Origin of the sequence: Selenomonas sp. FC4001 (assembly GCF_000701565.1) — a bacterium.
In the GTDB taxonomy this organism is placed as follows: domain Bacteria; phylum Bacillota; class Negativicutes; order Selenomonadales; family Selenomonadaceae; genus Selenomonas_A; species Selenomonas_A ruminantium_B.
Genome location: NZ_JNJF01000018.1, coordinates 1 through 48,332, shown reverse-complemented (window position 1 = coordinate 48,332; position 48,332 = coordinate 1). Strand labels below are relative to the sequence as shown.

Annotated in this window: 46 protein-coding genes, 6 tRNA genes and 1 pseudogene; 14 read left to right on the top strand and 39 right to left on the bottom strand. The window is 52.4% G+C overall.

Annotated elements, in window-relative coordinates:
* Window positions 1-105: 105 nt before the first annotated feature.
* From tnpA to T320_RS09160, 4 genes are all read right to left on the bottom strand, one after another.
* On the bottom strand, window positions 106-570 hold the full coding sequence (tnpA, locus tag T320_RS09175) for an IS200/IS605 family transposase (RefSeq protein WP_037354312.1): 465 nt from the start codon (window positions 568-570) through the stop codon (window positions 106-108).
* A gap of 181 nt (window positions 571-751) precedes the next feature.
* Entirely contained in the window at window positions 752-1,372 is a 621-nt protein-coding gene (locus tag T320_RS09170) for a hypothetical protein (protein ID WP_037355122.1), read from the bottom strand.
* Between the two features lie 132 nt (window positions 1,373-1,504).
* Window positions 1,505-1,900 carry a response regulator gene (locus T320_RS09165; RefSeq protein WP_026759338.1) on the bottom strand — a complete coding sequence of 132 codons (396 nt, stop codon included), beginning with the start codon at window positions 1,898-1,900 and terminating at the stop codon, window positions 1,505-1,507.
* Window positions 1,897-3,273: a PAS domain-containing sensor histidine kinase gene (locus T320_RS09160; protein ID WP_037355120.1), complete on the bottom strand. Its 1,377-nt coding sequence runs from the start codon at window positions 3,271-3,273 to the stop codon at window positions 1,897-1,899. The genes T320_RS09165 and T320_RS09160 overlap by 4 nt, the downstream gene beginning before the upstream one ends.
* A 477-nt stretch (window positions 3,274-3,750) precedes the next feature.
* Between T320_RS09160 and trpS the strand changes: the two genes are divergently transcribed.
* On the top strand, window positions 3,751-4,764 hold the full coding sequence (trpS, locus tag T320_RS09155; protein ID WP_037355118.1) for a tryptophan--tRNA ligase: 1,014 nt from the start codon (window positions 3,751-3,753) through the stop codon (window positions 4,762-4,764).
* A gap of 196 nt (window positions 4,765-4,960) precedes the next feature.
* On the opposite strand, the gene T320_RS09150 is transcribed toward trpS, so the two are convergent.
* Together T320_RS09150 and T320_RS09145 are read right to left on the bottom strand one after the other, a co-directional pair.
* A complete protein-coding gene (locus T320_RS09150; protein WP_037355115.1) occupies window positions 4,961-7,006 on the bottom strand; it encodes a methyl-accepting chemotaxis protein in 2,046 nt (681 codons plus the stop codon).
* Window positions 7,007-7,113: 107 nt separating this feature from the next.
* A complete protein-coding gene (locus T320_RS09145) occupies window positions 7,114-8,400 on the bottom strand; it encodes a PLP-dependent aminotransferase family protein (protein WP_051608694.1) in 1,287 nt (428 codons plus the stop codon).
* A gap of 335 nt (window positions 8,401-8,735) precedes the next feature.
* On the opposite strand from T320_RS09145, the gene T320_RS09140 reads away from it, so the two are divergent.
* Both T320_RS09140 and T320_RS09135 read left to right on the top strand, forming a co-directional pair.
* Window positions 8,736-9,482 (top strand): hypothetical protein, encoded by a 747-nt coding sequence (locus tag T320_RS09140; protein ID WP_037355112.1) that lies wholly within the window; start codon window positions 8,736-8,738, stop codon window positions 9,480-9,482.
* On the top strand, window positions 9,479-10,042 hold the full coding sequence (locus T320_RS09135; protein WP_037355110.1) for a hypothetical protein: 564 nt from the start codon (window positions 9,479-9,481) through the stop codon (window positions 10,040-10,042). The genes T320_RS09140 and T320_RS09135 overlap by 4 nt, the downstream gene beginning before the upstream one ends.
* Before the next feature lie 272 nt (window positions 10,043-10,314).
* On the opposite strand, the gene T320_RS09130 is transcribed toward T320_RS09135, so the two are convergent.
* From T320_RS09130 to T320_RS09055, 16 genes are all read right to left on the bottom strand, one after another.
* Window positions 10,315-10,746: a flavodoxin gene (locus T320_RS09130; RefSeq protein ID WP_037355108.1), complete on the bottom strand. Its 432-nt coding sequence runs from the start codon at window positions 10,744-10,746 to the stop codon at window positions 10,315-10,317.
* A gap of 28 nt (window positions 10,747-10,774) precedes the next feature.
* Complete coding sequence (locus tag T320_RS09125) at window positions 10,775-11,347, bottom strand: DUF3793 family protein (RefSeq protein WP_037355139.1); 573 nt, start codon at window positions 11,345-11,347, stop codon at window positions 10,775-10,777.
* Between the two features lie 403 nt (window positions 11,348-11,750).
* The gene (locus T320_RS09120; protein WP_037355105.1) at window positions 11,751-12,869 is read right to left on the bottom strand and encodes a glycoside hydrolase family 3 N-terminal domain-containing protein; all 1,119 of its coding nucleotides are present in this window, start codon (window positions 12,867-12,869) and stop codon (window positions 11,751-11,753) included.
* Window positions 12,870-12,883: 14 nt separating this feature from the next.
* Window positions 12,884-13,726: a 16S rRNA (cytidine(1402)-2'-O)-methyltransferase gene (rsmI, locus tag T320_RS09115; protein ID WP_037355137.1), complete on the bottom strand. Its 843-nt coding sequence runs from the start codon at window positions 13,724-13,726 to the stop codon at window positions 12,884-12,886.
* A gap of 4 nt (window positions 13,727-13,730) precedes the next feature.
* Complete coding sequence (locus tag T320_RS09110; RefSeq protein ID WP_037355102.1) at window positions 13,731-14,468, bottom strand: tRNA1(Val) (adenine(37)-N6)-methyltransferase; 738 nt, start codon at window positions 14,466-14,468, stop codon at window positions 13,731-13,733.
* Window positions 14,468-15,607, bottom strand: a complete 1,140-nt coding sequence (locus T320_RS09105; protein WP_037355100.1) for a PSP1 domain-containing protein — start codon at window positions 15,605-15,607, stop codon at window positions 14,468-14,470. The genes T320_RS09110 and T320_RS09105 overlap by 1 nt, the downstream gene beginning before the upstream one ends.
* 31 nt (window positions 15,608-15,638) lie before the next feature.
* Window positions 15,639-16,646, bottom strand: a complete 1,008-nt coding sequence (gene holB / locus T320_RS09100; RefSeq protein ID WP_231465879.1) for a DNA polymerase III subunit delta' — start codon at window positions 16,644-16,646, stop codon at window positions 15,639-15,641.
* 10 nt (window positions 16,647-16,656) lie between these two features.
* Window positions 16,657-17,055 carry a YaaR family protein gene (locus tag T320_RS09095; protein WP_369793440.1) on the bottom strand — a complete coding sequence of 133 codons (399 nt, stop codon included), beginning with the start codon at window positions 17,053-17,055 and terminating at the stop codon, window positions 16,657-16,659.
* A gap of 176 nt (window positions 17,056-17,231) precedes the next feature.
* Window positions 17,232-17,564 carry a hypothetical protein gene (locus tag T320_RS09090; protein WP_037355094.1) on the bottom strand — a complete coding sequence of 111 codons (333 nt, stop codon included), beginning with the start codon at window positions 17,562-17,564 and terminating at the stop codon, window positions 17,232-17,234.
* Window positions 17,565-17,670: 106 nt separating this feature from the next.
* A complete protein-coding gene (locus T320_RS09085; RefSeq protein ID WP_037355133.1) occupies window positions 17,671-18,273 on the bottom strand; it encodes a 3D domain-containing protein in 603 nt (200 codons plus the stop codon).
* Window positions 18,274-18,475: 202 nt separating this feature from the next.
* Window positions 18,476-18,561 (bottom strand) — tRNA-Tyr (locus T320_RS09080).
* A gap of 7 nt (window positions 18,562-18,568) precedes the next feature.
* Window positions 18,569-18,646 (bottom strand) — tRNA-Arg (locus T320_RS09075).
* 27 nt (window positions 18,647-18,673) lie between these two features.
* Window positions 18,674-18,750: transfer RNA gene (locus T320_RS09070), tRNA-Ile, on the bottom strand.
* 27 nt (window positions 18,751-18,777) lie between these two features.
* Window positions 18,778-18,853, bottom strand: a tRNA-Gly gene (locus T320_RS09065).
* A 531-nt stretch (window positions 18,854-19,384) separates the two neighbouring features.
* Complete coding sequence (locus T320_RS09060; RefSeq protein ID WP_037355091.1) at window positions 19,385-19,696, bottom strand: hypothetical protein; 312 nt, start codon at window positions 19,694-19,696, stop codon at window positions 19,385-19,387.
* A 14-nt stretch (window positions 19,697-19,710) separates the two neighbouring features.
* Window positions 19,711-24,195, bottom strand: coding sequence for an AAA domain-containing protein (locus T320_RS09055; protein WP_156032788.1), 4,485 nt, complete (start codon window positions 24,193-24,195; stop codon window positions 19,711-19,713).
* A gap of 394 nt (window positions 24,196-24,589) precedes the next feature.
* Between T320_RS09055 and T320_RS09050 the strand changes: the two genes are divergently transcribed.
* Window positions 24,590-25,141 (top strand): hypothetical protein, encoded by a 552-nt coding sequence (locus T320_RS09050; protein WP_037355131.1) that lies wholly within the window; start codon window positions 24,590-24,592, stop codon window positions 25,139-25,141.
* Window positions 25,142-25,207: 66 nt separating this feature from the next.
* Here T320_RS09050 and T320_RS09045 read toward each other — a convergent pair whose 3' ends face one another.
* From T320_RS09045 to T320_RS09010, 7 genes are all read right to left on the bottom strand, one after another.
* On the bottom strand, window positions 25,208-25,696 hold the full coding sequence (locus T320_RS09045) for a hypothetical protein (protein ID WP_037355086.1): 489 nt from the start codon (window positions 25,694-25,696) through the stop codon (window positions 25,208-25,210).
* Window positions 25,697-26,215: 519 nt separating this feature from the next.
* Window positions 26,216-27,676 carry a glucose-6-phosphate isomerase gene (locus T320_RS09040; RefSeq protein WP_037355084.1) on the bottom strand — a complete coding sequence of 487 codons (1,461 nt, stop codon included), beginning with the start codon at window positions 27,674-27,676 and terminating at the stop codon, window positions 26,216-26,218.
* Window positions 27,677-28,514: 838 nt separating this feature from the next.
* Entirely contained in the window at window positions 28,515-30,197 is a 1,683-nt protein-coding gene (locus T320_RS09030; protein WP_037355078.1) for a phospho-sugar mutase, read from the bottom strand.
* Window positions 30,198-30,294: 97 nt separating this feature from the next.
* Window positions 30,295-31,632, bottom strand: a complete 1,338-nt coding sequence (locus tag T320_RS09025; RefSeq protein WP_037355077.1) for an MATE family efflux transporter — start codon at window positions 31,630-31,632, stop codon at window positions 30,295-30,297.
* Window positions 31,629-32,384, bottom strand: a complete 756-nt coding sequence (locus T320_RS09020) for a YdcF family protein (RefSeq protein ID WP_037355075.1) — start codon at window positions 32,382-32,384, stop codon at window positions 31,629-31,631. The genes T320_RS09025 and T320_RS09020 overlap by 4 nt, the downstream gene beginning before the upstream one ends.
* A 295-nt stretch (window positions 32,385-32,679) precedes the next feature.
* Window positions 32,680-33,996, bottom strand: a complete 1,317-nt coding sequence (locus T320_RS09015; RefSeq protein WP_037355072.1) for an ATP-binding protein — start codon at window positions 33,994-33,996, stop codon at window positions 32,680-32,682.
* A gap of 130 nt (window positions 33,997-34,126) precedes the next feature.
* Complete coding sequence (locus tag T320_RS09010; protein WP_051598433.1) at window positions 34,127-34,996, bottom strand: flagellin; 870 nt, start codon at window positions 34,994-34,996, stop codon at window positions 34,127-34,129.
* A gap of 223 nt (window positions 34,997-35,219) precedes the next feature.
* Here T320_RS09010 and T320_RS09005 point away from each other — a divergent pair, with 223 nt between their 5' ends.
* Window positions 35,220-36,371, top strand: coding sequence for an MFS transporter (locus T320_RS09005; RefSeq protein ID WP_037355068.1), 1,152 nt, complete (start codon window positions 35,220-35,222; stop codon window positions 36,369-36,371).
* Window positions 36,372-36,444: 73 nt separating this feature from the next.
* Window positions 36,445-37,272: an Rpn family recombination-promoting nuclease/putative transposase gene (locus T320_RS09000; protein ID WP_051608692.1), complete on the top strand. Its 828-nt coding sequence runs from the start codon at window positions 36,445-36,447 to the stop codon at window positions 37,270-37,272.
* 107 nt (window positions 37,273-37,379) lie between these two features.
* On the opposite strand, the gene T320_RS08995 is transcribed toward T320_RS09000, so the two are convergent.
* The 3 genes from T320_RS08995 to T320_RS08985 are packed head-to-tail and all read right to left on the bottom strand — an operon-like array spanning window position 37,380 to window position 38,802.
* Window positions 37,380-37,814: a hypothetical protein gene (locus T320_RS08995; RefSeq protein ID WP_037355066.1), complete on the bottom strand. Its 435-nt coding sequence runs from the start codon at window positions 37,812-37,814 to the stop codon at window positions 37,380-37,382.
* Window positions 37,802-38,248, bottom strand: a complete 447-nt coding sequence (locus tag T320_RS08990) for a hypothetical protein (RefSeq protein WP_051608691.1) — start codon at window positions 38,246-38,248, stop codon at window positions 37,802-37,804. Before T320_RS08990 ends, T320_RS08995 begins: the two co-directional genes overlap by 13 nt.
* Complete coding sequence (locus tag T320_RS08985) at window positions 38,245-38,802, bottom strand: hypothetical protein (protein WP_037355064.1); 558 nt, start codon at window positions 38,800-38,802, stop codon at window positions 38,245-38,247. The genes T320_RS08990 and T320_RS08985 overlap by 4 nt, the downstream gene beginning before the upstream one ends.
* A gap of 445 nt (window positions 38,803-39,247) precedes the next feature.
* Between T320_RS08985 and T320_RS08980 the strand changes: the two genes are divergently transcribed.
* From T320_RS08980 to T320_RS14255, 3 genes are read left to right on the top strand one after another with little or no spacing between them, the layout of a single operon-like run.
* A complete protein-coding gene (locus T320_RS08980; RefSeq protein WP_037355062.1) occupies window positions 39,248-39,469 on the top strand; it encodes a DUF1659 domain-containing protein in 222 nt (73 codons plus the stop codon).
* Window positions 39,470-39,496: 27 nt separating this feature from the next.
* Window positions 39,497-39,709, top strand: a complete 213-nt coding sequence (locus T320_RS08975; RefSeq protein WP_037355061.1) for a DUF2922 domain-containing protein — start codon at window positions 39,497-39,499, stop codon at window positions 39,707-39,709.
* 3 nt (window positions 39,710-39,712) lie between these two features.
* Window positions 39,713-39,856 carry a YvrJ family protein gene (locus T320_RS14255; RefSeq protein WP_072024005.1) on the top strand — a complete coding sequence of 48 codons (144 nt, stop codon included), beginning with the start codon at window positions 39,713-39,715 and terminating at the stop codon, window positions 39,854-39,856.
* Between the two features lie 83 nt (window positions 39,857-39,939).
* Here T320_RS14255 and T320_RS08970 read toward each other — a convergent pair whose 3' ends face one another.
* From T320_RS08970 to T320_RS08950, 5 genes are all read right to left on the bottom strand, one after another.
* Window positions 39,940-41,967 carry a S41 family peptidase gene (locus tag T320_RS08970; RefSeq protein ID WP_037355060.1) on the bottom strand — a complete coding sequence of 676 codons (2,028 nt, stop codon included), beginning with the start codon at window positions 41,965-41,967 and terminating at the stop codon, window positions 39,940-39,942.
* Window positions 41,968-42,128: 161 nt separating this feature from the next.
* Window positions 42,129-42,204 (bottom strand) — tRNA-Gln (locus T320_RS08965).
* Window positions 42,205-42,287: 83 nt separating this feature from the next.
* Window positions 42,288-42,473, bottom strand: coding sequence for a ferredoxin (locus tag T320_RS08960; RefSeq protein WP_037355058.1), 186 nt, complete (start codon window positions 42,471-42,473; stop codon window positions 42,288-42,290).
* 18 nt (window positions 42,474-42,491) lie between these two features.
* Window positions 42,492-43,406, bottom strand: coding sequence for a hypothetical protein (locus tag T320_RS08955; RefSeq protein ID WP_037355055.1), 915 nt, complete (start codon window positions 43,404-43,406; stop codon window positions 42,492-42,494).
* A 375-nt stretch (window positions 43,407-43,781) separates the two neighbouring features.
* On the bottom strand, window positions 43,782-44,768 hold the full coding sequence (locus T320_RS08950; protein WP_026759366.1) for a diaminopimelate dehydrogenase: 987 nt from the start codon (window positions 44,766-44,768) through the stop codon (window positions 43,782-43,784).
* Window positions 44,769-44,945: 177 nt separating this feature from the next.
* On the opposite strand from T320_RS08950, the gene T320_RS08945 reads away from it, so the two are divergent.
* From T320_RS08945 to T320_RS08925, 5 genes and pseudogenes are all read left to right on the top strand, one after another.
* Window positions 44,946-45,034 (top strand) — tRNA-Ser (locus T320_RS08945).
* 272 nt (window positions 45,035-45,306) lie between these two features.
* Window positions 45,307-45,480: pseudogene (locus tag T320_RS14250) on the top strand (N-acetylmuramoyl-L-alanine amidase); the annotation flags it as partial.
* A 1,008-nt stretch (window positions 45,481-46,488) separates the two neighbouring features.
* Window positions 46,489-46,872, top strand: coding sequence for a hypothetical protein (locus T320_RS08935; RefSeq protein ID WP_037355048.1), 384 nt, complete (start codon window positions 46,489-46,491; stop codon window positions 46,870-46,872).
* Window positions 46,873-46,938: 66 nt separating this feature from the next.
* On the top strand, window positions 46,939-47,058 hold the full coding sequence (locus T320_RS15125) for a helix-turn-helix transcriptional regulator (protein ID WP_081824808.1): 120 nt from the start codon (window positions 46,939-46,941) through the stop codon (window positions 47,056-47,058).
* Between the two features lie 21 nt (window positions 47,059-47,079).
* Window positions 47,080-47,280 carry a hypothetical protein gene (locus T320_RS08925; RefSeq protein ID WP_037355046.1) on the top strand — a complete coding sequence of 67 codons (201 nt, stop codon included), beginning with the start codon at window positions 47,080-47,082 and terminating at the stop codon, window positions 47,278-47,280.
* A gap of 225 nt (window positions 47,281-47,505) precedes the next feature.
* On the opposite strand, the gene T320_RS08920 is transcribed toward T320_RS08925, so the two are convergent.
* Window positions 47,506-47,697 carry a hypothetical protein gene (locus tag T320_RS08920; protein WP_037355043.1) on the bottom strand — a complete coding sequence of 64 codons (192 nt, stop codon included), beginning with the start codon at window positions 47,695-47,697 and terminating at the stop codon, window positions 47,506-47,508.
* A gap of 395 nt (window positions 47,698-48,092) precedes the next feature.
* Window positions 48,093-48,332 (bottom strand): hypothetical protein (locus T320_RS08915; protein ID WP_037355040.1); only part of this gene is annotated, 240 nt, incomplete at its 5' end.

Here is a 48,332-nt window from a genome sequence, read left to right as displayed (position 1 = left end):
AAATAAATATCCCCCGGCTTAGCCGGGGGTTTTACATTAACGGCCTATAAGGCCTCTTTTTACCAGCTGCGCTTAAAAGCGCTTGTACGGTCCGCCACACGCTACTTATTTCCGATTACCCGTAAACGGGTCTATCGCCTCTAGCGTTAGCTGCTCGGCCATATGGTCTTCACTTAGTTGCTGCTTTATATATTCCGCTATCTTCTTTTCGTTCTTTCCTACGGTACTCACATAATATCCTCGACACCAAAATTGTCTGTTTCTATACTTATATTTCATATTCCCCCATTTCTCATATATCATCAGGCTACTCTTCCCCTTCAAAAATCCCATAAAGTTCGATATACTAAATTTCGGTGGTATCTCTACCAAAATATGGATGTGGTCTGGACATGCCTCAGCTTCCAGTAAATTCACCCCCTTCCATCTGCACAATTCACGTATTATCTTTCCAATCTCATACCTCATTTGCCCGAAAAACACTTTCCGCCTATACTTCGGCGCAAAAACAATGTGATATTTACACTCCCATTTCGTGTGTGATAAACTATGGATGTCGTTCTTTTGCATTACGACAAAACCTCCCTATTCATAATTTTGCAGTTGACGGACCGCAACAATTATTTTCTAGGGAGGTTTTTCTTTTCCTTTAAAGACTCATCGCTAAAGCTTTACGGAACCCCTGGTCTAACCAGGGGTTTTCTAATAACAAAAAGGCCGCAAGCAAAAGCTTGCGGCAAAAAACTGTCTGTTAAGCGCCGATATCAATATTCCCACCAGGAGCAGGTTTAGGCTTGTAATTGCTAATCTGGGCATTCGCCTGCTGGAAGCGGCTATGGCCGAGATTCGTTTCTGTGCCGAACTGCGATACGCGCGTGACATCGAGGGCTGCTTTCATGCCTTTCGCTAAATTCGACTGTCCCTGCTCAGAAATCTGCTTGACCTGCTGTTGGAATTTACTGGACCCCAGTTTCGTTTCCGTGCCAAAGTTGGACACTTCATAGTAGGACTTTGCTTTATCCATTATCTGAGAGGTATTCTGCATCCCCTCATTGTTGGTCTTTTCATTGTCCTGCTGGAACTTACTGGAGCCAATTTTGGTGCTCGTACCGAAATTGGAAACTTTATAAATCGCTGCAGTTTCCTGAGCAATTTCCTTGGTCTCCCGTTCACCGATGCTGATAACGGTGTCGTTCCCCTGCTGGAACTTGCTGGAACCCAACTTGGTTTCTGTACCAAAATTCGATACTTTTGTGTAAGACGCTGCCTGTTCGCTACGCTCTTTAGTCGCCTGCATTCCCACAGAATGAACCTCGCGATTTAATTGTGGGAAACTCGAAAGCGTCGTAGCACCCACCGCCGAGATACCCATTGTCGATCCCTCACTTTCCCTGAGACATTCCTTAATCCTTTACATAGGTATACAGCCCTACTTTAATTATATACACTTTGTATTTGATTTTCAACCGTTTTGTCATTATTTATTATTATTGATTATTCCTATTCAGCTGACCAGCCCCAAGTCCTGCAGGACTTCCTTCACCTGGTCGATTTCGATGGGCTTGGAAGCGTAGGCATCACAGCCCTGCTCAAAGGCCTGATCCACGTATTCCATATCGGCAATAGCCGTCATCATGATGATTTTCACCTGCCGCGCAGCTTCTACCTTTTGCCGGGCTTCGAGCTCCCGAATCAGCTTGAGCACCATCAGGCCATCCACCTTGGGCATCATGATATCCAGGCACATCAAATCATAGGGCTCGCCAGCCTTGAAGGCTTCCAGATATTTGTCAATGGTTTCCATGCCGTTATTGGCGGTATCACACGAGCCATAATCCTGCAGGAATTCCAGCAGGAACGTGCGGCTGAGCACATCATCTTCCGCAATCAAAATCTTCATGAGGATTCCTCCCTGGGTGCCATTTCTACATCCGCTGCGAGCTTCTGCATGCAGTAATGCATCAGATTTTCCGTGCGCGGGTCCGTGTCCGCCTGCTTGTCCGCAGGCTTTTTCCGCGGGCGCAGGAATATCCGCCGTTCCTGTCCGGCTGAATCAGCCTCCTGCAGCGGAATCCAAAAGGAGACACACGTTCCCCGGCCCAGTTCCGAATCCAGGCTCATCGTGCCGCCCATCAGTTCCACCAGTTGCCGGGAAATCATCAGCCCCAGCCCCGTGCCCCCAAAGAGACGGGTGGTGCTGCTGTCCGCCTGGGTAAAGGGGCTGAACAATTTGTTCTTCATGCGCGCATCCACGCCGATACCGGTATCTTCCACGCTGAATTCGAGGGTCGGCTGCTCGTGGCGCACGCTCTGGTAAACCGCCATGGTTATCCTGCCCGTCTCGGTAAACTTCAGCGCATTGGCCAGAATATTATGCAGCACCTGCCGCAGGCGCAGGGCATCCCCCCGAATAAACCGGGGCAGCGTGGAAAAATCCGTCGTGACGAATTTCAGACCCTTGGCCGCCACCAATGGCTGATAGATTTCTCCAATGCGCTGCAGACTCTCCAGCAAATCAAAATCCAGTTCCTCCAGCCGCAGCTTGTCATTTTCGAGCTTGGCGAAGTCCAAAATATCATTCAGAATATGCAGCAAATCGTCGGCACTGCGCTTGGCATTCTGCAGGCATTTCTGCTGTTTTTCGCTCAAGGGTTCCCGGCCTGCCAGTTCCATCATGCCGATAATGCCATTGAGGGGCGTGCGCAATTCGTGGCTCATGATGGAGATGAACTGGGTCTTGCTGCGGTCCGCTTCCTCTGCCGCCCGCTTGGCCCGCTCCAGCTGCTGCTCGTAATGCTTGCGCACCGATACATCTACAATGGTGACAATCAGCTGCTTGCCCCGGCCTTCCCCTGTCTGGGATACACCAAGATTCAGCCAGAGCCGGTCTCCGGTTTTGGCATTCTTCATCTGCACGGAAAACTCGCTGGAAAACTCGTCATCAGCAAGGGCAGCTTCGATATTGCGGCGCACAGGACAGTGACGGCAGTTGCTGCCATGGCCGCAGCCCTTTTCCAGACTGTTCTCACAGCAGAAAGCGTCACCAAATTGACGGCCAACTACATTCTGCCCGTCTGTCTGCATCAAAATCCTGCCCATCTCATTTACCGCCAGCACCGCCCCTTCGGCATCCAGCAGGCAAAGGCCAACCTTGGCCGCCGAAAAGACCGCCCGCATGTATTCCTGCCCAGCCTGTACCTGGGCCTCCAACTCCTCAATCTGGTTCATGACGCCAGCCAGCTGAGAGGGCAGATTTTTTTCTGTCATCTGCATAACTCCGCCTCCTAATCATTAGCTTTTATATTGCATCCTCACAATCATAAACGCTAACAATCAAAGAAGAACGCGAAACATTTCTAAATTAAGAATAACACAAAATCCCGCCCTTGTATAGATAGAACATTGACACCAAAGGTTCCGGGTGCTATCATTTTATTTAGTTATTCCAAACCGTTGAAGCGGGAGAAACATCCGTTATGCTTGCACAGAGAGTCCGGGGAGCTGGGAGCCGGGCGGAACACAGACGGGTATATGGGCCGCTGAGGGCGCACCGAAAGCATTTGACATTTGAATTTGTTAGTAGGCTGCGACGTGAAGACACGCGTTAGTGGTCAGAGGTATGTTAGTACCTCGTTAAGGGCATGGCACAGCCATGAAGCAGGGTGGCACCGCGAAAATTTCGTCCCTGACAGAAACGATTTCTGTCAGGGATTTTTTAGTTCCTGACAGGGCAAAAAAGGAGCTAATATTATGGAAAACACCAACAACGAGAAAAAAATCATTCTCTCGGGCATTCAGCCCACCGGCGTCTTCACGCTGGGCAACTACCTCGGAGCCGTGAAGAACTGGCAGAAGATGCAGGAGGAATACAACTGCTATTACTTCATCGCTGACCTGCACTCCCTGACCGTCCACATTGACCCGACCAAGCGCAAACAGCAGACCCTGCAGGCATTCGCCCTGCTGCTCGCCTGCGGCATTGACCCGGAAAAGAGCCTGGTCTTCATCCAGAGCCATGTCAGAAGCCATGCGGAAATGGGCTGGCTCATGAGCTGCTGCTCCCAGTTCGGCGAACTCAGCCGCATGACCCAGTTCAAGGATAAATCCAGCAAACATCCCGAAAACATCAACGCTGGCCTCTTCACCTATCCGGCTCTGATGGCCGGAGACATCCTGCTCTATCAGGCCGACTATGTGCCCGTAGGCGCTGACCAGACCCAGCATCTGGAATTCACCCGTGATATCGCGACCCGCTTCAACCATAACTACGGCGAAATCTTCAAGCTGCCGGAAGGTTACTTCCCGAAAGCCGGGGCAAGAGTTATGAGCCTGCAGGACCCCACCAGCAAGATGAGCAAGTCCGACACCAACCCCAAGGCCACGATTTCCATTCTCGACGAGGAAAATGTCATCCTCAAGAAGTTCAAGAGCGCCGTCACCGATAGCGAAGCGGTGGTATGCTTCCGCGAGGATAAGCCGGGCGTCAGCAACCTGATGACCATCTACTCGGCCATCACCGGCAAGACCATGGCTGAAATCGAAGCCGAATTCGCAGGCAAAGGATATGGCGACTTCAAGGCCGTTGTCGGTCAGGCTGTAGCCGATGAACTCAAACCCATCCGCGAAAAATACGCCGAACTCATGAAGGATCGCAAACACCTCGAAGCCCTGATGAAACAGGGGGCAGAACGGGCCGACTACATCGCCCGCAAGACCCTGACCAAGGCCAAGAAAAAAGTCGGTCTCCTTCCAGAAGTACGCTGAACCGACAAAACATCCACATAAAAGATAACGTAACATAAAGCCCGGGGGATGTATTCCTGCGCTAGTACGCGCTGCGCGCGTAAATCGCTTAGGAACACATCCCCCGGGCTTAAGTTTATGCCTTATTTCTATGATTCTTCGTTTTACACCCTTATGGTGGGAACTTGGCATATCATGCCTATCTTGGCTCACAGTTTTACACTTTGAACTTCTGCACTTCTTTCTGCAAATCCATGGCCATTTTTGCTAACTCGTTGCTGGCATGGGCGATTTCCTGTACGGAAGCACTCTGTTCTTCCGTAGCTGCCGATACGGTTTCTGCTTCTTCCGCGGCACTGCGGCTGCTTTCGCCGATGGTGCGGATATGGCCCACGATTTCCTGACCGCTGACGGCCATGCCGCTGATGGCGGTGGAAATCTCCTGTACCTGCCCCGATACATTTTCGACGATTTCGATAATCTTGCGGAAGGACTCGCCCATGGACATGATGTTTTCCGTGCCCACGCGGACTTCTTCGCTGCCGGCCTGCATCCCGGCCACAGCATTGTCCGTATCCCGGCGGGTTTCCTCAATCAAAGCGGAAATGCGATGAGCTGCTTCCTGCGAGGATTCAGCGAGCTTGCGTACTTCATCAGCTACTACGGCAAAGCCGCGGCCATGTTCACCGGCACGGGCTGCTTCGATAGCGGCATTGAGGGCCAGCAGGTTGGTCTGCTCGGAAATGCTCGAAATGGTATCGACAATCTGGCCGATTTCGCTGGAGCGTTCACCCAGAGCCGTAACTACCTTGGTGGATTCCCGTGTGGATTCTTCAATGCGCTTAATCTGGCCAATGGCTTCGTTCAAGGTCTTGCCGCCATCGCGGGCCACGGTCGATGCTTCGCGGCTGTTGCTGGCTGCTTCATCAGCCTTGCCGGCAATGTCCTGAATGGTGTCGTTGAGGTTTTCGATGGCTTCGGAGGTGGAGTTCACGGCATCGAGCTGCTCACTCGTGCCCTGCGCAACCCTGACGATGGAGTCGGCCACCTGATTGGAGGCCTGTGCCGACTGGTCACTGGTGGCATTGAGTTCTTCCGAAGCGGCTGACAGGCTTTCAGCGGAGCTGCTGACATTATGGAGCACCTTCTGCACACCATGACGCATATCCCGCACAGCCGTAGCCAGCATACCCAATTCATTATTCACCGTAATCTGGGCCGGACGGTCCTGGAAGTCTCCGGCTGCGAGCAGGCGCATTTCGTCCATCATCACGGCCAGCGGCTTCATGGAACGGTTGACCGTAAAGAGTACGCCCAGCGAAATCAGGATAATCAGGACGATGGAAATGCCTGCCATGATTTTCAGCACATTGCCCACCGGCGCAAAGAGCTCATCCTGATAGGCAATGGTAGCCATGCCCCAGCCCGTAGCCTTGATGGGATTGTAGAAAGCAATCATATCCTTGCCGTCTGCGCGGGTGAATTTATAGACGCCAGCCTCACCGGAAAGCATCTTTTCGCCCAACGTACGGACGGCCGGGTCATCCTCTTCCGAAATCTTTTTCTTCATAATGGCGGCTTCATCAGGATTTACAATATAAGTGCCTTCTTTGGAAACCAGCAGGCTGTAGCCGCTTTCCCCAAGTTTCAAATCGCTGACCTTTTCCACCACGGCATCCACATAGATGGCTGCCAGTACCATGCCCACATTGGCACCGCTGCTGTCCTTGGCCAGCGCGATACTGTTCACGATAATCTTGCCCGTAGCCTGCGAAACAACCGGCGAGGACATAAAGCTGTCTTGAGCTCCCGTCATGGTCTGCTTGTACCAGGCCTTGTCGGCATTGTGCATCTCTTTGAAGCCCGCCTTGGTCTGGCCATAGAGCACGCCAGAACCGTCAAAAGGCCCCCAGCTCACGCTGTCGTAGATACCGGGATAAATCTTGTTCATGAGATTTAAGCGGTAGACATTGTTCTCATTCATCAATTCCGGGGCATTTTTCAGATTCTTTGCCGCCGGATGAGATGCCGCCGTCTGGGTTTCCAGCATGCGGCTGTCCAGCCAGGCCGATACTCCGCTGGCCACTTCCTGCGCGTTCTTCAACGAACTCGTGGTAAGCTGCTGCTCAAAGTTGGAACCCACATAGCGGAAGATAATCCCCGCCATCAGCACCAATCCCACTACCACAATAGGAATCACATAAATCAAAATCTCCGTCTTGACCGTTCTGGTCTTCGCGGTCAAGCTCTCCTGACCAGCCATCGTACTCCCTCCCCTTATACCTCTAATCGTTAAATAAATATTAGCTATATTCAGTTAACTGCAGCCATTCCCCGGCGCCCAAGGAAGGGCGCCTGCGGACGTACTCATTATATATTCCAATGAATCATCGCCCGGATGGACATCTCTGCATCCCCATCATCAAAAGCTTCCATTTCCGGCAGCCAGTCTTCAGCAAACAAGGGCAAATCCTCCACCAGTTTCTTGATGAACTTATTCACCACCTGCATGGCCACATCATCCTGCGGGGAATTGAGGAACTGCCCCAAGACGCGCCCCACTTCCTCCATTTCCTCTGCCTGCAGATAGCGGGTGGCACTGTCGAGGCTGGACAGGCGCAAAATGGGGTAATTGATGGTATCCTCTGCCGTCAGCAGCTGTTCGGCCTTGACCATCAGGCCGGCCGTCTTCAATTTTTCGGCCACCACACTGCCGTTTGTCCCCTCCGGCAGCTGCACCAGCACCAGATGATTCTCCGTAGGACTGCAAAGAAGCTTGCAGCCTGCCGAAAGCAAACCATTTTCCAAGCCGCGCGCATTATCCAGAACCTGCTGGGCATAGTCCTGATACTCCATGCAGTCCGCTTCCTTGAACACCAGTGCCAAAGAAGCCAGTACATTCTTCTTCAGCGAGCTATGGCCCGTTTCAATCACCGTCTTATCCAGCAGCTCGGCAATCTTCTCCTTGCAAAGGATGATGCCGTTCTGCGGGCCATGCAGGGCATCGCTTGCCGCAAAGGTAGCCACATCAGCATAGGGCACCGGCGAAGGAATTTTGCCCGCCGCAATCAGCCCGGAATTCTGGCCCAAATCAATCCAAAGATAAGCCCCGACTTCATCGGCAATCTTTCGCAGACCCGCATAGTCAATATTGCGCGGATAGTTTACCGGCGAATAGATAATCATATCGGGACGGTGCTTATGCGCCAATGCCTGTACCTTGGCAAAGTTCAGTTCCAAAGTATCCGGCTCCACCCCGAACTTCACGAAATTATACTGCAAATCGCCGGTGCAATGCTCCGACTTGCGCAGGTTGAAGGACAGCACCGTGTCCCCCTTCTTGAGCAGTGCCAGCATTACCACGCGGGATGCAATGGCCAGGCTCCCCGTACGCACAATGGCGTGTTCCGCATTGAAAAGTTCCTTGGCCCGGCTGATGGCCAGCTTCTCCAAACGGCTCTGACGATGCGCCTTGTGATGGTCGATGATTTCATCCCCCAGCGTGCTCCCCTTCAGGAACGACGCAAAGGGCGAAGCCGCATTGGTTGTAGGAATCAGTGACAGGGTGGTACGCTGCTGCTTCAGCGCACTTCTGAGCTGCCCGCACAGTTCCGGGTCAAAATTCTCCAATTTTCGCAGGATTTTCTCGTTGGTCATATTCCAGGTCCTTTCTCATCTATTGCTATAATTCGTCCGTTACTGCTATCGCTATTCACTTCGACAAAAGAAAGAAAAATCCTGCCAATGTGCTTGCCTGCAAGAATATTTATAACCCACTCATTGAGACAAACCTGAGTGGGACAGGTGATAGTTGCCTGCGGCGTCAGGCTCTGAAGATAAAAAATTTTCGGCACCACCTAAAAGGATAATTTTACTTCCATGCCGAAACAAGAGAAAAGTAATCTTCCCTGTCGTTCCGTATACGTGATGTACTCATTTCACAATATTATAGAATCGTAATGGTTCATTTACCAATAAGGAGGTATTTCCCAATGCTTAGAAAGACAATCTTAGGAATTTCCTTAGCCACCATGCTCGGCGTTAATGGTATTGCTTTCGCATCGACAGAGATTCATGAAAATACCACTCAGGTCAACCTGGTGGAACGGATTCGCAACGCTGATGCCCCGGAACAGCAGCCACAAGCGCGCGAGAGTCTACAAAAGCGCATAGATGCAATTATGAGGAAAGAAAAAACACCCGCTAAACCTGTGGAATCCACGCTTCCCAAAGTTGCAATAATCTACGTCAATAACGCCAAATCAACCTATGATGAAGCTGTGGATAAAGAGATTTTTAAGTATCTGAACCAGGCCCTTCCCAAAAACACTTACGAATTGATCGATGGTTCCCCCTATGTAGAAATTTTGAACAAACTCGGTTATATGGATATTTCCTCTGCAGAACGCGCTGACTTTTTAGATGCGTTTCAGGATTCCGGCATTGATTACTGCATATATTTAGAAATACAGCCATTTATCATCCGCGATAAAGTAACTTTTTTCACGATTGGCAAAGACATTACCACCGCCGTTCCTTTCCGCATAATAAATTTAGGAACCGGCAAATACATCTATAATGGAAAATATACGGAAAAAGCATCTGATAGTTCCATGATTGGGGATATTGGCAATAAATCGGTAGCCTTAAAAGCTCTTGACAGCGTTGGCGAGAAGATTTTTGCTGAAATAACCGTTCGCTTACCGAAAACCAAGGCTGATACGAGGAAAGCGCTATGAAACCTGCAAAGCTGCTCGCCCTGCTGTTGACGGTCATTTGCATTTCCCTGATTCTGACTCCCACCATGACAGAAGCCAGACAAAAAAGCTCTGTATTACTTGTCTTTAACAATCAATCCGGCAGAGATGCTGACGAGCGTTTATCCGAAATAGCACATAATGAGCTCGGGAAAAAAATTAATGGCTTATATCATGTAATAGATAATCGTCTATATGAAAAAAGATATTCCCAAAAATCTTTTTTTAACGATACCCTCGATTCTATAACGGAGTATGCAAAAGAATCCCCAGCCAAATACTTTGTCTATGTAGAATTAATGCCGTTTCGACAGGCAGAAGGATTCAATGTCATTTGGCACCGCAAAAAAATGGTGTCAAATATCGGTTTAATCATTATAGATTTGCAGAGCCATAAGGAACTCTTCAAAGAAAAATATTCTGTTGAAAAAAACGATGATACCGACTTCTTTTTCGTCGGCAGTCCATCAATGGCAAGAAAATCCCTTAAAGGAGCGCTATTTATAGCAGGAGAGGCTATATCCATACACTTACCTTTATAGATTCCACTTCCCTGTTCTTCTTTTTATAGTATTAGTGGGGCGGTGGAGGGCTGACCGCAGCGTTAGCCGCTGGACGTTAAGAAAATATTTTTTGCGCAACCCAAAAGCGGCCTTAAAAGTCAACTGTCCGAGCACAGCGAGTTTTGACTTTTAAGGCCGCTTAATAAAAAGCAAAAAATATTTTTGCCAGCGGATTAGTGGAGGGCAGTCCTCCATCGCCCCACGCCTTTTACCGCGAACCAACGAAAATGGCTTACAAAATTGGTGAGATGTTACAACGACTTTACAAATTCTTCTCCCAGCTTGCGGCAATCGGCAAGTTCCGCATCCCCGGGAGCATTTTCGACAATCAGACCGTCGGAGAACAGCTTGGCGCCGTCCCCTTTGGTGCGCTCAGCCCAGCTTTCCATCCAGGCACCGCCGCCCCATCCATAAGAACCGAACAGCGCCACCGGCTTGCCGGACAGATGCTTTTCCGCATCGGTGAACAAAGGCTCGAAAGAGCCTTCTTCCAGCACTTCATCCCCCATAGCCGGGCAGCCAAAAATCAGCCCGTCATAATCCGGTACCGAAGAAGCCTTGAAGGACTCCACCTCAAAGAGGCTCACATCCCCGCCAGCCCCCTTGGCGCCTTCCTCAATAGCTTTCGCCATGGCCTCGGTATTGCCCGTGCCCGACCAGTAAACAATCGCAACTTTGCTCACAAAAATTCCTCCTTATCATAGCCCCCTGTCATACGGCTTTGACCAAATCCGGCAGGCTCGCGCCGCCTTCCAGCCGCAGGCAAAAATCATGGGTACAATCGGCATACAAATCAAAGAGCGCCCTGCTTTCCCGCTCATTGGCATAGACCTTCCAATAACCACTGTAAGAAAAATCCTGCCCCTTGTGGCGGATAAAACCTTCCACATCCTCCGGCGGATACCCCAGGAACAGCCCGACTTCATGCGGAAAGGATTTGCGCAGCTGCATGCGAAGTTTCAGATACTCCAACATCCCCATCAGCGTATCGTCCCCCCGATACCCAAGCCTAACGAGTATCTTCTTCGCCAGCGGATGAGCCAAATCCTTCATCAGCGCCCGCTGCCGATAAAAGAGCAGCAGCACATACTCCTCCCCTTCTGACAAGCGGAAGACCGATATGCCCTTGCAGTTAAAACACTGCATATAAGAAGCCAGCAGCCCCTCAAAATCCTCAAAACGGCTCTTTTGAAACGACAACAGACTGGCCGACTTCAGGCCCATCAACATCGGCGCCGCATGAAAGCCCAGCAGCTGTTCAAATCCCTCACGTCCCAACAACATCACCTCGCAAATGATAGAAATTATCATTAACTCAACGATTTCATTATATTATAAATGATAATCATTTGCAAGTTATATTTAGAAACTTCTCCCTAAGACAGGAGAACCCTAGCAACTAAAATTGACAAACCAGAGCGAACGTACAGGATATATTCCCAAGCATAAAGGAAGCTGACAACATAGACGGCAAAAAGCGGAGCAGTGGAGGACTGCCCGTAGCGTTAGCCGCTGGACGTTAAGAAAATATTTTTTGCTATACCAAAAAAGCGGCCTTAAAAGTCAACTGTCTGAGCTGAGCGAGTTTTGACTTTTAAGACCGCCTGATAAAAAGCAAAAAATATTTTTAGTCCAGCGGATTAGCAAAGGGCAGTCCTCCACTGCTCCGCGCCTTACGCCACGAACCTTAAGACTTATGTAACAGCTTCATTTTGACAATCCGCTTCACCGACTGATTAATCCTTTCCTCACTGATAACGCCTTTTTCCGCCGCCTCCAAAATTCCCAGATAAACGGCCGTCTGTCGCGGATATTCATGGCAGACAAGCGCGATATCCGCGCCGGCCTGAATGGCCTGCACGCCGAGTTCGCGGAAATCGCCGTACTTCGACACCGCGCCCATCTCGAGTGAATCAGTGATGATGATGCCATTAAAGCCGAGCTCCTGCCGCAGAAGTTTTGTCTGCACCGCTGCCGACAAACTGGCCGTATGGTCTTTATCGAGCGCCGGATAGACCAGATGCGATACCATCACCATGAAGTTTTCCGGGCTGTGATTGGCGATGATTTCCTTAAACGGCAGTAAATCCTGCGCCATGAGTTCTTCCTTCGTGGCGGGAATTTCCGAACGGTCGATATGGGAATCCACCTGCCCGCGCCCAATGCCGGGGAAATGCTTCAAGGCATAAATGACATGCGCGGACTCATAACCCTGCGCGGACGCAGCCACAAACTTGGCCGCCGTCTGGCCGTCCGCTGAATACTCGCGGGGATTGTTGCCCACATCCGCTACAGGCGCAAAATTCACATTGATGCCCAAATCCTTGAGGCGATTGCCCGTTTTCTGTGCCCAGGCTTCGGCCTGCGTATTGTCACCGCTCTGGCCAATGCTCTGTGCCGAAGGCGGCGGTTCAATAAAGCCCTTGCCCCGGGCCACAGGGCCGCCTTCTTCGTCAATGGCGATAAACAGAGGGACTTTTGCAGCCTGTGCCTGCAAATCCGCCGTGAGTTTTTTCGTCTGCTCGGCCGACTGCAGATTGCGGTCGAAGAAAATCACGCCGCCGATATGGTACTGATTGAGCATAAAGCGGCTGTCGTCATTGATTTCCGTTCCATGGACGCCAATCATCACCATCTGTCCCACCTTTTCCGGCAGGCTCATCCCGGCCACGATGGCATCCACCTGGTCATCAAGCGTCTGCGGCTTCTTCGCATTTTCATCAGCCTCTGCACCCTTGCCGCAGCCAGACAGCAGCATGAGCAGCATCACCAGCGTCAAAGCAAAAAACCTTCTGCAAATCCCCATGATTATCCCCCTTATCAATCCTCCAGCATGGCCTGATAGACATCCCGACGGGAAATTCCTAACGCCTTGGCGGCCTCCCGCATGGCGGCTTTCTTGTCCAGCCCCTGGGCCATAAAATGCTCACAGCATGCCTTGGGGTCAGCAGGCAGTTCATTTTCCTCTGCCGCCACTTCCCCGTCAAAGCCGGCCACGACGATGACATATTCCCCGCGCGGGTCGTTTTCCTCGTAATGGGCCATGATTTCCGTAAGGCTGCCGCGCTGGAATTCCTCGAATTTCTTGGTAAGCTCGCGGCCCAAAGCCACCTGCCGGTCGCCTAATACCCCATACAGGGCTTTCAGCGTGGCCTTCAGATGGTGCGGCGCCTCATAAAAAATCAACGTTTCCGGATATTTCTGCACGCTCGTCAAAATTTCCTGCTGTTTTTTCGCCGTCTTGGGCAAAAAGCCGATAAAGGTAAAGCGGGTGGTATCAAGGCCCGAACAGATAAGCGCCGACAGCCCCGCATTGGCACCGGGCAGGGGCGTTACCTTGAAACCAGCTTCAATGGCCAGCCCTGCCAGATGGCTGCCAGGGTCGCAGATACCGGGCAGGCCTGCGTCACTGACGCAGATTAAGTCATGGCCCTCCTGCATGTATGCGATAAGCTCCGGCCCTTTGGTGAGCTTGTTGTGCTCATGGTAGCTGGTCAGCTTCGTATGAATATCAAAATGAGTCAAAAGCTGCCGCGTGTGGCGGGTATCTTCAGCGGCGATAAGCTCTGCTTCGCCGAGCATCCGCACAGCCCGGTAGGTCATATCCTCCAGATTGCCAATCGGCGTGGCACAGAGGTAGAGGGTTGGGATTTTTTCATTCATTTTCTTACATTCCATATATCTGTAAAATCTCGTCGGTATAGGAGCCGTCGTCTTGGTGGACGATTAATGGCGGCAGAACTTTTAGGCCGCCGGGACTTGCTCCTACCACGGCTTCTATCAGCATCATATTAGGCGCTTTGCCTGCCTTGGGCTGCACCATCTGCAGGCGCTTGATCTCCATCTGCTTTTTATGGAGGGCCACAATGATTTCGCCCAGCCGCTCCGGCAGGTGTACCATGCCGAAGTGACCGCCAAAGCGCAGGCCGTAACGTGCCGCCGCCACGACATCCTGCAGTGTGGCCGTAAACTCATGGCGGGCCCGTGCCACACCGGAAAGTTTATTGGCCTGCCCCTCTCCCACCGGGCGGTAGGGGGGATTGGCGAGCACCACATCAAAGGATTCGGGCTTATAAAGCTCCCGAATGGCACGATAGTCGCCCTCGCGCACGAAAATCTTTTCTTCCAGCTCGTTGAGCCAGACATTGCGGGAGGCAAGCTCTGCCATAACGGGATTTAGCTCCACGGCATCCACACGGGCTACTTCATCGGCGATAATCAGCGGGATTACGCCCGTACCCGTGCCCAGTTCCAAGACCTTTTGGCGGGACTTTAACGACAAAAAATGAGCCAGCAGCACGGCATCCAGCGAAAAGCAGAATTCCTGCGTATTCTGGATGATATGCCGCCCGCTCTTCATCAAGTCGTCCAGCCGTTCATGTTCGCCTAAACGCACTTCCCGCATCAGTGGCGCTCCCGATTTTCCCGGCTCCGCTTGTCCCCGCGCTTGTTGTTCTTAGGGCGGTTGTCCCGGTTCCCCCGGCGATGGCCTGCGTCCCGGCTGTCCCGGCTGCGGTTATGGCTGTTATGGGAACGGTGGCCGCCCTCACGGCGGTTATCCCGATTCTCCCGATTTTCACGAGGACGGCGCTCCCGCCGCTCGCCGCGGTCGGAATGTTTATTTTCTGCGCCTTCGCCAAAGTCCTCAGCCAAAATCTCTGCGGCCTCAGACTCCTGTTCCTCGTAAGCCGCCATCATGGAAGCGGCCATGCTGGTATCGTCCTCATCCTTTTCGATGACATCTTCCCAGGCAGCCACAATGGTACGCCCGGAATCGAGCAGGATAGTGGCCGAGCGGCGCTGCTGGTTCAGCGAGATGACCTTGCCCTCGCCTTCCACGGACACCACGCGGGAACCCTGGGAAGGAGGCATGATTTTTTTCTGCTGATGGGGGCAGTTATCCCCGCAATAGCAGTCGTTTTCGTATTTCAGGCAGCACATAAGGCGGCCGCAGATACCGGAAATCTTCGTGGGATTGAGCGAGAGATTCTGGTCCTTTGCCATGCGGATGGACACGGGCTCAAAGTCGCCTAAGAACGTCGCACAGCAAAGCGGCCGCCCGCAGCAGCCAATCCCGCCCATAAACTTTGCCTCATCACGGACACCAATCTGGCGCAGTTCGATGCGGGTGCGGAACACAGCCGCCAAATCCTTAACGAGCTCGCGGAAGTCGATACGGCCGTCGGCGGTGAAGTAGAAGATAATCTTGTTCATGTCGAAGGTGTACTCCACCTCCACCAGATTCATGGGCAGGCCATGGGCCGCGATTTTTTCCTCGCAGATGCCAAAGGCTTCCTTTTCCTTCTCCTTGTTCTCCGCGATGCGGCGGATGTCGGATTCATTGGCAATGCGGTGCACGACCTTGAGCGGCGGAACAATCTTGTCCTCCGACTCCTCCCGCGGGCCGATTACAGTCTCGCCGCATTCCATGCCCCGGGCCGTCTCCACAATAACCTTATCACCGAGCTTGATGTCCAGATTGCCCGGCGCAAAATAATAAATCTTGCCCGCCTTCTTGAAGCGGACACCGATAATCGTCTGCATAAAAATCTCCTACATTTATATATAATCTGCCCTAGCGGCAGTCCATTAAGCGAATAAAATAACCTTCCATCTGCAGGCGCAGATTCACATTGGCCTGCAGGCGGTGCAGCAGTTCGCGGGTCTCCCGAAGCATGGCAAAGAGCTTTCCCTTGGAAAACTGCGGCAAAAGTTCTGCCAGCCGCCCCCGCAAATCGCCATTATAAAGCAGGGCTGTGCCGCCGTCTTCGTAGAGCAGCAGCATATCCCGCAGCAGCATATGGAAGTAGCCCACCCATTCGGCCAGACTCTCCCTATCCATTTCCCCTTTGGCCGCCGCTTCCTCCCATAATTTTGACAGGTTAAGGGAAGGCAAAGCCACCAGGAACGAGAGCGCATTATCCCGCAGTTCCAGCCCGCCATGCTGGGCAAGCTTCAGCGCCTGCCCTAAGCTGCCATCGGCCAGAAAAGCCAGTTTTTCCGCTTCGTCTGCGGGCAGCTGCCGTTTCAGCAACTCGCCCCGGACTTCCTCATGGGAAAGAGGCCCGAAGGCCAGCGGCATACAACGGGACACAATGGTATCCAAAAGGCTGCTTCTGTCACGCGCTATGAGAATAAAGGTTACCTGCCCTTCCGGTTCCTCCAGCGTCTTTAGGAGGCTGTTGGCCGCAGGCTCGTTCATGGTATCCGCATCATCAATGAGCACCACCCGGCGCCCGGCGCGCACCGCGGAGCGGGACACCACCGTCTGCATCTCCCGGATTTCCTCAATGCGGATGATGCGGGTGGATTTTCCCCGCACCTCCGGCACCAGCTCATAGTAATCGGGGTGAGTGCCTGCCGCCATAGCCCGGCAGTTGTCGCAAAGTCCGCAGGGAGCATGGTCATGGCCGCAGAGAATAGCGGCCGCAAGAATCTGGGCACAGATTTTCTTGCCAATCCCCGCCGCCCCGGTAAAGAGCAGGGCATGGGGAAGGCGCCCCTCCTGCAGGAGAGCCGTCAGCTCCTGAACCTGTGCCCTATGACCTGTCAAACTGTCCCAACGAATTTCCACAATTTCCACTCACTTAATTTCACATATACAAATCCACCAGCATCCCACGAATGGCATCATGGCTGGCCACGATGTCGAGCTGGTCAGACTGTCCCAAACGGATTTTCTCCGCCATTTCTTCCAGCTTCTTGTCGATTTTCCGCACAGTGGTATAGACCTTCTGCCGCCCCATTCTATCCCAGCCGGCCTGGCTATGGAGCTCGTACATGCGGTTCACCGCTTCTCCCACGAAGTTCTTGATTAAAGTGCGGTAGGATTTCAGCTCATCATAAGTAGGGGTCTTGGAAAGCCTTGCCCCCTGCTCGTCAATCTGCTTCAAGAGTTTGTCCAGCTGCTCTGTTGAGAGGCTGTCCTCCTGCTCTAAAAGCTCCATGGAAAATTCCGTATCCCCGCTTTCCACCCGCTCTTCCCGGCCCATTACCCGGGTAAAAGCTGTCTCCTGGGTGGCACGGCTGTCAACTTTCAGTGGCATAATCATCACCCGCTTCGCCTAGGATTTGTTATACTTAGCTATAATAAATTATAGCGGTTTAATGGGTATTATGCAATAGAAAAACCGCCCCCGCAGGGACGGTCATTCGTGGAAAACAGGAATCAATGATGATGTCTGTTCTGACGCTCATAGTCCGCCTTAATCTGCTTGACGGCCTCATCATGACGATTCTGTTCATGCTTCATTTTCTTGTCAAATTCCTGCTGCGTAATCTTGCCATGTCTGAGCTCATAGCGCAGGGACAGGATGTTCTGTCTGTGCACACGTTCCTCTTTCTGCATGCGGTGGCTGTACTCATTGTGGGTGCCATCTTCGTAAGCGGCCTCATGGTGAGCAGCTTCCGTAACAGAAGTCATGGACATGCCGGCAATGCTGAAGCTCAGTACACCAGCCAAAGCCAATGCGGCGATTTTCTTATGATTTACCTTAAACATTGTATCGACTCCCTAACTCGATGGATTTATTATCATATCATCCTTACTATACATTGTTTTCAGATTCTTTTCATTAGGAACGGATTAAATTTCCATTAATTTTTGATTAGGTTTCTTCGATGATGATGATTTCCAAATCCCGCCGTCCGAAAGCCAGGGCTTCTTCGTGACTGTCAAAGGCCACATCGATGCGGTGTCCCTTGATGGAGCCGCCGATATCTTCGGCCACAGCCTCACCGTAACCGGGAATGAACACGCGGGTGCCCAAGGGAATCATGTTGGGGTCCACCGCAATGACACCATGACGCACGAGGGTGCCGCTGGCAGTATGTTTGCTGTTGCCCGGGTCGTAGGCACTGTAGCCCGAAGCCGACACATACATGGCATGGCCGGTGGGAATGGAATCCCCCTCGTGATGAACCGCATGGGCCTTGGTACGCGTCTTTGCCGGAGTTTCCTTGCTTTCGTAAGTCTTGCCGCCGGAAAGATAATAATAGGTGCCATCACCGCAGATACCGTCCACGGTCAGGCCACGGGCTTTCTGGAATTTTTTGATGGCTGCCACCGTCAGCGGGCCGCAATCGCCATCCGCCGCACTTTCGAGGAAGCCCTGCTCAATCAGAAGTTCCTGTACGTGGCGCACAGCCTCGCCTGTGGAACCTTGCTTTACCAATATAGAGGCAGCCGCAGGGACTGCCGTACAACACATGAATACCAGGGTAAATAAGACTAACCGAAATGTTTGCTTACGCAATAAAACCACCTCACTAGCTTCTCTATCCATTTTCACTTATGCAATACCAAGGATATTTTAGCAAAAACCGTCAGTTTCCGTCAAACGAAGGCCAAGTCTTTCGTTTCCTGCAAATAACAGAAAAAGCGCCGCTTTCGCGACGCTATGCCTTTTCAAGTGGTGGGCAGGGATGGATTCGAACCATCGTAATCCGAAGATGACAGATTTACAGTCTGTTGCCTTTAACCACTCGGCCACCTACCCATAAAAATGGTGACCCAGGAGGGACTCGAACCCCCGACCCTTTGATTCGTAGTCAAATACTCTAATCCAACTGAGCTACTGAGTCATTGTATATATTGAAGTTTTTTGTAATTGGTGGGCCCACTTGGACTCGAACCAAGGACCGACCGGTTATGAGCCGGTTGCTCTAACCAACTGAGCTATAGGCCCAAGTTTACATCAAACTTACAAACAATATGGAGCGGAAAACGAGACTCGAACTCGCGACCCCCACCTTGGCAAGGTGATGCTCTACCAACTGAGCTATTTCCGCATTTTGTCTGACGCTTGACTTCAGAAGTTTTTCTGTGTCTCGCTGACTGACAAAAACTATTATATCCATACCTGCACCATATGTCAACACCTTTTTTCAATTTTTTTCAAAGTTTTTTTCGCAGAGGCATTTTCTGAATGATTTCAAGACAGGATTCGAGGCGAAAAGGGCGCGGAGGACGGGGGATATCTGGCTTGCGCTAAGCCCGGGAGCTAAACTTGTTTTTTGCCCTTAACGCATTAGCCAGACATCCCCCGTCCTCCGCTCGCTGTCGCTTTGCTGGGTAATGAGGTACGATATATTCCGGGACTGCTGCAATAAAAAACAGCCTCTGTACACAATCTATGTACAAGAGACTGGATTTTTGCTATACTTCCTTTAAGGTGCTGTTTAGCGGTTAATATTTGCCCTCAAAAGGGGGCTCGCCTTATGAATGAGATAATCATAATTTTAGTCTTGTTACTTCTCATCCTGATAGAGATAAAAAAATAAACCGCCCCATGCGACCAAACTTGTGGCGGTTTACTTTCATTAAAACGGTAAACTAACGAGGGCGACCGCTGGGCGGCACCTCTTCTTGTGTTCATTATAGCATTTGCCTAAATCATTGGCAAATGCTATTTTTTTACAAATTAAGCCGTTAAGCTCATCTTGCGCAGGTGCTTGCTTTTTGGCCACAGCCCGCTGCCGCAGGCTGGCTCCTAAAAGAAAAATGCTAAACACCAAGCTGAAAGCCGCGACGTGGTAACCGGAGCAGGTAACTAAGTCAACGGCATTCACGAGGGAGCCATTTAGGGCGAAGGCCAAAAAGCAAGCACCTGCGCCAGTACGCATTATGAGCAAAACATAAAGCGCTCCTATGCGTCTGTTTCTTCTTTATGCCACTCCCCAAGCAGCTGTTCCGCACGCTGCCGCACCCAGAGGGCCTGCTGCTGGCGCTCTGCGGCGGAATTTTCTGCGGGCGTAGTTTCTCCCAGCACAATCCCGAGGTCTGCCAGCTGGGCTTTTAGTTTTTCCAGTGCGGTCTCGGGATTCAGGTACCAACTGCTGCCCCGCACGCGGAGGAAATGCCAGCCCAAGCGTTCCAGGACTGCCTGACTGTAGCGCTGGCTGGCGGCTTCTTTGATGCTGTCCACCCAGTGCTCGCCGTCGCAGGCAACGATAACCCGGCTGCTGCCGCTGACTGCGGCCACAGGCACGCGCAAACTGCCCACTGCCATATCCTGCAGAATCTGATAGCCTTCGGCCTGCAAGCTGCGGGTGACGGTAAGTTCCAATGATGTAGGCTGCTGAGGTTCTCTGTCCCCCAAGCCTGCGTCCGGATTTTCTGCATATTCGATAAGTCCTCGGCGCAAATCGCCCTCTTTGAGGGCCGCCGCAGCCATGGAATGAATGACCCAAAGCTGGTCGCGCGCACGGCTGGCGGCGACATTGTAGCGTTTGATGGTACTGCCGGCATGGCCGTCCCCCACAAGACGCAGAGGGGCATCTTCGGCAGGGCTGTCCACGAGCGACAGGAAGATAACATCCCGCTCATCACCCTGAAAGTCTGCGGGACTTCCGCAGAGGAAATCGCAGGCTTCCAAGGCGCCAATGCCAATGCGCTCTGCCGCCAGTTCCCGGATGAGTTTTCCCTGCTCGTCGCCTAACAGAGAGATGGCGCCGAAGCTCTTGCCCTGATAAGCAGGTTCCTCCAGGCAGGCCGCCAGCACCGCCACAATGTACTCGGCTTCGGCCAGATTTTTCTTGCCGTCCCGCTGGCCCTCAACCTGCACAGGCACCAAGGGCTGCAGGCTGCTTCCTCCAGACTCCCGCAGGGGGCGGATACGGCCATCGTAGGCCAGTTGATTGGAATAGCCGATGATTTCCGGCACGCAGCGGAAGTGTTCCGTCAACATCCGGGCTGCAAAATTCATCTGGGCAATATCGTAAAGAGAAGAATCCATGGTATAGAGGGAAGCGTGTTTGATTACCCCGTCGATGGTCGTGCCCTGCAGATGGGTGATTTCGGCCGCTGTCACGCCGACGGCTGCGGGGCTCACCTGCTTGTCATCCCCGACGATGATGATTTTCCTGCCGAAGTACAGGAGGGGCAGGGCCGTAATATCCGCCTGACTGGCTTCGTCAATCAGGATGATGTCAAATTTGGGGCTTGCGGGATTAAGGTTCTGCCAGACACGGGACAGGGGCATAATCCAGGCGGGCACCGCACGCTGCGCTTCCAGCATGCAGTCCCTTGCCTCCCGGATATGACGGGCCGCATAGCGCCCCTTCCCCTTGCCGAGTTTCTGTACCGCTTTGCTCCAACCCACCAGACTGGCCTGCAGACCGGTGCCGGACACATTTTCCAGCAGATGCTGCCAGGCGCGGGTTTCCGCCAGTTCCGCCGTCACCTGACGCAGACGGCTCGTAAGTTCTTCAATCTCCCCGGCCAGTGCCTGCGCATCAGCCTTGGGCAGCTCGCCGAGCTCCCGCTTGAATTGGGCGTAAAGCCAGGCATCGGCGATATTTTCCGGCACCTGTGCCTCTCCGTCACGGCCTTCCTGCCCTGCAATCCGCGCCGCCCACTGCGGCGCAAGTTCTGCCAGCCGTTCCAGATATGCCTGCCGTTTTTCGAACAAGGGCAGGAGTTTTTCGTAAGCTGCCAGTTTTTCATAAGCGGCGGCATAGGCCGCGCTGTCACCGTCAGCCAGCGCCGCACCAAACTGCCGCGCCAAAATGCCGTCAGCTTCGGCAATGGCCGCCCGCGTCTCCCGCAGGCTGTCTGCCGAGTGCTGCCGTCCGGCCTGCATCAGCAAAAGCTGCTGCCAGCGAGGGAAATCTTCCCGCAGCCAGCGCAGCTGGTCCGCTAGTTCCCCATGAGGGGTGGCAAAATTGGCGGGGCGATAGACAAGATTCATATTCACGCCGGCCTGACGCCAGAACAGCAGCAAATCCTGCCAGACGGTTTCCTGCCAGGAAAGATAGCCTTGAATTTCCCGCCAGCGGGCACTTAACAAATCGTCGCAGTCGTCCTTAGCGGCGGCCAGTTCCTCATAGGAAATCATGCCGCAGGGTTCCAATAGTTGACGCCACTTGACCCGCACCTCGCTGCGGGCCTGCTGCAGGGCCACATACTGCATGGCCAGCTGGCAGTCCCGCCGGCTTTCGAGTCCGTGGCCGTCAATGACAAATTCCCGTTGCACGGCCTTCCAGCCCCGATGGCAAAGTTTGCGCCACCAGGACAGGCCGCCGTTATCAAAGGCTTCGGCCATCTCTGCCAACGTCTGAATCAGCTCCTGATTGAGCGGCCGTTCTCCGCGATAGGCAAACTCCACGCCGAAGAACTGGGTCAGATTCTGCTGTTTGAGCTGCTGCACCCGCGCAATGGAGCGCCCCAGCATCTGCCACATCTCCAGATGGGCACCCTTGAGTTTTCCGGCCAGCATGGCCTCCTGCGCCCATTTTTCCTCCAAACGGGCAAAGTCAATCTGCTCATAGAGGGCGCCAGCCTCCCGTAGCCTGTCCAAGGAAAGTTCCCCGGCCACGGGCTGACCTTTGCGGCACAGGCAGCCCACTTCATCAAGCGTGACATCCTGCAGGCCCGCCAAGAGTTCCTGCCGTCTGTCCTGCTCGGAAGCGGCCAGTTCAATCAGCCGTCCCGCGTCCTCGGGGGACAGCATGCGCCCTCTATCCGGCAAGTCCTCCGCGATTTCCCGCAGGCTTTCCGCCGTAAATACGCCGTTGCTCCGATAAAGTTCTGCCAGTTCCTCCTTGGTCAGGGGCAGCACACCTTCGACCACTGGCCCCTTTACCACATCCTCCAGTTCCTGATGGTCATGGATAAAAGCCGCCATGCGGGAGGGGGACCAGGCCTTTCCGCCCAGCACAAAATAATCCCGCTTGGCTTCAAAGCGCTGCATATCCGCCAGCACCGTGCGCTTTTCCCGTAGGGCATGGAGAAGCGACTGACGCTCTCCTGCCAAACGGCCACTCCGCTGGGAAAGCTCCGCCGCATCGCTATGGGCCAGCCTGTCACAGATACCGGACACCGAACGCTCCATATCCCCCTTGGCGTTATCAATCAGGGACACACACAAATCCTGAATTCCTGTCGGCAATTTCTCCTTGAGCACAGACAGCGCCTTATTCGTGGCACTGGTCACCAGCACATGCTGCCCCTGCGCGAGAAAATGGCCCAGCAGATTGGCAATGGTATGGGTCTTGCCCGTGCCGGGAGGGCCCTGCACCACCACCGCCGGCGAGGTCTCTATCTTGCGGGCAATGCCCAGCTGCTCCGCGTTGGCGGTTTTGGTCAGCAGGATGTCCTCCGCCTCGCCCCGGATATCCTCCAGATTCAGTGTTTCCGGTTCCGCCTTTTCCTGCGGCGCGTCGGGGTCCACAATCCGCAGCAAAGCCTCGGGCACATCCCCCTCCTGCTCAATACGGGCCATGATGGCGCCGATGGAACGCTCCGTCCCCGGCTGCACCTTCCGCAAAAACAGCACCTGCCTGTCATAGGTCAGATACCAGTCCGTGGGCAGCACATCAAAACGGTTGGCCGCATAACGGCAGTTGGGCGTGAGGGCTCCCGCATGTTCCGCCAGAAAGGCTTCCATATTCTCCGCCCAAGGATGCAAATCCGCCTCATCCAATGCCTCGGCAAAGGCCCGAATCCCCTCGGCCTCCACCCCCGGCATTTCCTGAAACATATCCACATACAGTTCCGTGGGATATTCCGCAGACAAAAGCTGCATCTTGCCCTTGTTATCGTAATGCAGGCGCACCCGCTTCAAAATAATCGGATGATTGATGGCCGAATCCAGACCGCTCAAAAAAAAGCCATTGCCCGCCACAAGTTCCAGCCTATCCGGATCTTTGCGCAATTTGTCGTAAAGCTCGTAGAGCTGCATAAAGAGTTCCTGCGTGCGGCTCTTGACCATTTCCCCGGCCCGCCAGAGCGTGCGCTGCCGCTTCCACTTTTCCAGTGCCGCCAGACGCACCCCGGAATCCACAAACCGCTCCGTCACATCACCGAGCCGTTCGTCATGGCGCAGGCGTTCCTCCCGCACCTCTATATCCGTCACGGCAAAATCCCGCCAGTTGGGCGTGCGAATCCAGCCCAAGAGGTCAAAGGGCAGCTCCGGGCAGGGAATAAACTCCGGCTTTTCCACTTCCAGCAGAACATCCTCGCTGACGCCTTCCGCCTGTGGCAGCACGCGAATCCGCTTGGGGTCCACGGGCAGCTCGTCCAGGAACAGCGACCACTCCTCCTCTTTGATGCTGCGCACCAATTTTTGCCGCAAGGAAGCCACCTTGCGGATATAATCCAATAACTTTAAGACCTTTTTCTGGTTATCCATATAAACCTCAGAACCATTCACATTTTCACCAGGGTTATCCACAGATTTATCCACTAATCCACAATTTTGGGGATAAATCTGTGGATAACTTCCTTTTGCTCGTACACCTTTTTAAGATATTCGACTGATTTTGGCCAGTTCCTGCTAAAATTTCTAATGGCATTTTAATTTGACGCAAGCAACCACTCGGTATATACTGACCTTAATGAGGTACTTTGCCAAGGAACTGTGCAGAAATAAATCTGTCCATAGAGCGCAGAACAAATTTTCATAGGCTAGGCGGAGGAGGGAGTCATAGCGGGGCTATGGCGACCAACGACAACAACGCCTATGGAAATTTGAGCAAGCTATATGATTGATTTATTTCGTAACAGTTCCTAAGGAGGTTTGCTTTATGAATAAAAAATCCTTTGCCCTGTTGGCGGCGCTGACCGCAGGAAGCTGCTGTCTGAGTACAGTCATTACAGGCGGTACGGCCAGTGCTGCGCCGCTGGGCAGCGTGGGCATGCACAATCCCATGAAGGCCTATGACAGCGTGGCGGAAGCAAAAGCTGCGGCTGGATTCCAGCCTCTCTACCTGCCGTCCATGACGGGCTATCATGTGAGCCATGTCTGGGTGATTGCTGGCGATACCATCGATATCGAATACACCGCTGATGGGAAAATCGCCACGAAATTCCGCCTGCGCACCGCCCGCTGCACGGAACTTATGAACGACAACATCAGCGGCATCTACGGAGCCAAATGGCAGAGGAAAACGGTGCAGGAAATCCCCGTGGCCATCGCCCAGGTTCCTGCCGAAAGCAAAGCCTACCCTGACGGATACGCCGCCCACTGGACCTACAATAACATGCTCTTCGCCATCAGCGCGGAAAACATCGGCAAGCCGGAGTTCATGCACCTGCTGACAGACGGCCTGGTGGAAATGAGCAAGAACTATTTCTAAATACGCCTATAGGAAAAGCCGCCCGAAAGGACGGCTTTTCTCATGCATAAAGTGTGGATTATAAGCTCAGGCAGGGATGCTGGAAGATTCTTCTGCTGGGGGAAGCTGGTCTTTTTCCTTCATAAAACAGGGAATGGCACAGAACACAAGATAGAGCCAGCCGCCAAGAATTGCGCAGACAGGCAGCAGGATAACGGCCGCCACCTGCAGGATTATGCCATACTTCAGCATTTTAGCCCGCTGCATCACCGTGCCCAACATGACCACGAAGATGCCCAACGCCAAAGCAATCAGCAGCACCACCAGAATCATCACCAGCCCAAGCAGACTAACCCCCATGACATGGCGTATCCCCTTCAGCCAATAAATTATCGCAGCAAGCCCCAGCACGGCAATCATCCCCAAAGCAAAATACAGCAGACGCCGCTTGTAGGTTTCCTTGTCAATGCTGCGCTTCAGGCTGACCCAGCTCCAGTCCAGCCGGGTTCCCAGGAACAGGAAAAAGAATATCAGGGCAAAAACAAATCCCCAGCCCATAACAACAAAGAAAGTCATCTAATCATCCCTTCTATGAAATAAATCAGTTGTATGGTAACACATCTTGGTTAGAACAGGATTAGAATGGTTAGAATATTTACCACGATGGGATTCGAGGTGAAAGGCGCGGCAGGCCATAACTATAGCTATTTTCATGAATCCTTACTGCCATAACACTATCGAATTGGCTGGTGCTTCTTCTCTCTTGTGGAGAGCAGCGGAGTTGCTGTTGGCAGAGATTGTTTCTTTTGCTTGAACGAAAGCCCTTTTGTCTAGTATGGCATTACATGTAATAGTATGCAGAAGAACTGACTTGGCAGGGCGGCTGGGAGCTACTTCTGGCGAAGCGTATGGGCATTGGCGTGAAGAAAATTATTTTTGCCTACATACGAAAAAACTCCAAGCACTTTTGTCTGAACGCAGTGAGTTTAAGTGCTTGGAGTTTTATAAAAGGCAAAAATAAATTTTAGCCAAGGCTCATAGCGCAGCGGAAGCAGCTCCCAGCCGCCCCGCCAATACGCATGACCTTAGAAAGATTTATTTCTGGTTAGCAGCCTTTACTTCAGCCAGCTTCGGTCCCATAATGCGCTTGTAGGACTCTACGCCCGGCTGGTTGAAGGCATCCACGTTGGAGAGTTCGCCTTCGTAAGCTACGGACATAGCCAGCATGTAGAGGAGCTCGCCCAGGTGGTAAGCATTGAGCTTCGGCAAGGTGAAGCAAGCGTTGTAGCGCTTGTTGGATGCCAGAGCGTCAGCGTTGGACTGACGGGCAACTTCGAGAGCCTGGCCCATGGTTACGCCGGAGATATCGGACAGTTTCTTCACATCCGGGAAGATATCGGGAATCGTGAGGTCATTTTCCCAGTCAGCCAGACGGATGAACTGAACAACCTTGTTCAGCTTGCCTTCCTGATGCTGCTGCGTCTGGGAATGCATGTCCGTGGTACCAACAGCAACGAGCGGCGTACGGCCGTAGCAAACTTCCTTGCCGTCCTTGTTGTACTGCTTGCCGAGGGATTCAGCCAGCAGCTGGATGTACCATTCGGAAACAGACTTCATGTAATCGCCATAAGGCATCATGACTTCGATATCGCGGCCATGCTTTTCGGATGCAGCGAACTTCAGAGCAGCATTGAGCATTGCCGGGTTCTGCCAGAGGTCATCATTCTGGCAGGCCTTATCCATGTCACGTGCGCCTTTGAGGAAGGACTCAATGTCAAAGCCCACGCAGGCAGCCAGCGTCAGACCGACTTCGCAGAAGATGGAGAAACGGCCGCCCACCCCGTCGGGTACAGCGTACTGCGGCCAGCCTTTTTCGATAGCCAGCTTCTTGAGGAGGGTCTGCTTTTCCATGTTCGGGTCGGTAACAGCAACCACTTCCACATCAATATCGCCGAGCTTCTGCAGGGCATCATAGATGACCATGAAGTTGCTCATGGTGTCGAGCGTGCCGCCGGATTTGGAGATAACGAGCAGCAGCACTTTGAGGTTGCGCTTTTCATGGGATTTGGTGACTTTGGCGCTGTTTTCGAGATAATGGATGATGTCACCCGTGCGGCGCGGGTCAATGTTCTGACCGCTGAAGATGATTTTCGGGAAGCCATTGCGTTCTGCCTTCGGCAGTTCGTTCCAGAATTCACCGCAATGCACATCAAAGATAACCTTGTCGCCCAGGAAGGAGCCGCCGATACCCAAAGATACAACGAAATCCACGTTGTCCTTTACATGGTCGGTCAGTTCCTGCAGGTGCTTCAGGGAAGACGGGCTGTTGAGATGGCCTTCTTCAATGTAGGGCAGCTGGGAGAACAGCACCTTTTCCGGCTCGCCGTCCTTGGACAGATGCGCACGGATAAAGCCTTTCTCACGCATAACCTTCATGGCTTCGTGAGCTTTCTTCAAATCTTCTTCATAGCTTTTCAGGTCAGCTTCCGTAACCTTACCTTCGCCGTACAGGTTTTCGTAATCAAACTCAAAACCGGATGCAAGCTTCAAACTCATTGTCTACACTCCTCTAGTTCATTCATTCCATATTGGTATCATTACATACATATTGATTATAACGCAGTTGTTCAAATTTTGCCATAGGCAAAATTACTTATTCGCGTTTCGTCGATACGACATAACGCAGTTGTTCCGATTTTGCCATAGGAAATTATGTGACAATAGAAAAAAGGAAATGTGAACTTGCAGTTTGTCAATGTTACTGCGAGATTACTTTTATTTGTTACAGCTCAGTTTGGGCGGAGGTGGTAATACTTTTCGCCGTTGCACTGAATGACCCACAAGTAAATGTATGGATTTTTTAGTTACCTGCGCCGGGCAAGACCGGCGGCGCGTATGTTCAGCCCAGTGTTTAGTTTATGCCGTTTGTGGGCCAGTCCTCACTGCGTTCGGACAGTCGTTCCACGGCGAAAAGCATCACCACCTCCGCCCCTAAGCGCTGTTCGTACCAATCACTATTTTCGTGGTGACAGGGAGCAAGTACATCGATGTTCTTGTTACGGGAACAGCAAGTTCTCGCCGCTTGCCTAATCCGTAACCTGGGGCGGACGGGGAGTGATTTTTCTGTCAGGAGCGACTGCCTGAACGCAGTGAAGGCCGGCCCCAGCAAGAAAATGCTAAAAAAATACGCTGAAAGAAGCGCCGTTGGCCTGCCCGGCGCAGGTAACTGGACAACACTCCTTTACGAAGGGGTCGTTTAGCGGAAAACAGAAAAATTACTCCCCGTTCGCCCCTTGACTGCGTATAAGCGGGATACCATAAGCACGAACTAACGCAGAAAGTGCGTTGACCACTCTTACGTCAACGCACTTTTGGTTAATGATATTGAATTATTTTAGGACAGATAAGGCTTAACGGCCTCTGCCATCTTATCTTTGGCAGCCTGTGCTTCGGCGAGGTCTTTGCCCTTCGTCGTGTAGTAAGCTTTGATTTTCGGCTCGGTGCCGGACGGACGGATGATGACGGAAGAACCGTCTTCGAGTTCGTACGTCAGCACGTTGGCCTTCGGCAGGCCCGTAGCAGCGGTGTCGAGGTAGTCGATAACCTTGACAACCTTCTTGCCGGCCAGTTCCTGAATCGGGTCTTTGCGCAGATTTTCCATCATGCCCTTCATCTTGTCCATCCCCGACAGGCCCGGGAACTCGAAGCTGTCGACCTTGTTGAGGTAACGGCCATACTGGCTGTAGATTTCTTCGAGGCGCTGTTTGATGGACGAACCCTTACTGCGGTAATAAGCGGCCATTTCGCAAATCAGCATGGAAGCGACCACGGCATCTTTATCGCGGACATAGGGGCCGGCGAGGTAGCCGTAGCTTTCCTCGAAGCCGAAGATAAAGCGGTCTTCTTCGCCTTTTTTCTCCAGACCGAGAATCTGATCGCCAATCCACTTGAAGCCCGTGAGCGTGTGGCGCAGCTCTACGCCATAGTGCTTAGCCACGGCATCCGCCAGCGGCGTGGACACGATGGATTTTACAGCCACAGGGGCTTTGGGCATAGTGCCCTTTTCCTGACGGCCGGCGCAGATGTAGTCGAGGAGCAGCACGCCCATCTCGTTGCCGGAAACCAGCTCATAGGAGCCATCCGGGCACTTCATGGCGATACCCACGCGGTCAGCATCCGGGTCGGTGGCGAGCATGAGGTCAGCATCCGTTTTCTTCGCCAGTTCCACGCCTTTTTCCATCGCGGCGAGGATTTCCGGATTCGGATAGGAGCAGGTCGTGAAATAGCCGTTGGGGTATTCCTGTTCCGGCACAATCGTCACATCATCGATGCCGATGTCGCGCAGTACGCGGGTAACAGGCACAAGGCCGGTGCCGTTTAAGGGGCTATAAACGAGCTTCAGGCCAGCCGTCTTGCAGAGGCCGGGACGAACCTGGCATGCCTCGATATTTTTATACAGGCCTTCCTTGCAGTCTTCCCCGACAAACTTAATCAGACCTTTTTCCACACCTTCGGCAAAGGACATATACTTTGCGCCTGTGAGCACATCGGTTTTCTGAATGGCGTTGTAAACGACGTCAGCGGCATCATCCGTCATCTGGCAGCCGTCCGGGCCGTAGGCTTTGTAGCCGTTGTACTTGGCCGGGTTGTGGCTGGCCGTCACCATGATGCCGGCATTGGCTTTATAGAAACGGGTGGCAAAAGAAAGGGCTGGTACCGGCATGGGCTCGTCATAAATGCGCACGTTGATGCCATTGGCGGCCAGAACACCTGCAGCTTCTTTGGCAAAAGTCCAGCCTTTGAGGCGGGTATCGTAGCTGATGGCAACCGTCTGCGTGCCGCCTTCACCTTTTACCCAGTCGGCAACACCCTGCGTGGCCTGACGGACAACCCAGATGTTCATGCGGTTCGTGCCGGCGCCTAACGTGCCGCGCAGACCAGCCGTACCAAACTGCAGAGCAGCCGCAAAGCGCTCCTTGATGGCCTCATCATCACCTGCAATGTCCCGCAACTCTTTCCCCAGGTCGCAGTCAATCAGGTCAGCTCCCAGCCAGCGTTTGTATTCATCTTGATACATAAATAATCCACCCTTCTTGATAAAACTTGAGTCAATATATATTATATATACAACAAGGCAGGAGAAATCTCCTGCCTAAAATGTAAACCTTTGTAAATTATTTATGATTTTTCCGGAACGTCCTTCTCGTCCAGAAGAACGCAATGGCAAGCGGGATGCACGAGCCTGCCCAGGCCATGGGGTTGGCGACGCAGGCGCCGAAGTAGCCCCAGATTTCGCAGAGGAAAATCGCGGCGCCGGCGCGCATGAGTAGTTCCATAACGCCTGCAATGGTGGGCACAACGCTCTGGCCGAGGCCCTGCAGTGTATAGCGGAAGATGAAGAGCAGCGCGAGTATCCAGTAGTTCACGCCGTTGACAATGAGGTACATATGCCCCATGTCCACGACTTCCTGCTGTCCCTCACCGACAAAGAGCTCCATGATGAACGGCCCGGAGGTAATCAGCACTACGGCCGCGAGAATACTGAAGCCCACGGACATATAACTGCATTTTTTCACGCCCTCGGCGATGCGGTCGTATTTCTGGGCGCCGTAGTTCTGTGCGGTATAAGCCGCCATAGCAAGGCCGAAGGACATCATGGGCATCAGCGCGATGGAATCGACTTTCTGCGCCGCCGCATAGGCCGCAACAGCCGTCGGGCCAAGGTTGTTCAGCGCCACCTGCAGGATAACCGCGCCGATGGCGATAATCGAGGACTGAAAGCCCATGGGCAGGCCGAGTTTCAAATGAGCCTTTAAGACCTGTCCGTTTATCTGCCAGTCCGCGCGATGGGTGCGGAGCACCGGCACTTTTTTACAAATGTAAATGTAGCAAATCACATTGCCCAAAAACTGCGCTACGATGGTCGCAAGCGCCGCACCGGGAATGCCCCAGCCCAAGACGAGAATGGCCACTGGCTCCAAAATGATGTTGATGATGAGTGCCGTTGCCAGAATCACGGTCGGCATACGGCTGTCACCGAGCGCCCGCAACAGGTTTGTCTGGGTCTGCAGGCAGACGAACATCACAATTCCGCCGAACACGATGCTGATGAAGGAGTACGCCCCCTCCAAAATCTCCGGCGGCGTCTGCATCCAGATTAAGAGCTGGCGGCACAGCGAAACGCCCACAACCGTCAGCACCACAGCTTCCAAAAAGGAGAGCACGGCACAGGTTGCCGCACTCTGCCGCACACCGGCGTAATCTTTGGCGCCGTACCGCTGGCCCGTGTAAATGGTAATCCCCGTAGAAAAACCAATCACAAAGCCGAGCATGAGGAACATCAAACTGCCCGTACAGCCCACAGCCGCCAGCGCCTCAACGCCCAGAAAGCGGCCCACAATCAAGGTGTCCACAAAGGCATAGAGCTGCTGAAAGATGTTCCCCGCAATCAGCGGCAGGGTAAACATCAGAATCAGCCTTGCCGGACTTCCTTCTGTTAAGTTTTTTGTCATTCAAGATACCTCGTAACCAAAGCCCGCAGAACCTCCTGCATCACCGTCACATTGTCATCAAGTGCACCGATGCTGGGCTTCAATTTATTATAATGGAAATCATGGCGCGGATTTACGCGGTAGTCGGCCGGATAAGCCACCACCTCCACGCCGTTTTTCGCAAAGTTCAGCACGGAACGGCGCATATGGAAGGCCGACGTCACGAGAATCGGCTTCGTAAGCCCCCGTTCCTGCATGAGTTCCGTGGAAAATTTCGCATTCTGTGTGGTGTTGACGCTCTTGCTCTCCACAATGATTTTGTCTTCGGGCACGCCCAAATCCATGAGAATACGCTTGGCAATCACAGCCTCCGGGCCGCTGTCGCTATAGACCTGCCCACCCGAGAGAATAATGGGCACGTCAAGTTTCCGCTGCAGGCGCACCGCCGTCAGCAGACGGTTGGCCGGAGCAGAGCACAAGGTTCCCGCCCCGCTCACATCCGGCGTATCGGGGAATGCCCCGCCCCCGAGCATAATCACGCAGTCCCCCTGTGGATTTTCCGGCGGCGGATAGGCCGACTCCAACGCCCCCATGACCCGCTCGGATACCAGATTGGTACACAGAAGGTAAAACACAAACACTAAAGCCGCAAGCATACCTGCCAGCCTCTTTTCCTGTTTCTTGTACAACCGCCAGGCGACAAACCACAACGCGAGAAAGAAAATCCCCGGCGGCAGTACCCACGCGGCACCGAATTTTAACAAGTAGACCATTTTCTTAATTTATCCTTCATGATATAATGATTACAGACAGTTGATGAGCCGACTTTCCCCGTTCGGGGAGGTGAGAGCCATGACGCTATACGAAAAGCTTTCATTGTTCATTGCATTTCTGACGCTGATTGTCTCACCCCTTGGATTGTTAAAGTAATTTAGCATGAAAAAAGCCGCCCATGCGGCACACGGCGACCTTTCTCCAAATTCACTTAATAAATATCAGGGAGAGTCGACGTTACCACACATCAACTGTCCTTTTTGTTATTTCCAATTATACATCATTACTTTTTTTTTAGCAAGTTTTCCCCGCGCTCAAAAGCGAATTAATATACTGCTGGGCCGCCCGCCCGGACAGGCCGGAATGGCTCATTTCCCACTTGACGGCACCCGCCCGCAGTTCTTCGGCGGAAAGTGTTATCTCGGGGTGGCGGGCCGCCAGTTTTTCCACAATCGTGAAGTATTCCTTTTGATTGGGCTTGAAGTAACCGATGGACAGACCGAAACGGTCAGCCAGCGAGAGTTTTTCCTGCACGGTATCGTTCTGATGCAAATCCGGGTCGATGAAGTCGGGGCGGTCATCCACCCGCTCTTTAATCAGATGGCGGCGATTGCTCGTGGCGTAAATCAGGATATTGTCGGGCTTGACCTCAAGCCCGCCCTCGATAACGGCCTTGAGGTATTTGTACTCGATTTCAAATTCCTCGAAGGACAAATCATCCATGTAGATGATGAATTTGTAATTGCGGTTCTTGATGCGGGCGATAATGCGCTGCAGGTACTTGAACTCATGCTTATAGACCTCAATCATGCGCAGGCCCTGGTCGTAGTATTCGTTGAGAATCGCCTTGATGCTCGTGCTTTTCCCCGTGCCCGCATCTCCGTAGAGCAGGACATTATTGGCCTTGCGCCCCTGCACAAAAGCCTCGGTATTGGCGGCCAGCCGCGCCTTCTGGCTCTCATAGCCCACGATATCGGTCAGTCGGATGTCCCCCGTGGTCGTAATGGGTTCCAGCAAATTTCCCGTCTCCTCGATTTCCGGCGACACGCGGAAGGCCTTGTTGAGGCCGAGCATGCCCACGCCGTACTTGGCATAAAAATCCGTCACGTTCTTGTACATGGCAGCGGCATCTTTGGCCCCGTCAATGGCGGCGGTGAGCTCGCGCACCTTATCGCTGACGCTCTTGTTGTAAATCTGCGCGGGCTTGGCCACGGCCCGGTAATTGCCCAGAATGGAGAAGCACCGCACACCCAGCGCCTTTTCCCAAGGAGCGAAGTCATAATCCCAGAGAGCCTTGAAAATGGCCATATCATTTTCCGCAAAGACCTGCACACTGCCTGCACTGCTGCCGCGCTTTTCGCAGACCAAGGTAAAGGGCGCCTCCACAGTCGCGAGCAGAAAGGCCAGATAGGAATGCCAAAGGTTACCGTCAAAGCCATAGCGGGTGGCGATGTCCAGCAGGCGGTTGACCTCCCCGAGTACGCCATTTACCAGCGCCGTCTTATCCCCTTCGTCTCCGTCTTTCACACGCCGTCCGAATTCTGCCAGCCGTACCAGAATACTCTCCTGGGGCTGGCGGTAAATAATCAGTCCTGCAGTCAGTTTATCCATAGAACTTCCTCCCCAAAGCCGCCATCACTGTAAATTATGTCCTTCTCATTTTAACACAGGTACACTGCAATGCAAAGAGGGCAGAAAAAAACCGCTGCATATTCATGCAACGGTAAAAATCGCCTTTGGCTTAGGACAGCATATTGAATGCTGCACCGCGGCTGTGGTTGTTGATTGCCCCCAACATCTGCTGGCTGAGGTTTTGCATGCCCTGTTTCACCGCCCACAGAGCCGCCTGGCTCTGGGTCTTGGCACTGGCATTGGTCACGGATTCTGCGGCAATATCCGCATCATCACTGACCGACAGGGAGGCCTGGAGGTTTTCCTCCATCGTGGTATAGTTGGCGGACTGATACTCCATCCCCTGCTGAGCCGCACCGATGGTAGTAGCTTCGTCGAGCGCCTTGTTGAGCGCCGCATCCACCGTGTCGAGAGCCTGCGAGAGGCCGGACACGGAACCATTGGCTTCCTGCAGGTTAATCGTGCTGTTCCCCTGGCTGTCCGTCAGGCCGAGGCCTTTCGTACTCATGTCGCCGAGAGAAACATTTTCATAACCGTCGATACCTGCCACCGTCACCGTCTGGCTGCCATCCAGCAAATTCATGCCGTTGTAGGTCACCTGTGCGTTGGAATTAATCTGGGACAGGGTCTGGTTGACGCTTTCCTGCAGAGCAGCCACATCGGTCTTCCCATTGGTACCATTTGCGGCATTAATCAGCGTTTCCCGCAAAGATGACAGGGAGCTTATCGTATTGCTCACTGCGCCCCCAGCGACGTTAAGCATGGAGTTGGCCGTCTGGGTGTTGGCATTGGACTGGCGTACGCCGCCCAAGTTGTACTGCATCTTTTGCGCGATGGCATAATCGGAGGCACCATTGGCCGCGCTGGGCCGCTTGGAACCCGTGGCAATCCGCTGAATGCTCTGGGACTGCACGGAATGGGCACGATTCAGCTGATTCAAAGAACTGTTCAGCCCGTTCATCACACTGCCGATACTCATAAACATCTCTCCTTTCCTGTAAATTTTTTAGGATTTTGAGGAAAAATCCCGTTTCCTTACTGCGATTCGTTCATCTTAAAAACAGATACACTACTATAATTCTATTATACCCCCGATAATCATTGGACGCAATAAAAAAAACAGAAAAGCCAGGGGCAGGATATCCCTCTGTCCTTGGCGAAGATATGCAACATTATCAAGTTTTTTCGTCTGAGGTGACCTTATGAAAAAAACAACCTATTGGGCCAAGAATGATTTATCCTTGTTATTCCTGCTGTCCATCTTCATGAACGGCTTTGAAACGGGTGGGTATCAGGCCTGCCTTTTATACGTGGGACAGGAGTATGACCTGTCCATTGGCCAGCAGGGCATGCTGGCTGCCGTCCAGCTCTTTGCCACCATGATTGCGCCCCTGCTCTTGGGCGCGTTGGCCGACAAAATCGGCAAGAAAATCATGCTGGTCATCTTCACGGCCTGCCGGGCCTTGTCGGCAGGTCTCATCCTGCTGGCCACAAGCTCCCTGATTTTTGCCGCCGGGATTTTCGTACTGGGCTTTGCCTGCAGCATCGTGCAGTATGTGGCCATCGCGGGCATGCAGGACGCCTATCCCCTGACCCGCAACCGCCGCATGGGCTACATCACGGCCATGTTTGCGCTGGGCGCCGTCATTGCACCGCTGGTGGTCGGGCTGACGCTGACGACACCATGGGGCTGGCGTTCCTTCTTCGTGCTCAGCGCCCTTATCTTCCTCGTCCTGACCTTCTGCCTGATTAAGACCGACTTTGCCCCGCGTGAGGAAGCATCCCCCAGCGAACTTGCCCAGGTCGAAGGTGGCATGTATCTCAAAGGTGTGGCGCTCCTCTGCACCATCATGTTTATCTATGTGGGCGTGGAAAACGGCTTCTGCTTCTTCCTGAACAGCTTTATGGCAGACACGCTGAATTCCTCCCGCGGCTATCTGGCCTTGTCCCTGTTCTGGCTGGCTATGATTCCCTCAAGATTTCTCTGCGGACTCTTTGCCCAGCACCGCAGCCGCCTTATCTACATCGCACCGCTGGGGGCAGCCTTGATGCTGGCTCTGCTGACTTCTCTGACACAGGAAATCCTCGTCTTTGCCGCCGTATTCGTCTTTGGCTTCTTCTGCGGTGGCGTTTATCCCAATGTGCTGACCTATGTGGCAGATTTCGCCGGCGGCCGCACCGCCACCGTTACCGCCGCCATCACCGTAGCCACAGGTATCGGCGCCACCGTAATCTCCGCCTCCTTCGGCTTCCTCCACGAACAGTTCGGCTTTAACGGCGCCTTCCTCGTGCTGGCCGCCCTGCTCGGCGTGGATATCCTAATCGCCGCTATGGTGCCGCGGCTGCAGCGCTGAAATCCCTCCATTCTGCTGGAAACCCACCTGTAACAATGGTATAATCAAAGCAAGAGAAGGAAGGGCTCATACTATGAAATACCGAATCAAACCTTGGGAAGAATTGACCATCACCGACGATTATATGTTCAAGCTGGTCATGCGTCACCCCAAAATCTGTAAGCGACTGATTGAAAAGATACTTCACATCAAGATAAAGCACATCGACTACCTCGATGATGAAAAATCCCTCAAATTCCGCTATGCCGGTAAGGGAATCCGTTTGGATGTCTATGTGGAAGGTGATGACACCATCTACGATATCGAAATGCAGGTGCGCGACTACGGCGATGAAGAGCTTGCCTACCGCTCCCGCTATTACCAATCCATGATTGATGTAGACGCACTAGCCGCTGGTGCAGATTACAAAGAGCTGAAAAAATCCTACGTGATTTTTCTCTGTCCCTTTGCCCTGTTTGACGGCCAGCGTCACCTGTATTCCTTCCGCAATATCTGTCTGCAGGACAGAAACCTTGAACTAAACGATGGCACGAATAAAATTTTCCTCTGCTCCGAAGGTCAGCTCGATGATGTTTCTCCTGATGTTAAGGCTTTTCTCGATTACATGAAAGGCCTGCCCAGCGGCGACACCTTTGTCAGCGAAATTGATCAGTTCATCAAGGAGATTAAAGTAAAAGAAGAAGAAAGGGTGAGCTATATGACATACGAAATGAAAATACGCGAAGCCCATGATGACGGACGTGCCGAAGGACGTGCCGAAGGGCAGATTGAAGCAATATCAAAGACGATTCCTATGTTGAAAAAGTTGAAATTAAGCAAGGACTCCGCTATCCAAGAGCTCATGGATACGTACTCTTTATCCCATGAAAAAGCGCAATCCTTAGTCAACAGCATTTGGTGACATACACTCAAAAACGGACATAACGCCCTATTTCGGGGTTGTTATGTCCGTTTTTACTGCCCTCACTACAGTGGCGCAAAGATTTTTTATATTGGGGGCTGTACGCATTAGCTTCGCGGCTCAACCGTTCCCTTCGTGGCCACGATTTTTTCTTTGACCCGTGCAGGCACGAACTGCCAGAACTCACTCTCCGCCGCTGGCATTTCCGCTTCCCGTTCCGCCGCCAGTTCTTCATCGAGCTTGGCATAGGCGTCCTTCATGGCTTTTTCCTTGGCCAATCCCCGTGCCTGCCGAATTTTGCCGTGCTTATCCTGCACGTATTCCTCATGGGGAATCTGCGGGCTGTAGGAGAACTCAATCGCCCGCTTGAGCCACGCGGCAGGATAATGGATTTCCTGATTGAACATCTCGTACCAAAGCACCGCCAGTTCCCTGTCCACCATATAGAGTCCGTACCGCTTCACGAGTTCCCGAATGGTATCCGGCGTGATATGGCACCGGCTCCCATGAAAAATGCAGCTTTCCATCGTTATCTCGGACATATGCTTTCCTCCCCGCATGCGTTCCAATCATTCTCTGCCGCCCATGGTTTATCCCACGGGTCAGCCTTGCCGCCAGCCAACTCCCGGCCAAAATTTCCCTGCCGTCCGGCCTCATAGCCCATTTGCCGCAACCGCTCGTAACAAATGGTATAGCTGAACGTCCTATCATAGGGATGACTGCTCAGCCTGCGCCGCAGAATCAGCCCCTGCCGCTCCAGATTTGCTGCCGCCAGTTTTACCCGGCCGACCGAAATCCCCAGCTGCTTTGCCCAGGCCGCCACACTGTTATAGACCCAGAACCGTCCCTGAGCAAAGTTATGGGTGCGCTCCAGCCAGTAATCAATCTGCGAAAGCAAAAGCGCCTCATTGCGCCCTATCTGCTGCGCCAAATCCAGCCGCAGCACCAGCACTTTTTTCCGATCCGTGACAATCATAAGCACGCCTCCACCAACCGCTGCAGCCGTTTGATGGCGAGCCGCACATAGCGCAAATCCTCCCGCTGCGCAATATAGCGTCCATAGTAGAGTTCCCGTCCCGCAGTCATTTTCCCGCGCAGTGTCGCCGCCGACTCCTTCACGCGCAGTTCCTGCCCGGAGAAAAACTGCAGAATCGTATGGCCCTGCCCATCCTCCATCACGCCCCTGAGCCGAGGCACATTGACGTAGACCATTGCCCCATGATTGCTGTTAAACGGCTTACAATAGCGCACCGGCATAAAAAGCAGCCGCAGGGAAATTTCATAAAAATCCACATGCGCCCGCAGATTCCCCTGCGCACGCCCACGCAGACGGCGCAATCGCGACAACTCCATTCCCCGCGAAGCCGCCAACATATCCAAAGCCGTTTCCACCTTACAGTGCGGATAGATTTCCACCGTGCCGTTCCCGCGTATCACACAGGTAGCAAAATCCCCCTGTCCTGTTTCCTTCTCGTACAAAGCCTCGATAGCAAGCCCTGAGCACAAATTTTGACGAAGTTCCTCGTTCATGTAAAACATCTCCTCGTAAAATTTTTTGAAGGCGGCGTGTTTCGTACTGTTGTCCGTCCTACGAATACAATCTTAACCCTGTTTAACCGGAAAAGTCAATAGCAAATCATAAACTCATGTTACACGTTTGCAGCCTTTGTTATTGTTTTGTCTTGCTTTTAGCCTGCAAAAACTCTGTACACTCACAGTAGACACCTTTAAATGCATAAATATGCAGCAACATCCACGCCATCATGTTTTCTTGTTATTATCTGGTTATTCTCTGTTATAGGCGGGTCACAGGCTGACTTTCGAAGGGATAAAAAAAGCCCCTTGGATGGGGCAAAGATGATAGCTTAAAATTTTTTCACCATGCAGGGGATTTTTCAAGCAGAAACATCATGTATAAGGCTGTGAGGGGCAGGCGCCGCCCCCGGGAAAACAAGCAGCAGAAAGGATGATAACCATGGCAGTACGCAACAACGAAGTTACCCGCCTGAATCTGAAAGTCATCACCGGCAGTGATGAAAACGGCAAGGACACCATCGCCACTCGCGGTTTCACCGTGAACCCGGAGCTCGATGACGATACGATTCTTTCCATCGGCAAGAAGCTGGGGAACCTCCAGAGCTTCCCCGTGGAGGCCATCGCCCGTCAGGACAGCGCCAGCCTCGCCGCCGAACACTGATTCCCCGCATAGAAAGGAGCAGCTATCATGAAATCCACACTCAAAATGATTTTATCCCTCGAAAACGGCAAAAGCACGACGCTTTCCCTGGCCTCCCCCCGTGCTGATTTGACGGCGGCCGAAGTCACGGAAGCCCTCACGGAAATCATCGCCCACAAGGCAATCCTCGTGGACGGCAGCCCCGTGACGGCCATTCAGAAACTCTACATCCAGGATGTAGAGGAAAAACTGCTGGCCTAAGCCATGAACGAAACCCTCCTGACCGCCGTTTCCGCCGTAGGCTTCCCCATCGTGGTGACCTTCTACCTGCTGACGACCTTCCAAAAGTCGCTGGACAGGCTGACCACCCAATTAGGGGAACTGACCCACGAACTGCAGCGGCATTAACCCCATAATGAAAGCAAACGCCCGGAACAGCTGGTGATGTTTCACAACAGAACCAGCCGCTCCGGGCTTTTTGCTTCATTATGTTATTGCTTGCTCAGCCATTCGGCAATGGCTTTATAGTTGAAATACAATTTGTCCGCCATATCCCCGAACGGATGATTTACCTTCACCGCATGTTCATCGCTGACGAATTTGCCGTTCGTCATCCGGCCGAGCTTGTTCCAGCCGGACATTCTGGCCACATGGCCGTAAGCATCCAGGAACGGCGCTACAGCACAGTCACCGCCGCCCGGCTGCTCGCCGATAATCTTAGCCAGGCCATCCACCTGCGCAAAGAACGGCAGAGCGTTGCCGCAGGAATAGGAAAAGCCGCTGGTCAGGATGTAGAAATCATACTGGCCGCCGAAGCCGTCACGGGCATCGAATTTGCCATCCAGATTCGTATCCACATGATACCACTCGGAGCAGTAATTCTGATTCAAGGTGTGCTTATAGGTCAGGTTCACTTCCCCATCCGGAGACAGGAAGCCGAGCACCGCCGTCAGCGCCCCTACTGCGCCGCCACCATTGTTGGACAGGTCGATGACCACCTTTTTCACCTTGGGCGCCTTCTTTATCTTGGCAAAGGCATCATAGAACAGGCCGAAAGTGCTGTAATTATACACGTTCTCATTGGGCAGACGGTAATAGTAGGACGCCTCCTTGTAGCTTTCCGCAAAACTCTCGAAGTAAATAAAGGCCGTATCCCCGATGATTTCCACCCGGGAGTTACCAAAATTCGCCGGCTTGAGCGATTCTATCCGTTCTTTCGTGGTAAACAGACGATTTGTGTCCTCGCTCTGCCGCCTTTCCGCAGTTCTGTCCAGCTTGAAGTTCTCCTCTTTCGTGCCTCTGACCTTCATATAGCCCTGTGCCTGTTCCAGCCATTTCTTGTAAGGCTTGCCGCTGTCATCCCGGAAAATATAGGTCAAAATGACGAGATTGAGCTTCAGCTCCTTGCAGGCCGCTTCATACTGCTTATAGCTGCCCGTTTCCCCATTTAGGAATTTCACGCCCTTATCGGCCAGCTTGTAGGTGATTTTCTGCAAAGCCTTCATGGTCGGCTCCATGCCGCCGTATTCGGTGATGACCTTGGCGGTATTGATGTAAGAGCCGGTATCGAAAACGCTGTGCCCCAGCATCACGACATCATGGCCGCTGTCAAAGAGCTTGTAGACCACCTTGCTAAACGCCTCTGAATTGCGCTCGGCATCCGTGGACAAGAGTTCCTCCTTCAGTCCGTTCTGCGCAAAGTATTTGTCAAAGCTCTCAATCCCCTTTTCCTGTTTATGACCGTAGTAAAGGTCAAACAGCAGGCAGGTCGTCCCATAAGCATAGCGGGCATAAGCAGGCGGAATCTCCTTTTCCTTGGCGAATTTCCCGGAATAATACGCAGTAGAATAAGGATTCAGCTTGATGTTAGGATTCATGTTATGCCCGTAAATATGGCCGATGGGCTCATCAATATCGTAAAAATGGTTCCCATTAAAGGAAAAACGGGCCGCACCGCAGGGCATGGCAAAGACATTCTGTAATACCGCAAAAGGCAGCAGCATCTGCCCATTATAGGAAGTCATGGCCAGGCCATAGTTTTTAAGGTTGACCGTAAAGCCAACATCTTTCGTTTCGCTGGAAGGATTTTTCCTGGATACGGCCTGCGCGTTGAATTCATCCGGCATCAGAATGCCGTTAGGCAGGGCCCGCTCCCCATAGGAGCCAAAGAACGCATCCCAGCTGTCACTGCCGATGATTCCCTGCGCCGCATCAAACTTCACGCTGGCACCATTGCGCACAACCTTGAGCACCTGCCCGCCGTCCTCCATTTGAAACTCTGCTTTGCCACCGTATAACAGCGATAAATATTGCTGGGCAGAAACATAGGGCACCGAGTCTTCCCCTTCCACATTGTAAACCCGCATCGTCCAATATTTGTCCAGCCGGGATTCGTATATCCGGGAGTCAAAAGACCCGGTTACCGTTGCGGCCTCGCCCAAAGCCGGTGCTCCGGACATGAGCAGCCAGCCCGTCAGCAGGCCGCAGAGCATTTTTTTCGGCAGTTTTTTCCTGTACATCGTTCCGTCCTCCCATATTCCATAATCACATCGCAAGAATCTGCAAAAAATTATCCCCACGGAAAATTTTCTTCTTCCGTGGGGATTTTCCTGCTAAACTACCGAAAATACAGGATTCGGGGAACAAAAAAGCACTGCCGTAGCAGTGCTGTATCTTCATATGGCAGGGGTAGCTGGACTCGAACCAACGCATGCGGGATTCAGAGACCCGTGCCTTACCAACTTGGCGATACCCCTGTGTTTTCGCGCTATCGCGCTATCAACAATAAATATTATAGCGGGTGAGTTACTCACTGTCAAGAACTTTTTTAACTTTTTTATCAGCGGACAGAAATCGCCCCTACCGGGCAGTCCTCGGCCACCTGCAGGGCATCATCCAATGCCGCTTCCGGCAGTTCCTGATAACCTTCCGCCAATCCGTCAGCCCCCATGCGGAAGCCTTCCGGACAAGCCCCTGCGCACATGCCGCAGGCCACACATAAATCTTTATCCACATAGCCTTTCATGGAAAACTTCCTCCCATCTCAAATCCGCACCTCAAAGCGCTGTTCTTCCTCTTTGAGTTTGGGCCGCGGCTTCAAGGGAGGTTTGGGCTTGGCTTTTTCCTTGGGCAAATCCGCAGTAACCTGCTGACGGTAGGATTTGGCCGCCTGCGGCGGCGGGCTCGTGTTTACAGGAATGCGGCCTGCCTTCTGTAAGCGCTCTTTTGCTTCAGCCCTTGCCTGCCGCATCTCTGCCCGCAGGGCCGCGTCCTCGTCATGGGCGATTTTGGCCAGCACTTCATCCGGCGTAAGCCCCCGCAGGTCGGCAAAAGTTTCCACCGCCTCACGACTGCGGGGAGCTTTAGCATTTTTCGCAGTCTTGCCGCCCTGCCCCGGCAAAGGCACAGGCGCCGCCGCTCCGTCAATATCCGCCAAACTCAACGTGCCAGGCTTTCCCTCCTTGCGGGCCATAAGCTTACGGATGCCGAACCAGACCACCACCGCCATAAAGACGAGCACCGCCCCCCAAAAGACAGCACCATGGGAGGCGAACTGACTCCAGCCGCTGCCCGGCGCATCCGCCTGCATGCTCTGAGATGTCTGCGCCGCCTTGGCATCAGCCAAAGCCTGCTGACTGGGATTTTCTTGATTCAGACCGTTCTGGGCGGGAATAACCTGCACAGAGCTTGCCTGATTCTCCTGCGAAGCGCCCCCGCTGGCATCCACAGGTTTGGCACTTTTGGCCGGCTTTTCCGGCTTGGACTGCGTGGTTTTGGATAGAGCACCATTGCCCTGCGCCACCGACTGCCGCGCCTGGTCTTCGAGCTGCTCCTCACCGGTCTGGTGCTTGTCACGGGGCACATTCGTCTCCTGCGCCGTGCCCCCATCCTTCAACGTCACCCCCGGCACAGACGGCGGCGTAGGCGGCACTGGTGCCGTCGGCGCTTTCACAGCCATAGCATCCCCTCCCCTCTGCTAAGTTTCTTTCTATATTATAGCTTATTTTGGGTTGAGGTGACACTAGATTTTTATTGATAGTGCGTACTTGGCGGCGAGGCAGGAGGAACTGCACGGTCAGCTATGCCTTCGGGCTGAAAGACGCGGCCGCAAGGCGTGATGCTGTTGGTGTTCTAAGCGATGCGTTTGACCGTAGGCGTAAAAAAACAGCTTGATTTGCGGCGGCTGAAAAATCTACTGTCTGAGCGAAGCGAGTTTAGATTTTTCAGCCGCGAAAAGCAAACCAAGCTGTTTTAGCCGCAGGTCAAAGCAAAGCGTGAACACCAACAGCATCACGCCGCCTTGCGCCACGAACCAGCCAACGCTAATCGCTAATTACAGCAGATGCGCGCGCAATTCCTCACCGGATTTTGCCGACAGATAGCTCGGCGCAATATCGAGCACTGTCTTGCACCCCGTCACGCCCTCTTTGGCCAGACGATAAGCAGCACGCGCATAGCAAACGAGCACGCTGGTCGTGAATTCCGGGTTGGAATCGAGGTCAAGCTTGAACTCAATCACATGCTTGTTTTCCCCGTTATGCCCCGTAACGCCGCTGCGAATCACACTGCCACCATGCGGCAGGCCCTTGTGATTTTTGTCCAGTTCTTCCTGACTGATGAAATGCACCGTCGTATCGTAATCGGCAAAATAATTCGGCATGGTCTTGATTTCCTGCTCCACCTTGGCGGCATCTGCACCATCTTCCAGCACCACATAGCATTCACGCGTATGCTTTTCCCGCGTGGAAAGCTCCGGATTTTCACCAGCACGCACAGCAGCCAAAGCCTTTTCCACCGGCACCGTGTACTGGCGGGCATCGGCTACGCCCTCAATGCGGCGGATTGCATCGGAATGCCCCTGCGAAACGCCGCGGCCCCAGAACGTATAGTCCTTGCCGTTCGGCAAAATCGCATTGCTGTACACGCGAGCCAAAGAGAACAGACCCGGGTCCCAGCCCACAGAAATAATACCCACATGGCCATTTTCCTTGGCGGCCTTATCCACATTTGCAAAATGCTCAGGAATCCGCGCATGCGTATCAAAGCTGTCCACCACATTGAACATTTTGGCATAATGCGGCGTCTGTACCGGCAAATCCGTTGCACTGCCACCGCAGAGAATCATGACATCAATCTTATCTTCCCATTCTTCCACATCACTGACATTGACCACCGGCACGCCAGGAGTCTTGATGGAAAGCAGCGCCGGGTCACGGCGGGTAAACACCGCCACCAGTTCCAAATCATCATTGGCCTTTACCGCGCATTCCACGCCCCGGCCCAAATTGCCATAACCTAAAATACCGATACGGATACTCATAGCTATTACCCCTTCTTCTATAACAAATTCGTAATACTAACTTCCCTTACTATACCACAAGTCCGTATAATTGAAAACGATTTTCGCAAAAATATTTCCAGCTTCTAAAGCCGTCAAACTCTTTACACCGCCCGCCCCCTTATGTTATAATGATTGTTGTTCAACCATGAACAGCATGGAGAGGTGTCCGAGTGGTCGAAGGTGCTTGACTCGAAATCAAGTGTGGTTAATAGCCACCGTGGGTTCGAATCCCACCCTCTCTGCCATTGAGATTAAAGGGCTCGCGCGTTTTTGTGCGGGTCTTTTTTGCTGTGTTTTTTCGCATTCAGCGGGTAACACAAAGGTATTTTTCCAACCGTTACGAGCCGTTTCGGGACTTTTTTCCGTCAGATAGTTGGGGACGAACAAACAGATTTTTCCGCTCTGGTCGTCCCCCTTTTTCATTTCACCGGATAGGATTTACTTTTGTCACGTGCGGGAGCTGTTCCTGCAGTAACTTCCCGCCTGATAAACCTACTGCTACGAACAGCGCGGCGTCAAAGCCCATCCCTCCTTCTGCGTCCTGCGCCAAACCGCCATGCCCGCCGTGCTGGTGGAAACCGGCTTTATCGACAGTGAGGACGTAAACCTCCTCACCCGCCACGGCGACGACATAGCAAGAGCCCTTGCCCGTGGCGTGACGGATTACGCAAATTTTCTTGCCAGTGCGTAGGTGAGGTGGTATAATAAAGCTACAAATGGAGTAATGATGGTAGCCCACTGGGTTCACCGATAAAAGAGTCTGCAGCTTGGTAACCTGCGAGACTCTTTTATTTTGCCTGAATAGAGAAAAGCGCCAATGCTGATGCACTGGCGCTTTTCTGCGTCATCCGCCTGGTTGGTAGGGCCAAACTTCAGACAGAGCTAATGTTTGCCGCGTTCCCGGATTCTGTCGTAGAGCCATGCCGCCACAAGGCTGCTGGCAATGCCTACGACAAATGAAGTAATGATAGTTTCCTCCACAAGATTCACCTCCCTCGCTGCCGTGGGATTCCCATGGTAAGAGGTCGCGGCAAAAATAGTATAGCACAAAAAAGTCATAATGTGCGCGCATTGTGGACAAAAAATTATACATTTGGTTTTACCCGCCCAGACGGCGTTCTCTGCTTTAGTGGACGCTGGCACCCATGACGACCCTTGACCGCCACATCCGCCAGCGTCCACGTCGCATGGAGAACACCGCGCCCCGCCCTTATCCCGCGTCAATAAGAATCTAACAAGTCAGGCGGGGGCGGACTGTCCGCCTCCGCATACAGACCGCCCCCGCGCACAGCCCGGAACAGGCAACGGGTGTCCGCTGGCTTGGGTGTACAGCTGCGCTGTCCAAATCGGAGTGCCACTGGCACTCCTCTACCAGAGACACCTGTAATTGACCAGTCAATTTTGATATTGGTAATCCCTTTTCAAAAGTCAATGCGCTGGGGCTAGTGGGACATGGGGCTAGTTGCAGCCTACTCGTCATTCATGCGTATTCGGTTTGTGTCCGTCTGCTCGGGTGGACAGGCCTGCCCCCTCGGAATGCCACTGGCATTCCTCGACGCATCCGACACAAAATACGATAACAAAGTTTTCTGCTTGGCTTCAAAATATAAGGGATATCTTCATATAGCGATAATAGCCTTCATAATGTATACTATAAGTAATATAGCCAATAGCTAGTTTTGGGAATGGGGGAATTGATATGCGAAAGATTATGGCCATAACCATGTTATTAGTTACCCTTTTGGCATCCACTTGTTTTGCCGCTGATTGGTATTGGCTTGTGTCAACAGATACTACCAGTTTCTACGTTGACAAGAACAGCGGACAATGGAACGGCCTGCATCTTAACTGTTCGGAAAAAATTATCTTCGATGATGGTAATTACGCCTTGTATGATATTACCTATGATTATAGCGACTCTCATCGCATAAAAAGACGCCAAAACTTTATTTGGGTTTATAATGCAGATGGCTCATATATCGGTAGTGACCGCGGTTATGAATGGACAATCATCCCTCCTGAATCTGTAGGCGAAGAAATTGCCCATAAGGTATTCTTTTTATTTAAGAGCAGAATAAAGTAATCTGTTTCTTTCATTTACTACTTCTGACAGGTCAACTAATCCCAATAATAATGACGGAGGTTCTACATGGAAAATGTCAATGTAGGCTATTATATAAAGTTACGGCGCAAGGAACTGGGGATGACTCAATCCCAGCTTGCACAAAAGGTGGGAAAGTCAGCTCAGGTAATTTCCAACTGGGAGTGAGGCTACAGTCCCAGTTGGAAGATGGAGGAACTGGCCAAGGTGGCCGCCTTCCTGCAGGTTAATGTGGGCTATTTTTTCCCGGCCGAAGAAAAAACAACGGACAACTGCCTCCCTGTAGTGGACAAACGACTGCGGGCTATTATTGACATTTATCCTTCCCTCAGCGATTACACCAAAGATATTATTGACGCCATCATTAAAGTGGCCAGAACACATAAATAAGCACGCATATCAAGGAGGCTGTGATGTAGCCTCCCTTTTTATGTCCACGCCATGTCAGTCCGTGATTTATATTTAATTATGAACCACGCTTACTGCAGACACAATAAAAGAGAGCACATCTGATGATATGCCCTCTGCCTATGTCTTAGCCTATATCGCTATTATTTACCAACACAAGCGCTTGCGTTTTGCGTTTCAGATACATTTGCTGCCATAGAATTTGCATTACACATTAATTTTATGACCACCACCGATAGGGAGTTTCATTTGTGTTTCATCTACATTTGCTGCCATAGAATTTGCATTACTGTCATGGAAGCTAGGACGGGGACGTTTCTTGCTCCCACCGGGATTGCATCGTCCCCCAGCTACCTTGTCCATTTCCATATCTTCCATCTTGTTCATGAGCTTTTCCATTTTATTTTCCTCCTCACAATCTTGAGTGTTGTTTTTGCTTTCTGTTCTTTATATCCCCGAAAGCGAAAAGTGTGTAGGGTAATAGAAAAATTTTTTCGTACAGGCTGCGTAAGGGCTTTCTCCGATATGGGAAGGCTCTTTTTTGTGGCAGAAAAACGGGGGGATTATTGCCAGTCATCAGTAGCCCAGGCGATGAAGAATAGCAGACCGAGGAAGCACAATGCGGTAAATCCCATGATAATCAACTCCTTTTCGTGTTAGTTCGGCAGATTAGCAGGACAATCCTTTCTCCGATTCGAGGAAATTTCCTTGCACACAAAAAGAGAGCACATCTGATGATATGCCCTCTGCCTATGTCTTAGCCTATATCGCTATTAGCTGCCATAGAATTTGCATTACACATTAATTTTATGACCACCAGCGACAGGGAGTTTCCCGATAGGGAGTTTCCCGATAGGGAGTTTCATTTGTGTTTCATCTACATTTGCTGCCATAGAATTTGCATCATGTTTGCGAGGACGAGGACGAAGTTTTATAGAACCCCCAGATACCTTGTCCATTTCCATAACATCCATCTTGTTCATGAGCTTTTCCATTTTATTTTCCTCCTCACATCTTAGCGTGTTGTTATCTTG

What these genes read in the sequence shown, in the direction of transcription:
- tnpA (WP_037354312.1), bottom strand. Translation starts at nt 570, where the DNA reads ATGCAAAAGAACGACATCCATAGTTTATCACACACGAAATGGGAGTGT.
- T320_RS09145 (WP_051608694.1), bottom strand. Translation starts at nt 8,400, where the DNA reads ATGACCAACGAGAAAATCCTGCGAAAATTGGAGAATTTTGACCCGGAA.
- T320_RS09160 (WP_037355120.1), bottom strand. Translation starts at nt 3,273, where the DNA reads ATGCAGATGACAGAAAAAAATCTGCCCTCTCAGCTGGCTGGCGTCATG.
- T320_RS09140 (WP_037355112.1), top strand. Translation starts at nt 8,736, where the DNA reads ATGCTTAGAAAGACAATCTTAGGAATTTCCTTAGCCACCATGCTCGGC.
- T320_RS09010 (WP_051598433.1), bottom strand. Translation starts at nt 34,996, where the DNA reads ATGAGTATCGGCAGTGTGATGAACGGGCTGAACAGTTCTTTGAATCAG.
- T320_RS09170 (WP_037355122.1), bottom strand. Translation starts at nt 1,372, where the DNA reads ATGGGTATCTCGGCGGTGGGTGCTACGACGCTTTCGAGTTTCCCACAA.
- T320_RS09150 (WP_037355115.1), bottom strand. Translation starts at nt 7,006, where the DNA reads ATGGCTGGTCAGGAGAGCTTGACCGCGAAGACCAGAACGGTCAAGACG.
- T320_RS08980 (WP_037355062.1), top strand. Translation starts at nt 39,248, where the DNA reads ATGGCAGTACGCAACAACGAAGTTACCCGCCTGAATCTGAAAGTCATC.
- T320_RS09000 (WP_051608692.1), top strand. Translation starts at nt 36,445, where the DNA reads ATGAAATACCGAATCAAACCTTGGGAAGAATTGACCATCACCGACGAT.
- T320_RS09050 (WP_037355131.1), top strand. Translation starts at nt 24,590, where the DNA reads ATGAATAAAAAATCCTTTGCCCTGTTGGCGGCGCTGACCGCAGGAAGC.
- rsmI (WP_037355137.1), bottom strand. Translation starts at nt 13,726, where the DNA reads ATGAATGAAAAAATCCCAACCCTCTACCTCTGTGCCACGCCGATTGGC.
- T320_RS09120 (WP_037355105.1), bottom strand. Translation starts at nt 12,869, where the DNA reads ATGGGGATTTGCAGAAGGTTTTTTGCTTTGACGCTGGTGATGCTGCTC.
- T320_RS08990 (WP_051608691.1), bottom strand. Translation starts at nt 38,248, where the DNA reads ATGATTGTCACGGATCGGAAAAAAGTGCTGGTGCTGCGGCTGGATTTG.
- T320_RS08960 (WP_037355058.1), bottom strand. Translation starts at nt 42,473, where the DNA reads ATGAAAGGCTATGTGGATAAAGATTTATGTGTGGCCTGCGGCATGTGC.
- T320_RS08970 (WP_037355060.1), bottom strand. Translation starts at nt 41,967, where the DNA reads ATGTACAGGAAAAAACTGCCGAAAAAAATGCTCTGCGGCCTGCTGACG.
- T320_RS08950 (WP_026759366.1), bottom strand. Translation starts at nt 44,768, where the DNA reads ATGAGTATCCGTATCGGTATTTTAGGTTATGGCAATTTGGGCCGGGGC.
- T320_RS09110 (WP_037355102.1), bottom strand. Translation starts at nt 14,468, where the DNA reads ATGCGGGAAGTGCGTTTAGGCGAACATGAACGGCTGGACGACTTGATG.
- T320_RS09055 (WP_156032788.1), bottom strand. Translation starts at nt 24,195, where the DNA reads ATGGATAACCAGAAAAAGGTCTTAAAGTTATTGGATTATATCCGCAAG.
- T320_RS09105 (WP_037355100.1), bottom strand. Translation starts at nt 15,607, where the DNA reads ATGCAGACGATTATCGGTGTCCGCTTCAAGAAGGCGGGCAAGATTTAT.
- T320_RS14255 (WP_072024005.1), top strand. Translation starts at nt 39,713, where the DNA reads ATGAACGAAACCCTCCTGACCGCCGTTTCCGCCGTAGGCTTCCCCATC.
- T320_RS09045 (WP_037355086.1), bottom strand. Translation starts at nt 25,696, where the DNA reads ATGACTTTCTTTGTTGTTATGGGCTGGGGATTTGTTTTTGCCCTGATA.
- T320_RS09030 (WP_037355078.1), bottom strand. Translation starts at nt 30,197, where the DNA reads ATGTATCAAGATGAATACAAACGCTGGCTGGGAGCTGACCTGATTGAC.
- T320_RS09135 (WP_037355110.1), top strand. Translation starts at nt 9,479, where the DNA reads ATGAAACCTGCAAAGCTGCTCGCCCTGCTGTTGACGGTCATTTGCATT.
- T320_RS08920 (WP_037355043.1), bottom strand. Translation starts at nt 47,697, where the DNA reads ATGGAAAAGCTCATGAACAAGATGGAAGATATGGAAATGGACAAGGTA.
- T320_RS08935 (WP_037355048.1), top strand. Translation starts at nt 46,489, where the DNA reads ATGCGAAAGATTATGGCCATAACCATGTTATTAGTTACCCTTTTGGCA.
- T320_RS08995 (WP_037355066.1), bottom strand. Translation starts at nt 37,814, where the DNA reads ATGTCCGAGATAACGATGGAAAGCTGCATTTTTCATGGGAGCCGGTGC.
- T320_RS09020 (WP_037355075.1), bottom strand. Translation starts at nt 32,384, where the DNA reads ATGGTCTACTTGTTAAAATTCGGTGCCGCGTGGGTACTGCCGCCGGGG.
- T320_RS09005 (WP_037355068.1), top strand. Translation starts at nt 35,220, where the DNA reads ATGAAAAAAACAACCTATTGGGCCAAGAATGATTTATCCTTGTTATTC.
- T320_RS08985 (WP_037355064.1), bottom strand. Translation starts at nt 38,802, where the DNA reads ATGAACGAGGAACTTCGTCAAAATTTGTGCTCAGGGCTTGCTATCGAG.
- T320_RS09165 (WP_026759338.1), bottom strand. Translation starts at nt 1,900, where the DNA reads ATGAAGATTTTGATTGCGGAAGATGATGTGCTCAGCCGCACGTTCCTG.
- T320_RS08925 (WP_037355046.1), top strand. Translation starts at nt 47,080, where the DNA reads ATGGAGGAACTGGCCAAGGTGGCCGCCTTCCTGCAGGTTAATGTGGGC.
- T320_RS09015 (WP_037355072.1), bottom strand. Translation starts at nt 33,996, where the DNA reads ATGGATAAACTGACTGCAGGACTGATTATTTACCGCCAGCCCCAGGAG.
- trpS (WP_037355118.1), top strand. Translation starts at nt 3,751, where the DNA reads ATGGAAAACACCAACAACGAGAAAAAAATCATTCTCTCGGGCATTCAG.
- T320_RS08975 (WP_037355061.1), top strand. Translation starts at nt 39,497, where the DNA reads ATGAAATCCACACTCAAAATGATTTTATCCCTCGAAAACGGCAAAAGC.
- T320_RS09025 (WP_037355077.1), bottom strand. Translation starts at nt 31,632, where the DNA reads ATGACAAAAAACTTAACAGAAGGAAGTCCGGCAAGGCTGATTCTGATG.
- T320_RS09125 (WP_037355139.1), bottom strand. Translation starts at nt 11,347, where the DNA reads ATGTTGTTGGGACGTGAGGGATTTGAACAGCTGCTGGGCTTTCATGCG.
- T320_RS08955 (WP_037355055.1), bottom strand. Translation starts at nt 43,406, where the DNA reads ATGGCTGTGAAAGCGCCGACGGCACCAGTGCCGCCTACGCCGCCGTCT.
- T320_RS09085 (WP_037355133.1), bottom strand. Translation starts at nt 18,273, where the DNA reads ATGTGTTGTACGGCAGTCCCTGCGGCTGCCTCTATATTGGTAAAGCAA.
- T320_RS09090 (WP_037355094.1), bottom strand. Translation starts at nt 17,564, where the DNA reads ATGTTTAAGGTAAATCATAAGAAAATCGCCGCATTGGCTTTGGCTGGT.
- T320_RS09040 (WP_037355084.1), bottom strand. Translation starts at nt 27,676, where the DNA reads ATGAGTTTGAAGCTTGCATCCGGTTTTGAGTTTGATTACGAAAACCTG.
- T320_RS09095 (WP_369793440.1), bottom strand. Translation starts at nt 17,055, where the DNA reads ATGGGCCGGGAAGAGCGGGTGGAAAGCGGGGATACGGAATTTTCCATG.
- T320_RS15125 (WP_081824808.1), top strand. Translation starts at nt 46,939, where the DNA reads ATGGAAAATGTCAATGTAGGCTATTATATAAAGTTACGGCGCAAGGAA.